We start from the raw sequence: 56,624 nt of genomic DNA on the forward strand, positions 1-56,624 counted from the left end.
AGTCCACATCGTCAGACACCTCGATGCTCAAAACTCGGCCATCTGCATCGGGCTCCCCAGTGAAGAGAACGTCGCCGTCGCGGGACAGAGCGATGCGATTAAAGCCCTCCTTAGGGACACCCGAGAATGTCAAGGAAATCTCCTTGACTGGCTCTTCGATCTTCGAGCCCTGCTTGGGCGTGGAGTCGACCACGAGGTCGTGCGCTGCCGCCGGACCAACGCCGGCCCCCAGCATCGCAATCCCCGTAACGAGTGCCGCTACGAGGCCCGCAATCCGGGACCGGAGCTTGTGTGCGTCAGCAAACCACAACTGCATCTTCACCTTCCATTGATGTTCGGGTCCGATATAGATAGTCGGACGATCGCTCGATTAAGTTCCCGCGAACTTCACTCCGCCCGAGCATACCCCCGGGCCCGCACCCCCACGTCACGCGCCGCCACTGCTCAACAGAGGGTCTTTCAGTGATTGGCTGAAGGCGTCGGCCACCCAACTAGAACGGGGATGTCCGATACGAATGAAGGGGCCGGTCGTAGTCGACCAGCCCCTTAATAACCGTGGTCCTAACTGGGATTGAACCAGTGACCCCTTCGGTGTGAACGAAGTGCTCTCCCACTGAGCTATAGGACCTTGCAGGAGATAATCTAGCTGAGCGCTACAGCCTTTCCAAAACCTGCAGGCCACAAGACATATTCGGCACAATACGCATCGACCCCTAGCGGCCACCCCAAGAGCATCACCTCCCGAAAGGTCGACACCAGGCGCCCCGTCCGCCCCCCACCCAAGAAAGAATGACGGACAAATAACAACGAGGTGACTTTAAAACGACCTGATTTTCAGCCCTACACCTGGCGATTTGTCGCTTCGGACACGATTGACTATCGTTTAGTGCTGCAGCACAGCGTGCAGCCGGTGAACCACAGGTTCTCGGTGAAACTATGTTGCGATGCGGATGTAGCGCAGTTGGTAGCGCATCACCTTGCCAAGGTGAGGGTCGCGAGTTCGAGTCTCGTCATCCGCTCCACTCTTATTTTAGAGGACCGCGCGATTAGCTCAGCGGTAGAGCACTTCCCCGACACGGAAGGGGTCACTGGTTCGATCCCAGTATCGCGCACGGTGAGTTCACCTTAACGGTGAGTTCGCACGCGGATGTAGCGCAGTTGGTAGCGCATCACCTTGCCAAGGTGAGGGTCGCGAGTTCGAGTCTCGTCATCCGCTCCAGGTATTCTCCGCTTCACGTGGAGGATCACCACATCAGGCGGGTTTCACGCCACGGTGGAATGGCTGAGTGGCTTAGGCAACGGTCTGCAAAACCGTCTACACGGGTTCGATTCCCGTTTCCACCTCTCAGTTCGCCCCCGAGGCTGAACTTGAAAGCTAGCGCGATTAGCTCAGCGGTAGAGCACTTCCCCGACACGGAAGGGGTCACTGGTTCGATCCCAGTATCGCGCACGGTGAGTTCACCTTAACGGTGAGTTCGCACGCGGATGTAGCGCAGTTGGTAGCGCATCACCTTGCCAAGGTGAGGGTCGCGAGTTCGAGTCTCGTCATCCGCTCCAAAGATGAAGAGGCAGCAGTATTCACACTGTTGCCTCTTTTCTCATATCCCCACGATATTCTCGAAGACACCATGAGCCACTCTGCCCCTTCCCCAGCGCCTGCCTCCGCGAAGCCAGCCCGGGACGAGCCTCGTCGCGGCAGCGCCAGGACCACCCGCTTCGATGAACGCTTTCCATGGGTGAGTTGGGCACTGTGGCCGCTGGCGATCCTCACCGCCCTGCACAAGATCTGGGCCTCTTACGAGAGCGGCACGACGGACGACTTCACAACAGTATGGGAAGCCATCAACCGCTTCTGGTCGGGCGTGCCGGTGTACTCCGAGGACTACACCACCACCGACCCGCACTACCTCTACCTCCCTGGCGGGACGATGCTTCTGAGCCCACTGTCAGCCCTCGGCAGTTTTGAAGCGGCGCGGACGCTGTATATCTTCGGCAACGCCATCGCGATCGTGATTGCCCTTGGGGTCCTCAGCCACATCATCTACACCGCCCGCGGCTGGTCTAAGACCTGGCTGGGTTCCCTTTCCGGCGCGCTATGGCCACTGAGCATCATCGCCGTATTCAACACCGAGGCCGTTCAAAACAACCTGCTCTTCGCCAATATCAACGGAGTGCTTCTACTCCTCGCCACGCTGTTCCTGTACTTCCTCCTGCGAGAAGGCACCACCTCCCAGGTGTTCAGCGGGCTCGCGTTGGGACTCGCAATCACGATCAAGCCACAGTTCGTCGTCTTGCTGTTTCTTCCCTTCTTTCGACGTCAGTGGCTAAGCCTCGTTGTGGCTCTCCTCTTACCTATCGCCTGCAATATCGTGGGCTGGACGTTGATGGCTGAGCCCCAGGGCTTCTTCGACAATCTTGTGCCCTATCTCGGCGAGGTCCGTGACTTCGCGAACTCCTCCATCGTCGGTGTCGGTGTGTACTTCGGGGCCAGCACCGTGACGATTTGGTTCTGGCGCATTCTCGCCGCCGTCCTCGTACTCATCGGCGCTTTTACCCTGCTGCCGTGGCGCAACTCCACCCGGCCCGGGGATCGCGAGATGTGGGCATTCACTACCACCTCGCTGCTACTGATCGGGGTGTTCCTCGTCAGTTCCCTGGGGCAGATGTACTATTCACTGCTCATCGTGCCGCTGCTTTTCACGGCATTCCTCCACCGATCGACGATGCATAATCCAGTCGCGTGGCTGGGCGTCTACCTGTGCCTGGCCATCGACAGCTGGTACTCGGATCAATGGTTCTGGGCCGGGCGAATCTTCGAAACGCTACGGGGCACAGTAGGCTGGATGCTGCTGCTCATCAGCATCTCGATCAGTGCGCTGATCTGGTTCCTCAACCGCTCCACCCCGTCCATCTCCGGTGGACGGCATCGCAAGCCAGCGGAAGAGAACAAAACCCAAGCCTGGAAAGGTGAATAGTTTTCCAATGACCGAAGATTTCCAGAATCTTTCTAACGAGCAGTGGCGCCAGCGCCTCAATCCCGAGGAGTTTCAGGTGCTGCGACTGGCTGGCACCGAGCGCCCCCACACCGGCGAGTACGTCGATACCGAAACCGAGGGTGTCTACCGTTGCCGCGGCTGTGGCTCCGAGCTCTTCCGTTCCTCGGAGAAATTCCACTCTGGGTGCGGCTGGCCGAGCTTCTTCGACCCAGCTGATAGCGATGCGGTTGTTCTGCGAGAAGATCTGAGCCTCGGCATGCGCCGCGTGGAGGTTCTCTGCGCGACCTGCCACGGCCACCTGGGACACGTCTTTGAGGGCGAAGGCTACGATACGCCCACCGACCTGCGCTACTGCATCAATAGCATCGCGATGACCCTCGAGCCCCGCCAGCTTTAGCCCAGCCACTCCCCGAAGAAAAGCCGGGTGCAGCCCCGTCCTCAGGGGCTGCACCCGGCTTTAGTCGCTCACTGCTTTCGCGCAGCGTGGGCCTTAACCCAAGTCGGCAATAATCTTATCCGCCGCAGCGATCCCGGTCGCAACGGTAGCCGGCACCCCGACGCCGCGGAGCATCGAACCAGCGACCGCGAGACGTGGCACCCCGGCTACGTCATCCAGCACCTGCGACATCTTCTCGGCGTGCTTCACCCCGTAGCACGGGATCCCGCCATGCCAGCGCTGCACGAAGATCTCCTCCGGAGTCTTCCGCTCGCCCGTAACCCGCTCCAGGTCCTCCAGGGCGTAAGCCAACAGAGCCCGATCGCTAGCGTCGACGTACCAGGGCTCGTCCTTGGTACCGAAGGAGGCGCGGACGAAGGCCCCACCGCCCTGGGCGAGGTGCGGCCACTTCTTGGAGCTGAAGGTGAAGGCTTTCGCCGCGGTGCCCGAGTTGGGCCCCAGCAGCACGCCGGAGCGCTCGGGAATACCGTGGTCAGAGGCAAAGCGCATACCCACCACCGCAGAGCTCGAGAGTTCCACGCTGCCCAATGCCTCCGCCGCCACCGGCGCAGCGTCCTCCAAGATGACGGACGCGGTCGGCGCGGAGGTCGCGACGACGACGGCGTCCACCGTCCCCAGTGGATCAATCACCCACCGGCCGTCCGAGGTCCGGCCGAGAGACTCAACAGCGGAGTTCAGGATCAGCTCGGGGTCGGCCTGGCGCATCATCTCCTCGATCAGGCTGCGGTAGCCCTTGTCGAAGGAGCGGAACGGTGATCCCCCACCGCCCACCGCAGTGGCCCGACGCTTCGCCAGCAGATCTTCCACCACGTCGAGCAGGAAGAAGCCCTGACCTCCCTCGCCTGCGCGATCCAGTGCCGCCGCCAGCTGTGGCAGGGTTGCCCGCACACCGAGATCGTAGGCGCTGCAGGAGTACACCCCACCCAGAAGCGGGGAGACCAGCTTATCCACCACAGCCTTGCCCAACCGGGCCTCAACGAGCGTGCCCACGGTGGTGTCGTCGCCCGCGTTCCACGTCATCGCCTGGCCATCGCGCTCAGCATCCAGCCGGGCAGCTTCCGCAGGGCTGAGGATCTCGGACACCGCAACAGCCGAGACAGGAATGCCCATCAGGGTCTCCCGCGGGATGTCAACGAATGTGCCATCCACCAGGAAGGACGAACGCGCCGTTGAAGGGGTGCGTAGCTCGGAGCTCATTCCCAGCTTGTCGATCAGTTCCATGAACGGCTGGTCGAAGCTCAGGAACGCCTCGGCTCCCATATCCACGGGACCGGTGGAAAAGCGCACCGTCTTTAGCTTCCCGCCCAGGCGCCCGTAGGCCTCGGCGAGCATCAGCTGGGCGCGATCCCCGAGCTGTTGGCGCAGCTGCCAGACCGCGCTGACTCCAGCGATCCCGCCGCCGATAACGGCAATGCGTGGCTTTCGCGCCGTGGTCATGAGTTGTGAACCTCCTCGAAGGCTGCGGTGATGGCGTCGGCGTCCGTGTGTGGCATCACACCGTGGCCAAGGTTAAAGATGTGGCCCCGGGAATAGCCCAATTCGATGGCCTCGTCGGCCTCGGCGGCGATCCGCTGCACGTGCTCGCGGATCACGTCACGGCCTGCAAAGAGCACCGCCGGGTCGAGGTTTCCCTGATAAACCTTCGGGGTCTGGTCTGGCAGCGCCTCCTGCACCCGCTTCGCGGCGACGTTCATCGGCACGCGCCAGTCCACGCCCACCACATCCGGACCAACCTTCGCCAGGTCGACCAGCAACTCGCCAGTGCCGACACCGAAGTGCGTCATTGGGATACCGTACGGCCGCACCGCATCGAGGATCTTCTGGGAATACGGGGCGGCGTACTCCCGGTAATCGCGGGCGGTGAGGAAGCCTGCCCAGGAGTCGAAAAGCTGGATTGCGTCCACGCCGGCCTCGATCTGCGCCTGGAGGAAGTGCGCGATCATCGGGCTAAGCTTTTCCATGAGCGCGTGCCACAACTGTGGCTCGGCGTACATCATCGCCTTGGTGACCTCATGGTTCTTCGACGGCCCACCCTCAATCAAGTAGCTAGCCACCGTGAACGGAGCTCCCGCGAAGCCAATGAGTACCTGGTCCGTGCGCAGGCGCTCGAGGATCTGCCCGATGCCCTCCACGATTGGGCCGAGCTGGTCGGGCTCGAGGTCGGGGATGTTCGCGATCTGCTCGGCGGTGCGCACCGCCTCCCCCATGACTGGACCGCGCCCAGGAACAATCTCGACGTCCATCCCGGCCGCCTTCAGCGGGACAACAATGTCGCTGAACAGGATCGCTGCGTCAGCGTCGTGGCGGACGACGGGCTGCATCGTGATTTCGGCGAGCAGATCCGGCATAAAACAGGAATCCAGCATCGGAATACCTTCGCGAACCTTGCGGTATTCCGGCAGGGAGCGACCGGCCTGGCGCATCATCCACACGGGGCGGCGGGATGGCTTCTCGCCACGCACCGCCGCCAGGTACGGGGCGTCCGCATCGGCGCGTCGGGCGGCAGAGGCTGCAGCGAGATCGGGCGTCAACAACTCATTAGTCATGGCTCCCATTATGCCAGCTATCCCCAAATAACCGGCAGGTGGTAATGGCGGTCTTCTTGGGCTTCCCTCGGCGTGGCAACCCCCACCAAAAACCTTAAAGGCTAGGTTTAGACATTGTGAATGAGCTGAACAACGGGAAAGACAATCACCAGCGCCCGGGAGCAACCGCGCTCGGCGTCCGCACCCCCGAGGCGGAGCCTGAACAGACGCCGGAGTATTTCGAGCACGCCGTGAAGTCGATGTCGGAGGCACCCCTGCGCTCGGGCATCACCATCGCGGAGATTCGGCCACCGCGTAACCTCGCGCCACTCAGCCACGCGATCGGCCTGGAGATCAGCCAGGTGAATCTGGCCGACCGAATTGCCTCGCAGGAAGAGCCAGATGGCACGGTGGCCGCCGGGGATGCCTTCGGCCGGCTCATTCTTCTCCACGACCCGCACGGCGAGGAGCCGTGGCAGGGAGCCAAGATGCGCATGGTCGCCTATATCCAGGCAGATATGGACGCCGACGTCGCGTCCGACCCGCTGCTGCCCGAGGTCGCGTGGGACTGGCTTACCGAGGAGCTTGGTGGCCCTGGTGCCGAGTACTCCGACCTCGGTGGCACCGTCACCTCCACGGCCTCCGTACGCTACGGCGAGATCGGTGGGCCACCGCGCGCCTTCCAGCTGGAGATGCGTGCGTCCTGGACCGCGACAGGCGTTGATCTGGAAGGCCACGTCCAGGCCTTCGCGAATGTCTTGGCGAACGTCGCTGGCCTTCCGCCGGAGGGTGTCTCGCAGCTGCCGCGCTTCTAGGCTCACCTCACGCTCGTTCTGTTCGCGTCGACAGGCGGCGCGAATGCAAATATTCAACCCCGGCCCCTGCAGGTTATCGCTGCAAGGCCGGGGTTGGTTTTATCCCATCTGCCTCTAGTAGTAGATGGCGGTCGGTCGACCGTGGATCCGCTCGACCTGAACGGGAAAGTCATAGAGGCTGCTGAGCGTCTCCTCGGTCATGACTTCCTCCGGCGTCCCCGTGGTGTGGACCTTGCCGTTCTTCATTGCAACAAGCCGGTCGGAGAACGCAGCGGCCATGTTGATGTCGTGAATGACGATGACGACGGTGCGGCCCTGCTCGTGGGCGGCAGCCTTAATCGTGCGCATCATCGACACGGAGTGCTTCATGTCGAGGTTGTTCAGCGGCTCGTCCAGCAGGATGTATTCGGTGTCCTGGGCGAGCACCATCGCAACGAAGGCGCGCTGGCGCTGTCCGCCGGAGAGCTCGTCGATGAACTTATCGGCGATCTCACCGAGTTCCATCGACTCAATCGCCGCATCGACGGCTTCTTCGCACTCGGCCGTGAGCCGGCCACGGGAATGCGGGAAGCGTCCGAAAGCCACCAGCTCCCTCACCCGAATTCGGCTCAAGGTGTGGTTTTCCTGCCGGAGGACCGCGAGAATCTTCGCGAGCTCTCGGGTGTCCGTGGCGTATACGTCCATTCCCGCGACCTCCGCGGTGCCACCGTCGGCGTCGATCAGGCGCGCGATCGCAGTCAGCAGGGTGGATTTTCCTGCTCCGTTGGCTCCGATAATGCTGGTGACTCCGCCCTCGGGGATACGAAGGTCGACGTGATCCAGAACCAGCGAATCACCGTAGCGTTTGCTGAGTTGCTTGGTCTCAATCACTTGAGTTTCTCCTTCCGCAAGAGCAGGAACAGGAACAAAATACCGCCCACAAATTCAATCAGCACGGAGACGGTGGTGCCGTAGCCAAGAATCTGGCCCAGAATAAACTGCGCGCCCACGAGGGAGGAAACGCCGAACAGAGCAGCAACCGGGAGGGTCCAGGTATGCCGGGTCGTACCCGTCGCCCGGTAAGCCAGGTGCGCGACAATGAGCCCTAAGAACAGGATCGGGCCGACCAGCGCGGTGGAGGCTGCTACCAGGATGGTGATCGCGGCGAGCAGGAGCAGGCTTTCCTTGCGGTACCCCACGCCCAGGCCAATGGACGTCTCTTTCCCCAGCGCCATGACATCGAGCACATGGCGTTTATGCCAGATCCAGGCGCAGACAACGATCGTCACCAGCAGTGTAAAGACCAACAGCGGCCGGTCGATACCGGTGAAGGATGCAAAGAAGGCATCCTGCAGCACCTGGTACTCATTGGGGTCGATCATCTTCTGCAGAAGTCCGGCCAGCGACCTAAAGAAGATCCCGCACACCACACCAATGAGCAGCAGAACGTCCAGGGTCATCGTCGTCGATGTCACCAGGGGGCTGAACACAACTACGGCAAAAACGACCATGATCACCGTATTCAGCACGAAGCCCGCGATGGGGTGCATGCCACTCAGCGCACCGCTGCCGAGGAAAAACACGATCAGCGTGTTGATCAGCACATAAATTGAATCGAAACCGATCAGGCCCGGGGTCAAAATATGGTTCCGGGTCAGTGTGTGAAAGACCACGGTGGATACGCCAGCGGTAATCCCGGCCACAGCGAGCGCGCCGACGGTGGTCAACCGCATGGGCAGTACAAAACCCCAGGCGCGGGGAAGCTGCCACAAGATGAACAGGCCTAGCAGCGCTACGGTAATGAGGAGTACCGCCACGAACGTGCGCCGTGGCCTTTTCGAATCATCCCGCTTCGTGCTCGATGCGTGTGTCACGCGTCCCAGCAAAAGCTAACCTTTCCTTACTATCGTTAGCCGCGACGAGCGCGACGGAACAGCTTTGGCTTCGTTGAGTTCTGGATGCGAGCCCCGCGAATCAAGATGTAGAGGAATACGGCAGCACCCAGCACGCCAAGAACGGTACCCACCGGGATTTCGTATGGGTAACGGATGACGCGGCTCAGAATGTCCCCGCCCAGCGTCATGACTGCGCCGCAGGCCGCGACCCAAGGCAGTGCCTTGCGGGCGTTGTCACCAATGCGTGCGCGAACCAGGTTCGGGACGATCAGCCCGATGAACGGGATAGCACCCACGACGGTGACGGTGACAGCCGCGATGACAGCCACGATGACGATGGCAGAGTACTCGACGAGCTTGACGCGGACGCCCACTCCCTTAGCCAGGTCGTGGCCCAGGCCGAGCAGAGTCAACCGGTCAGCGAGGACATAGGCTGCGAGGGCGAGCACTGCGACGAGCCATAGGAGCTCGTAGCGGCCACGGAGCACGCCTGCGAAAGATCCGAGCTGCCACGCGCCGAGGCTCTGCAGCAGGTCGAAGGAGTATGCAAAAAACGTGGTGGCGGCGCCAATAATGCCACCGTAAATGATACCGACCAGCGGAACCGTGAACCCGGTTCGCACCTTGATGCGGGACACGATAAACAGGAATCCGATCGTGCCGATGAGCGCGGTGAGGCTGGCCATCCCGAGCTTCGCCCACATCGGGGCACCGGGGAGCAGTAGCGCGATGGCCAGCAGTCCTGCCATCGCGGACTCCGTGGAGCCGACGGTAGAGGCTTCGACGAAGCGGTTGCGTGCCAGCAGTTGCATAATCAGCCCGCCCATGGCCAACGCGGATCCGGCCAGCAAGGCAGCGAGAGTGCGCGGGATACGGGAAACTGCGACAACCGAGGAATCCGCATCCGCAGCCCCCAGCATCAGGCTGAGCAGCGAGAGTAGAACGAGAACGCCCGCGAGGATCATGGCATAGACGGGGCCGCGCGAACGACGCGCTTTCTGGTCTGCGTATTCGGCTGTTGCCGCGGAATTGCTCCCCGCAGCGGTGTCGGCAGCGGCGCGCTGAGCACCGACCTGATCCCGGTACGAGGTCTGCGGGGCATGTGACAAGGGAGCCCCTGCCTGCCTCGTTAGGGTGCTCACGGAACCGTTGGTACCCATCTTGCTCGCTACTCTCCTACTACCGTCTCGCTCGCTAGTTACGTGATTGAACCGCGCCCCGGGTGCCCGTGGCGCGGTCATTGTTTTATTAGAGTGCCTGCTCGATATCGTCGAGCATGTTGTTCATGCCGTCGATGCCGCCACCGTTGAGGTACCAGTCAGCACCGCTCAGCATGTAGATCCGGTCTTCCTTGGCCGCATCCGTCTGCTTGACCAGCTCGTTGTCGAGGGTGGCCTTAGCGGAGTGGCCCTCCTGGCCGATCGCTGCGTCGCGGTCGAGAACGAACATGGTCTTCGGGTTGATCTTCTTCAGCAGCTCGAAGGAAGCGTTCTCGCCGTGGGCGCTATCGCTCTTGATGCCGCCTGCCGGGGCGAAGCCCAGGTCGTTGAAGACCAGGCCGAAGCGGGAATCCGCACCGTAGAGGCTGATCTCGCCACCGTTGGTCATCAAGACGGCGGCTTCCTTCTTATCAGCCGGAACGGACTCGGAGATCTTCTTCACGCGCTCGCGGATCTCGTCAGCCTTCTCCTTCGCTTCGGCCTCCTTGCCGAAGAGCTTGCCCAGGGCCTCGACGCGCTCCAGATTGCTCTCGATCGTGTAGTGATCGTAGTTGATCGTCATGTTCGCGGTCGGGGCGATCTTCTCGAACTCCTTGAGCATCTTCGCCTGACGACCGCCGATGAGGATCAGATCCGGATCTGCTGCGGCGATGGCTTCCATGTCCGGCTCCTTCAGAGAACCAGCGTTAGCCTCGATCCCCTCTGCAGCCTTCGGCATGGTAGCAGCCTTGGCGGTGGACACGACGCGGTCCTTCTCTCCCAGCGCTGCCAGGGTGTCCAGGGAAGCGTAGTCGAGGACGACGATGCGCTTCGGCTCGGATTCCAGCTCGACGGTGCCATTTTCGGCCTCGAGGGTGTAGGTGCGATCCGCGTTATTCTGCTGGCTGGACGCGGAGTTATTCTCGGCGGAGTTGTCCTCGGCTGCGCAGCCCGTGAGGATCAGAGAGAATCCGGCAGCTGCTGCAACGAGTGCGTGGGAGATCTTCAATCTTTTGCTCTTCCTAGTTCGTCCCGGTCCGCCTCTGCAGGCAGATACGGCCGGTATTATTCCGAAAGTTGACCGAACAAGCAAGGTTAGCTTGCCCTAAGTCCCCCTAGATACTGTCAAAGACAGTGAAGATAGGCAAGCCTAAATTGAGCCCTTCGCGGATTTAGGCAACTTTATTGTTTCTAATTACCCCCGTTGGCGGGTGAACAGGGGGTAAAAGCCACTAGAAGCGGTCGAGCCACCCCGTCACGCGCTCCTCCACGGATGCCACATCGAGGCCCACTTCCTCGAGCACTTCTCCCCGCGATGCGTGCGCCAGGTACTCCTGTGGCACCGCGAGCAAACGCACCGGTGTATCAACCTCTGCAGCGCTCAACGCCGCCTGCAGCGCAGAACCGGCCCCGCCGTGGATACCGTTATCCTCGACCGTCACCACTAGGTCGGCACCGCTGGCGAGCTCGACGAGTTCCTCGGAGACCGGGTAGACCCAGTGTGGATCCACGACCGCAGACTCCCAGCCCTTCGCCTTGGCCGCCTCAGCTGCCGCCCGGGACTGCCCCACGAGCGCGCCGTAGTTAATCACCAGCAGCTTCTTCACGCCGTCCCCATCGGTCGTGCGGTGGTCGAACAGGACGTCGTAGCTCTCCTCCTGCCGCAGGGCAGGAATGTCTGCCGGAACGCTGCCCTTCGGGAAGCGCACGACGGTGGGGGCGTCGTCAACATCGAGGCACCGGTCCAGCGCCGAGCGCAGTTGCGCTCCGTCGCGCGGGGCAGCGACATGAATCCCCGGCACAATTCCGGTGATGGACATGTCCCACATACCGTTGTGGCTGGCACCATCCGGGCCGGTAATGCCAGCGCGATCCAGCACAAAGGTCACGCCCAGCCCCAGCAAACCGACATCCATCAGCATCTGGTCGAAGGCGCGGTTGAGGAAGGTCGAATACACCGCAACAACCGGGTGCAAGCCGCCCAAGGCAAGGCCAGCCGCGGAGGTGACGGCATGCTGTTCTGCGATGCCGACATCGAAGGTGCGCTGCGGAAAGACCTCACCAAACTCAGCGAGTCCAGTGGGGCCAGCCATCGCGGCGGTGATCGCCACGACGTCATCCCTCTCCCCCGCCTGCTCGATGAGGTGGGAGGAGAACACCTGGGTCCAGCCAGGCTTCGAGGCTTCCTTCGGCACACCGGTGACTGGGTCGATCACACCCGTGGCGTGCATCTGATCAGCTTCGTCGTTCTCCGCAGGGTCGAAGCCCTTGCCCTTGTGGGTGATCGTGTGGACGATGACGGGGCCACCGTAGTCCTTGGCGTAACGCAGTGCGTTCTCCACCTGGCCGATATCGTGGCCATCAACCGGGCCAATGTACTTCAGCCCCAGGTCGGAGAACATTTCCTGCGGGAGGATGGAGTGCTTGACCCCTTCCTTGAGACCGGAAATCAGCTGGAATGCACGGTCCCCAACCCAGCCCATGCGGCCGAGGGTGTTTTTCCCGGACTCCATGACCTTGTCGTAGGCAGGCTGCAAGCGCAGCGCGGCAAGGTTTTCTGCCAGCCCACCGATGGTCGGCGAGTAGGAACGCCCATTGTCGTTGACGACGATGACGATCGAGCGCTTCTTGCCGGTGGCGATGTTGTTCAGCGCCTCCCAGCACATGCCACCTGTGAGTGCCCCATCGCCAACGACAGCCGCGACGTGACGGTGAGACTGGCCGCTGAGCTCGAAGGCCTTGGCCAGCCCGTCGGCATAAGAAAGGGATGCCGAGGCGTGGGATGACTCGGTCCAGTCATGCGGGCTTTCCGCGCGGTCAGGGTAGCCCGACAGGCCGTCCTTCTGTCGCAGCGTGTCGAAGAGATCGCGGCGCCCCGTGAGGATCTTGTGCACGTACGCCTGGTGTCCCGTATCGAAGATCACGGGGTCCGACGGCGAGTCGAAGACCCGGTGCAGCGCCATCGTCAGCTCGACGACACCGAGGTTCGGACCCAAGTGTCCGCCGGTCGCGGAAACTTTTTCAATCAAAAACTCCCGAATCTCCCGCGCCAGCTGATCCAGCTTGCCCTCATCGAGCATCTTCAGATCCGCTGGTGAGGAAATATTTTCAAGGATTCCCATTGAACTCAGTTTCTCTCCATCCCACATTGAATTCGCTGGCCCCATCTTAGTGGGGACACCGCCTTCAGCGTTATTCGCCCGCCGCCTCGAAGTACATCAGTGTTTCGACGTGATGGGTCAACCCGAAAGCGTCGACGATCTCCATCTCGCGCAACTCATAACCCGCGTCTCGCCACAGACCCGCGTCGCGGGCTGCCGTGGCGGGGTCGCAGCCGATGTGAATCACCCGCGGTGGGCGGTGCTGCGCGATGTTCTGAATGACGGCGGCCCCCGCCCCCGTACGTGGCGGGTCGAGAACGACGGCGTCCAGGTCCGCGACCTCCTCGAGGTCCTCCAGCCACGCGCCGACGTCGTTGCTGCGGAACCGAACGGCCGTGTCCGTCCCTTCTGAGCCAGCTTCCCGGGCTGCAGCGAAGGCTTCCTGTCCAGCACGAGTTGCACTGCTCGCGACGTCCACAATCTCAACATTGCGAGCGGAGCCCAGCAGGCCCGCGGACAGAGCACCGCAGCCACCGTAGAGATCCCACACGGTGTGCAGCTCCCCGTTCAGCCGGTCGGCGACCCAGCGGGCGTAATAGGCACTGGCTTGGATGTGAGACTGCCAGAACGCGTCCACCGGCACCTTCCAGCTCACGCCGAGGTGCGAATGCAGCACATCGCCATCGCCGTCGAGAACACGGCGTTTCCGGCCCGGTCGGGTCTTCTTGAGCTCCACGACGGAGCGCTTACCGTCGCGACCGACCCCCACAACAACCTCGCTGTGTGGGCTGGGATTGAGCCCTCCAACACCGTCGGTCAGCCCGGGCAACCATTGGGAGCACTCCACCTCAGCCAGCGGGACGATCTCATTGCTCTTCGGCTTCCGCAACCCGGCCTGCCCTTCCGCGTCGACGCCGAGGCGTACGCGGTGGCGGTAGTGGGTAAAAGGCCATAGGCTCGTCGCGCGAACATGAGCATCGAGGAATTCCTGCGGCAGCTCGAACTTGGCGAGGCGGCGGAACTGGTCGATGACCACCGCCTGCTTAAATTCCAGGGAGCCGTGGGCATCAACGAAGTCGAGGTCGCAGCAACCAGCTCCGGCCTCAGCAGCGTCGCATTGCCCAGCCACCCGGTGCGGGCTCGGCTGGTCAATAGCTAGCGCTTGACCAGTACGGAACCTTTGCTTGCCGTTCTTTTTAGCCGGGTCCAGCGCAACCTCGACCCCCTTCTCCCCGGGCAACCCGCCACGAACAAAAACGATCTGTCCGTCGTGCTGGCCGATGACCACACCTCGGTGGCCGGGTTGATCCAGATCCAGAGTGACGGTCTCCGGGCTAGTCATTGCCGCCCTCGTTGGGATCCTGCTGCTGTGCCGGGGCATTCTGCTGCTCCTGCAGGTGTCGCGCCAGCTCCTCAACCATGGCCTGCGGCAGCTGAACCGGCAACGGATCGCCGGCAGGGATTGGGTCCGTGCCGCGAACAACGAAGGTGCGGGCGATGATCTCGCGGCCCAGCGCCGCCATCTGCTCAGCTGCCTCCTGTGGGCCGGCGAGCGTCATGCGCAGCATCCATCGCGGGCCGGTCGCCCCAATAACTCGGAGTGTGCCCTCACCGGACTCTGCAACGATCTCCGCGCCCCAGGGGCCTTCCTCGGTGGTTGCCTCCAGCCCGTCGGCTGCCATGCCCTCGATGAGGGTAGGCACCGTGTTATCCCAGAGTTCGCCGGTGGTTGGGGCGGCGAAGGCCACCGGGGTGACCCGGCCGAAGGGGGTGAGGATGTGGAGCATTTGCGGGCCATCATCGCCCATCTCCACCTGTACCTCGGCCTCGTGTGGGACCGGGATCATCATGGACCCCAGGTCGAGCCCGCCCTTGGCGAAATCGCTGAAATTGTATTCACGGTAGTCCAGCGTGTCCCCGTCGAAGGGCCCAAAGTCCTCACCCTGGACGGGTTGGTCAGCGTCTCCCGGTCCGCCTGCGGCGTTTTCCGTCGCGTCGGAGACCTCCTGCTCGGCCTGGCTCTGAGGTGCGCTTGGATCTGCACCGCTGGGTTCGTTTTTCTTCTTAGAAAATGGCCACATTTTTTAAACATTCCTTCCGCACTTGCCAACACGGCGCTGGCTAGCGCCACCGTTGGGGTTTAAAAGCTGGAAATTAAACTCAATCGGCTATCGGGACCAGCTGCCCGACCCCGCATCAACGCGTGCCGGTGGAGCCGTGGCCACCACTTCCGCGGGCGGTCTCCCCGAGTTGCTCAATGCTGTCCACAGCCACGACGTCGCAGAGGCTGACCTCCTGAATGAGCAGCTGAGCGATGCGTTCACCCCGGCTGATGCTGATTGTTTCTTGCGGGTCAAGGTTGATCAGGTTGACCTTGACCTCCCCCCGATATCCCGCATCGATGGTGCCGGGCGCATTAACGATCGACAATCCCTTCTTCACCGCCAGTCCGCTGCGCGGGTGAACCAGACCAACCTTGCCGACCGGCACCGCCATCGCAATGCCCGTCCCCACCAGGCTGCGCTGCCCGGGGTTCAAGGTGATGTCCTCGGCGGAGTAAAGATCGATGCCCGCATCTTCGGGGTGTGCCCGGTTCGGTAGCGGGAGAGATGGATCAATCTGAAAAATTTCCAACGGGCTGCTCATGAGGCTCCACTCTACAAGGTCGTTCTCATCTCGTTATCGGCCCGCTGCAGGAAAGTCTCCTCCTTGGTGGGAGCCACGGCGGCTTCGGAACACCTGATGGTGTGTGGGTAAGATGGTGGCCGGTAATTGCCACCCAATAACGGCTCGGTATGGCGCCTCACCGCCTGCGAGGCCGGGCCCGGGTAAAGATCCACATGTAGACGAGGAGCACTCTGCGAGTCATGGACGCTGCGAACGGAGCATCGACCCCACCGGCGAAGACCGACGAGGCGACGGGCACGCGGGTGCTGTACAGCGAGACCCAGCGCGTTCCGCTGTCCTGGTGGCTCGTCGCCGCCGGCGTGGTGGCTATCATCGCTTGGCAGGCTCAAATGGGACGCGACTGGTGGTGGTCGATCGTGGCGGGCGTGATCGCGGCTGCCCTCGCGGCCTGGGGGCTCATCGCGCTTTCTCGGACGAAGGTCGAGGTCGTGGAAGACTCCCAGGGTGGCAGGATCATCCGCGCGGGAGACGCCCAGCTACCGGCCTCCGTGGTCGACCGCACGCTGGTCATCCCGCCCACCGCGAAGCAAGCTGCGTTGGGACGCCAGCTTGATCCTGCCGCTTTCGTCATTCACAAGGGCTGGATTCCGACGATGGCGATGCTCGTGCTCGATGACCCGTTGGATCCCACCCCCTACTGGCTGGTCTCCAGCAAGAACCCCCAGGAACTGCTGGAGGCGCTGGGAAGGCCCATTTACTAGGGTTCCCAGCGCCTCCGCGCTCCCGGTCTGCTCGGTGTTACACCCACAGGCCGGGTCTTTTTATGTCTTAAGCGCAGTCGATGCAGATGAACTCGGTATCGCTGATCTTCTCACCGATACGGCTGCGGTGCTGCACGAGGAAGCACTCGGAGCAGGTGAATTCGTCGTTCTGCTTTGGCGTGACCGTGGTGGACAGTTCCTCGCCGGAGACTTCCTCCATCGGCAGTTCGAAGGGTTCCACGATTTCGCCATCGTCGGTGTCCGAGATCGCTGGCTCCGCCTTCTCAGCGGCCTTCAAGCCTTCGAGAGAATCGGTCTCCAGCTCTTCCTCGTCGCTTCGCCGTGGTGCATCGTAGTCCGTGGCCATCGTTGTCCTCCCACACTCCTCGGATGATGCTCATCAGTTCTTGGGCGGGATCCCCGCCACCTGCCGTATCGCGAGCCTCAAGCCCATTCTTCACGGCAGCCATTCGGCCCCTAGTCGAGGGCGCCTCATGTGTGCTGAACGCGGATATTAGGCCATGAGGTACACACTTGTCACCTCCCCCATACTCAGGGCAAAGAAAGTTGCTCGATGCTACCCCCTGCACCCTGGCTCAGCAGCATTTTTTCGAGTTCTTCCTGCACCCCCGGCACTCCAGCGATGATGGGCAGCCCGCTCTCCGCCGTGTAGTTCAGCGTGGGGGTAACCACGGTTGCGCCCGCTCGGGCAGCAATCAACGCGCCGGCAGCGAAGTCCCACCCGTTAAGCCCGTGCTCGTAGTAGCCATCCACCTGACCGCTGGCCACCATGCAGAGGTCGAGCGCGGCGGAGCCCAGGCGTCGGATGTCTCGTACGTGGGGCAGTACGGCGCCCAGCACGCGTGCCTGCCGCTGACGGCGTTCAGCGTCGTAGGAAAAACCGGTCGCCACGAGCGCCTGTGCAGCGTCCTTTCGTGCCTCCTGCCGGCTGATGTTCTGGCGTTCACCGACGACTGCCTCCTCGCTCCTGAAATCAACGGGAGCGACTGTCGCGGGGCCGCCGACACAGGCGCCGAAGACATGGCCATGGGCGGCGTCTACGACCGCGCCAGCTACCGGCACCCCGTCGAGGGCAGCTGCCACCGACACAGCGAAGGCGGGAATCCCGTAGACGAAATTGACGGTGCCGTCGATCGGATCCACGATCCACTCCAGCCTTGGCCCTGCAGAGTCCCCAGGATCGGCACCCAAGGATCCTGCAGCGGGGGCAGAACTATCCGCTCCCTCCTCCTCGCCGATCACGGTGGCCTGCGGGAACCTGTGATGCAGCCACTCGCGGATGAACGTCTCCGCGCCGCGGTCTGCTTCGGTGACGGGGTCGACTGCGGAAGACTTGGTCTGAGCCACCGGCATCGCCGAACCCATCAGCTCGATGATGGAGCCCGCCACCGCCTCACCATCGGTGCGTTCCCGGCGAGTGCGCAACACCAAGGCAGCGGCGAGTGCCGCGACCTCTTCAGCCGCGGCTTGCAGCTCGTGCACGCTCGCCCCGCCGGGGATTACCGCCGGAGCGTGGTCGGTGGTGGTTTTATCAAGCAACAAGGTCTCGGTCATGCCTCCACAGATACCACTGATGTGTAGCATTCAGACCCATGAGCACCGAGCAGGCTAGTAGCGCCGAATGGGCCGGAATCACCGTGGGAATCGACGTCGGTGGGTCCGCGATCAAAGCAGGCTTCGTCGACACCCGCTCCCACTGCCTCGTCGGGGAAAGATTCACCGCCCCTACACCCCAACCGGCCACGCCCGAGAGGGTTGCTGGCGCCGCCGCAGCTCTCGCAACGCAGGTACTCGCCCAGGAGGTGGGCGCGGAGCTCACCACGCCTGCTGGCCCAGGCGGGTTCCGTGCGCTGCGGATCGGCGTCGCCATTCCCAGCGTGGTCACCAACCAGGAGGCACGCACCGCAGCGAATATCGCACCGTCGTGGGTCGGTACCCGTCCCGCTGCGCTTTTCGACGACGCCCTGCGACAGGCGTTATCGGGTGGCACATCGGGGTCTTCCTCCCTCCAGGTGGAGTGGTTCTTCCTCAACGACGCCGACGCTGCTGGGATCTCTGAATGCGGTCCGTTTAGCGCCGACGAGGCGGCCGACCCGGAATACAGCCGGCTTTTCCTAACCTTGGGCACTGGGATCGGCTCTGCTCTCTTCCGCGGCGCGAGGCTGTACCCCAATACCGAGCTGGGTCACCTGACCGTGTTGACCGACGACGGCTCCCCCAGTGCTGCGGAGCATTGGGCCTCGGCCGCGGTGAAGGCACGCCAAAACCTCACGTTCCTCGAGTGGGCGGCCCGGTTGAGCACAGTACTCAATACCTATGTCGCACTGCTGCGCCCCCAGGAGCTGATCCTCGGTGGCGGAATTTCCGCCGAGGCAGAACGGTGGCTGCCGATGCTTAACCTCGAGGAGTCTTCGGTCCGGGTGAGCATCGCTCGCCACTTCAACAGCGCCGGGGTCATCGGAGCAGGGCTCGCCGCTGCCTGGGACCTACGCCCCTAGACGGCATGAGTAATAAAGCTTGGCTATAATGGTCGGCCGTTGGGCGCTTGAGCGCCAGAGGCAGCCTTTCAGCTGCTCAGAGAAACTGCTCCCCCAGTAAAATGCCGTCCGGTGAACCGGGTCGGTTGTACGCCACCGACACGAACTCGTTGGTGAACGTATGCTGGCGAGTAGAACTGAATGCGTCGTTTCCTGGTCGCTATCCACCAGGAAACGGCGAGCAAACGTAGTTTGGATAGCGACTGGTAGGAAAACCCCCAAGCGGGTGACCTTCCTAAACGTACAGCGCGCTCGTCGGCTCTTCCCGGCGGTCGCACCCGTACGTTGCAACAATCCCCGACCGAAAGGGCTTCTGTGGCTTCTCAAGACTCGACCACCAGCGGTGATAGCGTCCAGGACGCAAGCGGGACGTCTGGCACTGCTGCACGGAAAGTCGCCAAGAAGACGGCCCGTAAGGCGGTCAAGCGCACGGCCCGTAAGGTAACGAGCGCCACCGCCGCGAAGAAGACCACGGCTGCAGCTGCCACCGCAGACACGGCGGCGTCTCCGTCGGAGGATGCAGCCGAAGAGCCGAAGAAGGTCGCGAAGAAGACCGCAAAGAAGGCGGCCAAGAAGACTACCCGCAAGGTCGCGAAGAAGGCGGCGAAAAAGACCGCCAAGAAGGCTGCTAAGAAGACCGCTAAAAAGACGGCGAAGAAGACAGCCAAGAAGACCGCACGGAAGGCGACCAAGGCGACGGCTGCTGCGAAGAAGCAGGAGCAGATCGAGGCGAAGAGTAAGGACGCCGAGGTCACCGCCAGCGAGGATCCGGAGGACGTCGACGACGAGTTCGACCACGACGTCGAACCGGATCTGGAGGACATCGACGAGGACCTGGATGAGGATCTCGACGAGGATCTGGACGACGACCTCGAGGATGAGGACGACGCCGACGACGAGGAAGAAGACGAGGACGACGACGAAGAGGAGTCCTCGACCTCGAAGGACGGTCGCGACGACAGCGTGTGGGACGAGGACGAGTCCGCCGCCCTGCGCCAGGCCCGCCGCGACGCAGCCCTGACCGCCTCGGCAGACTCCGTCCGAGCCTACCTGAAGCAAATCGGTAAGGTCGCGCTGCTGAACGCAGAGCAGGAGGTCTCGCTGGCCAAGCGCATCGAGGCTGGCCTGTACGCGAACTACCGGCTGAAGCAGATCAAGGAGTCCGGCGAGCGCCTCTCCCCCATGAACCGTCGCGACCTGCGCGAGATCGACCGCGACGGCCGCAAGGCGAAGAACCACCTGCTGGAGGCGAACCTGCGCCTCGTGGTCTCCCTGGCCAAGCGCTACACCGGCCGTGGCATGGCCTTCCTGGATCTGATCCAGGAGGGCAACCTGGGCCTGATCCGCGCGGTGGAGAAGTTCGACTACTCCAAGGGCTATAAGTTCTCCACCTACGCCACCTGGTGGATCCGCCAGGCGATCACCCGCGCGATGGCTGACCAGGCGCGCACGATCCGCATCCCGGTTCACATGGTGGAGGTCATCAACAAACTCGGCCGCATTCAGCGCGAGCTGCTGCAGGACCTTGGTCGCGAGCCCACCCCAGAGGAACTCGCCCGCGAGATGGACATCACGGTCGACAAGGTGCTGGAGATCCAGCAGTACGCGCGCGAGCCAATCTCCCTGGACCAGACCATCGGCGACGAGGGCGATTCCCAGCTGGGAGACTTCATCGAGGACTCCGAGGCGGTCATCGCGGTAGACGCGGTCTCCTTCACGCTGCTGCAGGATCAGCTGCAGGACGTCCTTCACACCCTGTCCGAGCGTGAGGCCGGCGTGGTGAAGCTCCGCTTCGGCCTGACCGACGGCATGCCGCGCACCCTGGACGAGATCGGCCAGGTTTACGGCGTGACCCGCGAGCGCATCCGACAGATCGAGTCGAAGACGATGTCCAAACTGCGCCACCCATCCCGCTCCCAGGTTCTGCGGGACTATCTGGACTAACCCACACGCCGAGCCCGCCAATAGCGGGGCCGGAAAAGAAAACAACCGCCGGGAAACCCGGCGGTTGTTTTTATCTCTATCTGTCCTCTAGTTTTCGCGGTGCTCCTTGACGCACTGGGTCAGCTCCTCGTCGCTGAGTCCCTGGCACTGTTCCGGAAACTCGGTGGCCACCTTCGTGGTGATCAGCGCAAGACCCATCGCGAGGATCGCGAGCACGAGGCCTGCGATGGGGTAGGTTCGCGCCGTGCCGTGGCGGTTCGCGCGGATGAGGGCGACGATCGCCACGACCAGCGCAATCATCGCCACGAAAATGCCGATCAGCGGGAGCAGGCCAGCCGGGAGGGCAAGCACACCCAGGATCAGTGCGGCCAGCGACATCCGGCTGGCTACCTGGGGTGCGCGGGCCGGTACGGCCGGCTGGCCACCAGCTGGATTCTTCTTCGCCATCTCGCCTCAACGATCCTTTCTCGGAATTTATCTAATAGCCCTTCCCGGGCTGCGGTGTACCCGGCATGAGGGCATAGCCTACCAGTCGCGCAGGTAGGCGATGCGGTCTCGCAGCTGCTCAGCAGTGCACAACGCCGTCGGAGGGCCACCGCAGTTGCGGCGCGCCTCGTTGTGGATCGCCCCCTGTGGTCTACCGGTTCGTGCCGCGGTCATGTTCACCAGCGCGTTGAGCTCCTTGCGCAGGGCCGGCAGCTCCTCGCTGGCCACGCGGCGACGGTGCGCCTCTGCACCGCTCATCCCACCGGCAGCCCCGCCGTTGCGACGCTCTTCGGCCTCCCGACGCTTGCGCTCCTCAGCTTCGCGGGCGCGTGCCTCGACCTGGTCGGCCTGGCGCTGCTTCAACAGGGTGCGCATCTGCTCCGCATCCAACAGGCCTGGAAGACCAAGGTAGTCCTGTTCCTCCGCGGAACCGGCCAGGGTGGTCGTGCCGTAGGTCGAGCCGTCGTAAATCAAGGAGTCCAGCTCGGCCTCCGCGCCGATGGACTCGTAGGTCGTCAGCTCGTCCGGCTCGTTCTCCTCGCGATTAGCCTGGGCCAGCAGCTCATCATCCCAGCCTTCCTCGTCCTTCTTCGGTGTGCCCAGCACGTGGTTGCGCTGCTTTTCCAGCTTGGACGCCAGGTCCAACAGCACCGGCACGCTGGGCAGGAACACGCTGGCGGACTCGCCCTTACGGCGGGAACGGACGAAACGACCGATCGCCTGGGCGAAGAACAGCGGCGTCGCAGCGCTCGTGGCATAAACACCCACCGCCAGGCGGGGCACGTCCACACCCTCCGAAACCATGCGCACCGCGACCATCCATTCGTCCTGGCTGGCGGAGAATTCCTTAATGCGGTCGGAGGCACCGACCTCGTCGGAAAGGACGACGGTGACCGGGGTGCTGCTGATCGTCGACAGGATCTTGGCGTAGGCGCGGGCGGTCGTCTTATCGGTCGCGATGACGAGACCGCCGGCGTCCGGGATGTGGGTGCGCAGCTTCAGCAGGCGGGTATGAGCAGCCTTTAAGACCGCGGGGATCCACTCCCCCTTCGGGTCCAGCGCCGTCCGCCACGCACGGGCGGTCTGCTCCGGGGTGAGGGTCTCACCCAGCCGAGCCTCGAACTCCTCGCCCGCGCTGGAACGCCACCGGGCGTGGCCGGAGTAGGCCATGAAGACTACCGGCCGAACCACGCCGTCGCGCAGAGCCTCCGAGTAGCCGTAGGTATAGTCCGCACGCGATTCCAGCGCGCCGTCTGTGCCCGGCACCTCGATGTAGTCCACGAAGGGGATCTGGGCATCGTCGGAGCGGAACGGGGTACCGGTCAGCGCCAGTCGGCGCTCAGCGTGGGCATAGGCCAAGCGAACGCCGTCTCCCCAGCTCTTCGCGTCACCTGCGTGGTGGATCTCGTCGAGGATCACCAGGGTCTTTTGGGCGGTGGCTACCTGATAGTGCTTGGTGGGCTTCATGCCGACCTGGGCATAGGTCACGGCCACGCCGTCGAAGGCGTTATTAAATGGCGAGGAGTTGGAAAACTCAGCGTCGAGGGCAATCCCCATGGCAGCGGCGGAGAGCGCCCACTGGACCTTCAGGTGCTCGGTGGGAACCACAATGACGAGCCGCTGCACAACGCGCTTCTCCAGCAACATCGACGCCAACGTCAGCGCGAAGGTGGTCTTACCGGCACCCGGCGTTGCGACCGCAAGGAAGTCCCGCGGCTGCTGCTCCTGGTAGAGGTCCAGGGCCTCCTGCTGCCATGCACGGAGGGTTCTTTTCACCTTGTATCGGACCTACTTCTTACGCAGGCTCTGGTAAATTTCCTCGCACTCCGGGCACACCGGAGAACCTGGTTTAGCCTGCTTGGTCACCGGGAAGGTCTCACCGCACAGTGCAACCACCAACCGGCCCATGACCGCCGACTCCACGATCTGGTCCTTCTTGACGTAGTGGAAAAACTTTGGGGTGTCGTCCTGGGTCTGCTCCCGCTCATCAACCTTCGGACGTTCCAGCGTGCTGGTGCTCGTGGCGCTCACAATCCTCCATCTTGCCCCTGAGGGCTTCCCACAATTGACTCTCGTACTACCGTAGACGGTATGTCAGCAGCAGAGAAACGTGCCGGTCGTGCCCGGGGCAGTTCAGCCACCGGGGCGCGCCGTTTCCGCCGACCTGGCAAGCGGGTAGACCGGATCACCGATGCGAAGAAGTCGCAGCTGGAGGACTGGCACCACCGACGTCGCCTCTATTTGGGGCTACAGATTGCACGCATCCCGGTGCTTGTCCTGGCCGTGATCCTGCTGTGGGTCACCAATAACATCATTGTGGGCGCGGTGGTGGCGTTCATCAGTGTTCCGCTGCCCTGGGTTGCGGTCATGCTCGCCAACGAGTCCGGGGAAGCCACCAAGGAGTCGGAAAAGGTCTATAAACCTGGCCTCGTGCGAGCCAATCGAGCGGCGATGGCCAATTCCCAGCTCTCCCAGGCAACGAACCCACAGCGGCAGCTGGAGCCCAGCGAGGTGGACTCCACCGACCGCCACCCCGTCATTGACCACGAGTCCGAGGACTAGCGCGGCCATCACCTGGACGTACAGCTTGCGACTACCCCAGCGCCCGTGAAGAGATCATTGCTTCAGCGGCGGCACGCAGAGCCCGTTCCCCATCCACAACCGAGACAAGAAGGCACACCCCGCAGTGACACCCCACCCTTCCAGCATGCAGCTGACCTCCCAGCCCGCCCGCGAGGCCCTCGGCGGCCTGCTCGCCGTTGCCCGTGAACGCGGACTCAGCACCACCCTGCTCGAGGGCGTCCTGGGCGAGGCTGGTCTCCGCGCCCTCAACCTCGCCAATCCCGCCGGCGCGCTGCGCGCGGTCCGCACCTATGGCCGGGGCGACTCCCCAGGCGCCACAGACGCAGCCCAACTCGTGGAGCTCTTCGTCTTGCGGGAACCAGCGACCCGGGCGAAGTGGCAGGAACTCATCGGCACTGACCTCACCCGGCGCGCCATCGATGCCCGCCTGATCACCTCCCTGCCCGGCAGTGCGGATGAGCTGCAGCTGCGGGTGGATATCCGCCCTTATTCCTTCCCACACCTGTTCGGTGAAGCGGATGGCGATGCATCAAGCCTGGGTGGCGAATTCCTGCTCGCGTCGGATCCGGACGCTGGGCTGTGGCCGCAGGAGCCCACGCCGGACGATCACGTACCGGGGCTGGGTAACGCTCCTCGGTCGCTGCTTCGGGCCATCCCGCCGGCGGACAATCCGTGGCTGCCTTCCCCGCGGCGGATCCTCGACCTGGGTTGCGGTGGTGGGGCGCTGAGCTTGGCCTTGCAGCTGGCCTACCCCGAGGCTCAGGTGGTGGGGACGGATATTAGTGGCCGGGCGTTGGACTTCGCCGCGGTCAATGGCACGCAGCTGGGTCAGGCTCGAGGCGAATTCTCCACGGCTGAGGCAGCTGACGAAAGCGGTATCGAGTGGCGGGAGGGCTCCTGGTTCGAGCCCGTGGCGGGTGAGCGCTTCGACCTCATCGTGTCGAATCCGCCTTTTGTGGTCCAGCCCCCGGAGGTCGGGCATGTCTACCGCGATTCTGGGCTGGGCTTGGACCGTGCGACCGAGCTCGTAGTCTCCCACGCTCCTGAGCATCTCTCCCCCGGCGGCACGGCGCATATTCTGTGTTCTTGGGCAGTGTCCGCCGAGGATTCCGTGGCGTCGAAGATGGGGCGTTGGCTGCCGACGGAGGGGGTGCGCGCCTACGGCCTCGTGCGGGAGTACGTGGTCCCGGAGACCTACGTGACGACGTGGCTGAGCGACGAGGGTATTGACCCACGCTCCCCGGCGGGCCGGCGGAAGGCTGGGCAGTGGCTTCACTACCTGGCTGAGAATGGGGTCAGCCATATTGCCTTGGGTTTTGCCCACCTGCGTGCGATTGATGGCCCCACGGAGGTCACCGTCGAGCAGCTGCCCGACACTATGGTGCCGGGTACCCCGCTGGGTGCTGAGGTGGCTGAGTGGTTCATCCGTAGTCAGTGGCTGGCCGATGTCTCCGCCGAGGATGTCCTGGCCGAGCGTTTTGCCGTGCGCCCGGGGGTGGCCACCGAGTTGGTACGCCAGGCCGATGCGGAGGCCGGCCAGGGGTTCCGGGAGCTGTGTCTGCGCCTGGCCAGGACAGACGGTCCGGCGTGGACGCATGAGATCGACGCTGCGGTGGAATCCATCCTCGCGGGTCTGAATCCGGAGGGCTTGGCTCTGGAGGATGTGCTGGGTCTCTATGCCGCTGTGACTGGGCCTGCCGAAGACGAGGGCCTTGATGTTGGACACGAAAATTATGAGGAAGTCTTGGCGGAGAGGATGCTGGGCATCATCGTCGACCTCGTGCGCCACGGCATCGTTGTCCCGAGCAGTCTGGTCGACTGGGCAGAAAGTTAAGAGGAGGAACATGAAGGCAGTTATCAGCACGGTGAGTCAGGCCAGCGTCGACGTCCGAGATGAATCCGGTGAGGTCCGTCGGGTCGGCGAGGTCTCCGGTCCGGCGTTGCTTGCGCTCATCGGCAGCGGCAAGGACGACGACGCCGATGCCTGGGAGACGATGGTGCGCAAGATCGCCGAGCTGCGGTTGTTCCCCGCCTCGGGTGAGCCGTGGGGTGGTCAACGGGATCTGTCGGTTGAGGAGGTGGGCGGTTCCGTGCTGGTGGTCAGCCAGTTCACCCTGATGGGCAAGACGAAGCGGGGGCGGCGCCCCAGCTGGTCGGAGGCGATGCCGGGTCCGGCTGCTGAGCCGGTGATTGAGAGCATCGTCCAGGGGCTTCGGGACCGTGGGATCCACGTTGAAACTGGCGAGTTCGGGGCGGATATGCAGGTCAGCTCGGTCAACGAGGGACCTTATACCGTGTTGGTCGAGTGTTAGGTCGGCGATGCTTGGGGTAACTAGCCCCGTTTGTGGGGTGCAAGCGTTCTTCGCCCCGACCATGGAGTTGGGTCTGGGAACAAAATCCGCGTTCTGGCCGTTGGCTGTATTAGCGCCTCAAAAATAGCGCCCCGTCGGATGCCCATCGTGAGCTCAAGAGGAGACCTAACTGCATGAGCAAGTCCACCAGCGGCAGTGATTCCGCCCGCGCGACATCCGCCAAGGATGATGCCTCGCAGCCGGAGCAGAATACTGACCGCCGTCGGCGCCGAGGCAATAACGAGAACCCTTCGGCCGACCTCGTCCGCGTCTACCTGAACGGCATTGGTAAGACTGCCCTGCTGACTGCTGAGGACGAGGTTGAACTCTCCCAGCGCATTGAGGCCGGGCTGTATGCGGAGCAGCTGCTCAAGAGCGGCGAGCCGTTGACTCGTGCGAAGAAGCGCGATGTGAAGATCCTGGCACGCGAAGGCAAGGCCGCACGTACTCACCTGCTTGAGGCTAATCTGCGCCTCGTGGTCTCGTTGGCCAAGCGCTACACGGGCCGTGGCATGCCACTGCTGGACCTGATCCAGGAGGGCAACCTGGGGCTCATTCGCGCGATGGAGAAGTTCGATTACAAGAAGGGCTTCAAGTTCTCCACTTACGCCACCTGGTGGATCCGCCAGGCGATCACCCGCGGCATGGCGGACCAGTCGCGCACTATTCGCCTGCCGGTGCACCTGGTGGAGCAGGTCAATAAGCTTTCCCGCATCAAGCGCGAGATGTACCAGCACCTGGGTCGTGAGGCGACGTACGAGGAGCTGGCTGAGGAGTCGGGGATCCCGGAGGACCGGATCGAGATGCTGATGAAGCAGTCCCGCGACCCGGTGAGCCTCGACATGCCCGTCGGCACCGACGAGGAAGCCCCGTTGGGCGACTTCATCGAGGACTCCGAGGCAGAGGACGCCGAGGCTGCAGTCGTCGCCAGCCTGCGCCACTCCGACATCCGCTCCGTGCTGGCCACGTTGGAGCAGCGAGAGCAGGATGTCATCACCCTGCGCTATGGCCTCGATGATGGCCTGCCCCGCACGTTGGACCAGATCGGCCGTCAGTTCGGCCTCTCCCGTGAGCGGGTGCGCCAGATCGAGCGCGAGGTCATGGCTAAGCTGCGGGAGGGCCAGCGCGCGGACAAGCTCCGCGAATACGCCGTATAGTGCGCCACTCCCCAAGACCGGGGATGTATGGTTGAGGCATTGATTTTTTCGAGGCTTCCATCAGCTCGAAAGGTGAGAAAGGGCGAGTAGGGTGCGAGACCTAGTAGACACCACGGAGATGTACCTCCGGACGATTTACGAGCTCGAGGAAGAGGGCATCCCGCCGCTGCGCGCCCGGATCGCTGAGCGGCTTGAGCAGTCCGGCCCCACGGTGAGGCAGACGGTGGCCCGCATGGAGCGCGATGGTCTGCTCTCCGTTGAGAAGGACCGTTCCCTGAAGCTCTCCGACGAGGGTCGAGCACTCGCGACCGCCGTGATGCGCAAGCACCGCCTTGCCGAACGCCTGCTGACCGACGTGATCGGCCTGCCGTGGGACAAGGTTCACGACGAGGCCTGCCGCTGGGAGCACGTCATGAGTGACGAGGTCGAGCAGCGCCTCGTTGAGGTTCTCGACGAGCACGACACCTCCCCCTTCGGCAACCCCATCCCGGGGCTGAATTTCCTGACCGAACAGGCGGCGGACGGCACGGATATCTCCCAGACGGCCGTGGCGGAAGACCCGAATTCGGTCCGCGCCGCCGACCTGGCCACCGGCGAGGAACACGAGGCCGTGGTCACCAGCTTTAACGAGATCGTGCAGGTCGAGGGCTCGTTGATGAAGCGGCTGCGCGAGGCGGGCATTCTCCCAGGTGTCGCCGTCTCCGTCATCCCGACTGAGGATCACCTCATTCTGCGTGGCGAATCCGCTGAGGTCGTCATCCCCAGCGAGCTGGCGCACGCGGTCCGCGTACGCAACGTGTCGAACGCTTAACCGCCTCGACGCCTCCTGACCCCGCCAGACCTCGCATTCCTCGATTGAAGAAAGCCCCCACAGTGACTGAATACAACGCAATTGAACCTGGCAGCAACGTCCTCGTCACCGGTGGTGCGGGCTACGTGGGTAGCGTATGCACCGCCGTCCTCGTTGAAAACGGGTTCCACGTCACCGTCGTGGATAACTTGAGCACCGGCAATCGCTCCGCGATCCACCCCAAAGCCAACTTCGTGGAAGGCGACATTGCGGATGTGGCCAGCGAAGTTTTGGCGGATGGCGATTTCGCTGCCGTCTTCCACTTCGCCGCGCGCTCGCTCGTGGGCGAATCCGTGGAGCAGCCGGATGCCTACTGGCACCACAATGTTCTCACAACCCTCACGCTGCTGGACGCGATGCGCGAAGCAGGAGTGAAGAACATCGTCTTCTCCTCCACCGCTGCCTGCTACGGCGAACCGGAGCAGGTGCCTATCACGGAGGATATGCCCACGACCCCGACGAACCCCTACGGTGCCTCGAAGCTGACGATCGACTACATGCTCTCCTCCTACGCCAAGGCTTACGGACTGGCAGCGACGAGCCTGCGCTACTTCAACGTCGCGGGCGCCTATCAGCAGTTCGGTGAGAACCGTGAGGTGGAGACCCACCTGATCCCGATCGTCCTGCAGGTCGCTCTGGGCCACCGCGAGTCGATCAGCATCTTCGGCTCCGATTGGCCCACCAAGGACGGCACAGCAGTGCGCGACTACATCCACATCAAGGACCTCGCGGATGCCCACGTGCTCGCTGCGACGTCCAACGTGGCCGGCGAGCACCGGATCTTCAACCTTGGTAGCGGTGACGGGTTCAGCGTCCGGGAGGTCATCGACACCTGCCGGGAGGTCACCGGGGCCGACATTCCGGCGATCGAGGCCCCACGACGCGCCGGAGACCCAGCAGTGCTCATCGCCTCGAGTGCGAAGGCTATCGCTGAGCTGGGCTGGGAGCCGCAACTCTCGGACCTGAAGACGGTGGTGTCGGACGCGTGGCGGTTTACCTCCGCCCTGGGAGATGCGGCCCACTCCGCTCCCCGTCCCTAAGGTTTCGCGAGCTCACCTCCCTCGGTGTCCAGGTGACGTAGGTGTTCAAGGGCATCCCAGTCCAGCACCCGCATGAAGGCCTCGCGCGTGTCGGCCGGGACGTGTTCGCGCGGGTTCTTCCCGTTCAGGACCCCTGTGGCGATTGCGACCTTATCCTTGACGATCTGGAGCGCGAGGCCGGTTTTCAGGGCTATGACGAGCACCTGGTTATCCTTCCATCCCATGGCGCTGGTCGCCTCGGAGACTGCCCGGCGCGCGGTGTGAAATGCGACCACTCCTTCCCCATTCCCGACGAGTACCTGGGTGAGCACGTAAAGCACATTGCTTCTCACGTCGCCGGCTGTGTGGCGCGCAGTTGCCGCGAGCAGTGAGCGGATGACGGGCGAGGGCATGCCGATTGATGTGGTGATGAGAAAGGCCTGGCTGCGGGGCTCGCCGCAGAGCCGGGCGATCGCGGTCAGCAGCGCCAGGTCTGCCATTGCATCCTCCACCGTGGTGAACCCGTCGAGTATCTCTTCTGTTTTTGCCAATAGTTGGTGGAGGGCGGTGTCCAGACACTGCGGTTCCGCCTGCCCTGCCAGGGGTGGGTCCTGCTGGTCCAGCCAGCATTCCATGTCCTCGCGAGCTGCGAAGTTCAAGGCATTGGTCACCCCCGCGTGGAGAGCTACTGGGTTGGCGCTTTGTACCGGGATGGTCCCCTCGTCCACCCATAGTTGTGTGTGGAGGTCGTATGTCGCCCACTCTTGGTGGTCTGCAATCTCCTGAGCCCAGTGGCTGGTGTGCACGGGGATTCCGGCCAGGGCGAGTTGGGTGCGTGTGTCAGTGAATACGTCGACGGCGCGGGCCGGGGTGCCACCGATAACGAGGATGATCGCCTGCGGGCATTGATCCGTCGGCACGGTGTCCGAGATGGGAGCCCCCAGTGCGGCACAGAAGGTGTCGAGGGCCTCCTCGGTGCTATCGCCGTCCAGGTCGGCTCTCACGACGGGGCCTACCTGAAAGGTGACGGTGGCGTGTGTGGTGGCGCGGTCACCCGGGTTGCTGCCTCGAGGTGGCCCGTCCTTGCTGACCGGTTGGAGTCCGATGAGCACCAAGGAGTCCTGCGGTGTGAAACCGAGCATGGCTGGTAGGCCTGCGAGCAGAGCCCCGGGGTCGGCTCCCAGGGAGATGCTGCGATGCCCAGCTGGTGCTGTGCTGTGCCCTTGGCGGCCCCGTAGCCTGTTGTCGGATGGTGGGGCCTGCGCGGCGGTTGTCTCGTGGGGAATATTGCGATGGTCGTTGTGGTTGGAATGACGTGAATCGTGTGATCTCATGAGCAAAGTGTGCTCGATCACCCGGTCAGCCCCAGCGCAGCAGCGTTGGTCTGCGGAGGAGAACCGCCAGGGCCCTGTGGACACGCAGTGGACTGTGGATAACTTCCCCACGCCGGAGCCCGCCACGTGTTTTGGCTGGCCTGAACTCGGTTAATGCCGAGATCTCCGGCCCGCTGCCCCGCAGTCGTTGTAAAGAAAGGGAGCGCAAAGACGATGCCTCAGGACAATTCTTTTAGCCGCCGTCCCCGGAACACCATGTATGAGATGGAATATCCCGTTCCGCTGGAGGCGGATTCGCCGGACGAAGGTATTCCGATGCTGATCGCGCTCCAGGGCTATGCCGATGCGGGCCAGGCCATCGCAGTCAGTGGAAATCACCTCCTGGAGGCTCTGGATAGCTCGGTTGTCGCCAGCTTCAACCTCGATGATCTACTGGATTACCGCGCACGGCGCCCCAGCATCACGATCGACCAGAATCGTATCACCAAGTCCGACAAGCTCAGCCTGGACGTGCGCATCGTCAAGGACGTCAACGACCGGCCGTTCCTGCTGGTCGCCGGCCCAGAGCCGGACCTGAAGTGGGAGGCATTCGGGCACGCGATCATGGAGTTGGCGCAGCGAGCGAATGTCTCCCGTGCGATTTCCTTCTATGCTGCCCCGATGACGGTGCCGCACACCCGCCCGCTGGTGATTTCCGCGCACGCTTCGGACCCGTCCCTGGTGCGGGATTACCACACGTGGGACGCACGGCTGGTGATCCCGGGGGCTGCTGCGCTCGAGACCGAGATGCAGCTGTCTGCCGCGGGATTCGACGCCATTGGGCTCACGGCCCATGTGCCGCACTACATCGCGGGTTCAGAGTACCCGGAGGCAAGCTACGCGCTGCTGAAGGCCTTCGGCGACCTTGCCGACCGCGAGCTGCCGTTGAAGGCGCTGGAGAAGGATATGTCGCGCGTACAGCAGCAGCTCGCACAGCAGACGGAGGATTCCCACGAGATCGCTACCGTCGTTGGGGCCCTCGAGCAGCAGTACGACAAGGAAGTCCGTAGGCTTCGAAAGAAGAAAAGTTCGTTGCTCGAGCCAGGACAGGACATCCCTACTGGCGAGGAGCTGGGCGCCGAGTTCGAGGCATTCCTGGCCCGCATGAATGACGCGGCGGATACCGATTCCGCGGCCGGCGGGGAGGATCCGGCGGATCCCACCCATAGCAACGACCCACACGACGACGATGAAGGAGACTCACAGTAGTGGGAATCGCTGCCCAGCTGGCCGACCTACTCCCCGACCTCGACGAGGTCCCTGAAGGGCTCGTTGACGACGCCGTGTTGGCGTCCTTCCTGCGGTGGACGGAAGACCGCGGGATCAGCCTCTACGAGGCGCAGAAGGAGGCAGCCACGGCGTTGGTCGCCCAGGACCACGTCATCCTGGCGACCCCCACGGGGTCCGGGAAGTCGATGGTGGCCCTGGCGGCCCACTTCGTGGCGCTGGCGCGCGGGCAGCGCAGTTTCTACACCGCCCCAATCAAAGCCCTGGTCAGCGAGAAGTTCTTCGACCTCTGCGCAACCTTTGGCCCTGAGAATGTGGGCATGATGACCGGTGATGCGACCGTCAATGGTGGTGCCCCCATCATCTGCGCCACCGCCGAGATCCTCGCCAATATCGCGTTGCGCGACGGGAAGGACGCGCAGGTCGACCAGGTGGTCATGGATGAGTTCCACTACTACTCCGAGCCCGACCGTGGCTGGGCCTGGCAGGTGCCCCTCCTGGAACTCCCCCACGCCCAGTTCCTGCTGATGAGCGCCACGCTGGGAGACACTGCGTGGCTGGAGAAGGATCTGACCGACCGCACCGGCAGGCCCTGCACCCACGTTTCTGGCTCCGTCCGCCCGGTTCCGCTGAGCTTCGACTACGTCTATACCCCGGTGCACGAGACGATCGAGGAGCTAGTCAAGGATGGCAAGGCCCCGGTCTACGTCGTACACTTCACCCAGCGCGAGGCCATCGAGCGCGCTCAGGCGCTGACGAGCCTGAGCTTGGTCAGCGAAGAGAAGAAGAAGGCGATCGCCGAGGCGATCGGGAACTTCAAGTTCACCACCAGCTTCGGCAAGACCCTATCCAAACTGCTGCGCCGCGGGATTGGTGTCCACCACGCCGGCCTGCTGCCAAAATACCGGCGCCTGGTGGAACAGCTCGCCCAGCAGGGTCTGCTGACCGTCATCTGCGGCACCGACACCCTGGGCGTGGGAATCAACGTCCCGATCCGCTCGGTGCTCATGACGGAGCTAGCGAAGTTCGACGGCGAACGCCACCGCATCCTGAAGTCCCGGGAGTTCCACCAGATCGCCGGACGAGCAGGACGCGCAGGCTACGACACGGAAGGCACCGTCGTCGTCCAGGCGCCGGAACACGAGATCGAGAACTTCCGGCTTCGCCAGCGCGCTGGGACGGACCCGAAGAAGCTCAAGCGGCTGCGCAAGAAGTCCGCACCACAGGGCCGAACCACCTGGTCCGAGTCCACGTACGAACGCCTGCTCACCGCGGAGCCAGAGGAGCTGGTCAGCCAGTTCACGATGAGCAACTCGATGCTGCTGAACATCGTCGCTCGCAAGGAATGGACCTTTGCTGCCCTCAAGCGTCTGCTCCGCAGCAGCCACGAGACCCGCGCGAAGCAGAACGCTCACATCCGCACCACGATCGAGCTCTACCGTGGCCTGCTTCGGTCCGAGGTGGTCGAGGAGTTCGCGGCGGACACGCCGTCCGGGAAGGACGCCCGGCTAACCCAGGAACTGCAGCGAGACTTCGCGCTCAACCAACCGCTGGCCCCGTTCGCGCTGGCTGCTCTAGACCTGCTCGACCCGGAGTCCCCGGAGTTCACCCTGGACGTGATCTCCACCTTCGAGGCGGTTCTCGACGATCCCCGCCAGGTACTCAGCGGCCAGCAACGCGCAGCCCGCGATGAGGAGCTCGCCGCGCTCAAGGCGGAGGGCGTCGACTACACCGAGCGGATGAACATCCTCGAGGACGTCACCTACCCGCAGCCGCTGGCCGAATCCCTCGACAATGCCTTCGACATCTTCTGCGAATCCAACCCCTGGGCGAAGGACTTCGACATCTCCCCGAAGTCCGTTCTGCGCGACATGATCGAAAAGGGCATGACCTTCTCGGACATCATCGCCACCTACCGTTTGGGACGTTCCGAGGGCGTGGTGCTGCGCTACCTCACCGACGCGTGGCGCACCCTGGACCATTCGGTGCCACAGAGCTACCGCACGGAGGAGCTCGAGGACATCATCGAGTGGCTGGGCGAGCTCATCCGCCAGGTGGACTCCTCCCTGCTGGATGAGTGGGCCACCCTCTCCGACCCGGATGCTCCGCTGACCGAGGAGCAGGTCACGGAGCATGCCTTCGGGGTCACCGATAGTTCCGCGCTCTCGGCCAACAAGCGAGCACTGCGGCGGATGGTACGCAACCACATGTTCCGCCACGTGGAGCTCTTCGCCTTCGAGAAGGAGGAGCAGCTGGCGGAGCTGGATTCCTACCTGGAGGACGCCCCCGATTGGCCCGCCGCCATGGACGATTACTTCGAGGAGTATGCGGACCTGGGGGTTGACGCCGACGCGCGTTCCAACTCAATGGTGCTCATCGACGAGAACCCAGAGGCCGCGCCCGGCCAATGGCGGGTGCGCCAGATTCTGGATGACCCGGAGAAGGACCACGGCTGGGCCTTCGAGGGCATGGTGGACCTGGCCGCTACCGACGAAGCCGGAGAGGTGCGCCTAGCCAGCCTGGTTATTCACCAAGGCTAGCGGCCAGCTCCGCCCGGGCGGTTTCCTGCACCGCTGCAAAGGACTCAGAGAGGATGCGGCCGAGCTCCTCATAATCCTCGGTACGCACGCTGCTGGAGCGGTGGGCAATCCCCACCGTGCGGCCAGCCGCCTTCTCCTCGGGGTGGAATGTCGCCAAGCCGATGCCCGGGCGCTGGCACTCACTGGGCACCGCACTCAGCGGAACAAGGGTCGCGCCCTGCCCGGCGGCGACGAGGTGAACCACGGTGGACAGACTCGTTGCCCGGGTCACCGCCAGCCGGGGGTCATGGCTCATATTTACCCTGCGGCACAGGTCCATCACCTGGTCCCGCAAACAGTGCCCCTCGTCGAGAAGCAGGAGGTCGAGTTTTTCGAGGTCGGCGACGCGCAGGTCGCGGCGACCGGCCATCGGGTGGCCTTCTGGGACGACCACCACGAACTCCTCCTCGTAGAGGGGAATCGTGGTCAGCCCGGCGTCCTCAACCGGAAGCCCCAACACCGCGACGTCGATGCGCCCCTGCCGAAGGGCATCCACCAGGTGGTGGGTCTTCTCCTCCACGATGCGGGGGGCATCCCTAGCCTGCGGTTCGTCGAGGGCGCGCAAGAAATCCGGGAGCAGGAATGGGGCGATCGTCGGGATCATGCCCACGACCAGGGCACTGCCCAACCCGCCTTTCACAGAATTGGCGTGATCAACGAGGGCGTCCACGCTCTCCAGCGTGGCGTGGGCGAAAGGCAGCAGCGAGCGCCCCATCGGCGTCACGATGACTTTTCGGGTGGAGCGCTCGATCAGCTGCACTCCGAGCCCCTGCTCGAGGGTCGCGAGAGCCTGCGAGAGCGATGGCTGGGAAATGCCCAGGTGCGCCGCGGCGGTGCCGAAGTGGCCGTGTTCCGCGATCGTCGCGAAGGTCCGGACCTGCGCAATGGTCGGCCGATACTCTTTGTGGGTCACAGCTACCTATCAATGTTTCAACAATGCTGAAGCCTTATCCTACGCGAGCTGGCCGGGTGGTTTTAGCCAAAAGCTATGAATGGCTCCCGGCTACAGGTGCCAGCCACAGAGTTGTTAAGCTGGAGCCCTAATGAGCAGGGAAAATAGCGATAAGAGCACGCAAAAATCAGCGCAACAGCCGTCGCGGCACGCCAGAAACGGGCGTCACCGCAACCGCGGGGGCAAGTCGCGCCGCCGGGGACGCAGCGGCCGACAGCGCCGGGAGCGCACGGCCGGCGTCAATCTGCCCCAGCAGGACCGGGTCTTCCCTCAGATCCACTTCCCTAGCGAGCTGCCCGTCTCGGAGCGCCAGGCGGATATCGAAAAGGCTATCGCTGAAAATCAGGTTGTCATCATCGCCGGTGAGACTGGCTCCGGTAAGACCACGCAGATCCCGAAGATGTGCCTGAACCTGGGTCGCGGCAAGCGGCAGCGCATCGGGCACACCCAGCCGCGGCGCATCGCCGCCCGCAGCGTGGCGGACCGCATCGCCGAGGAGCTCGGATCGAGCACGGATAAGCCGGATTCCCTGGTCGGTTACAAGATCCGCTTCGACGATAAGACCAGCGAGAACACCGCGGTCAAACTCATGACCGACGGTGTGCTTCTCAACGAGATCCAGCGCGACCGGCTACTCCGCGAATACGACACGATCATCATCGATGAGGCGCACGAGCGCAGCCTGAACATCGACTTCCTGCTGGGCTACCTGAAGAATCTGCTGCCGAAGCGCCCGGATCTGAAGCTGATCATCACCTCCGCGACGATCGACCCCGAAAGCTTCGCGGAGCACTTCGCCAGCGCCGATGGCACACCCGCGCCGATCGTCGAGGTCTCGGGGCGAACCTACCCGGTCGAGATTCTTTACCGCCCGCTGGAGCGAAGCTATACCGACCCGGACAGTGGGGAGATCACCACCCACGTGACGGACCCGTTGGACGGGCTGATCGAGGCCGTCGACGAGCTGTGGAGCTTCGGCAGCGGCGACATCCTGTGCTTCTTCTCCGGGGAACGCGAGATCCGCGACGCCGCCGAGGCGCTGGATAAGCATCTGAACCGCGACCGGCGCGGGGCACGCGTCGACATCCTCCCCCTGTTTGGGCGACTGTCGAATGCGGAACAGCACCGCGTGTTCAACCCTGGCCAACGCCGCCGGATCGTGTTGGCCACGAATATCGCCGAGACGTCCCTGACCGTGCCGGGCATCCGCTTCGTCGTGGATACCGGCTATGCGCGCATCTCCCGCTACTCCAATCGCACGAAGGTACAGCGACTGCCGGTCGAGGAGATCAGCCAGGCCTCCGCGAAGCAGCGTTCGGGCCGTTGTGGCCGTGTCGCCGACGGTATTGCGATCCGGCTGTATTCGGAAGAAAACTTCGAAGCCCGACCGGAGTTCACCGACCCCGAAATTCTGCGCACCCACCTGGCCAGCGTCATCCTGGCGATGCTTGCTCTTGGCCTCGGTGATATCCAGAAGTTCCCCTTCCTGCAGGCCCCTGACTCTCGCGCGGTGCGCGACGGCGTGGCCCTGCTCAGCGAGCTGGGCGCGATCTCCGGAGGCGACCGGCACGCGTTGACGGACGTGGGACGGGACATGTCTCGCATCCCGACCGACCCCCGCTTGGCGCGCATGATGGTCGCCGCCCACCGGCTGAACATCCTGGATCAGGTCACCGTCATCGTCGCTGCGCTATCCATCCAGGACGTCCGGGAACGGCCGCTGGAGAAGCAGCAGCAGGCCGATGAGCTCCACGCGCGTTTCAAGGCGAACTCGGACTTCATCTCCACCCTGAAGCTGTGGAGCTACCTGCAACAGCAGCGCGCCGAGCTCAGCGGTAACCAGTTCCGCAAGCTCTGCCAGCGGGAGTTCATCCACTACTTGCGTGTCCTGGAGTGGGCGGATCTGGTTCGTCAGCTGCTCAATATCGCCAAGGAGCTGCGCTGGTCCGTGCCGAATATTCGGCATGTCCGGCAGCTGACCTTCGACGGCGAGCCCATCGCCGAAGATGATGTCCACCGAGCCCTGCTGGCCGGGCTGATCAGCCACATCGGCATGCGGGAGGGCGAGAGCCGCCAGTTCACCGGCCCCCGCAATTCGCACTTTGTGGTGCACCCGAGCTCCCATGTGGCGAAGAAACCACCGCAGTGGATCATGGCCGCGGAGCTGGTCGAGACATCCCGGATTTTCGCCCGAACGGCGGGGCCGATCCGCCCGGAGTGGGTGGAATCAATCGCGCCCCACATGGTGAAGTACACCCACTCGGAGCCGCACTGGTCCTCGAAGCGCGGTGCGGCGATGGTCTACGAAAAGGCCCTCCTGCTTGGACTCCCCATCGTCACGGAGCGACGCGTCAACCTGGGTCGTATCGACCCGGAGCTGGCACGGGACATGTTCATCCGCAAGGCGCTGGTCGAGGGCGACTGGGAGACGCGACACAAGTTCTACCGCCACAATCAGGAGCTTCTTGAGCAAGCCGAGAAGCTGGAGGATAAGGCCCGTCGCCGGGACATCGTGATCGACGATGATGCCCTGTTTTCTTTTTACGACGCCCGCCTGCCCGCAGACATCATCTCCAGCCGACATTTTGATTCCTGGTGGAAGAAGGCACGCCACAAGAAGCCGGACCTGCTGGACTTTTCCCTTGACGCGCTCATCGATTCGCACGAAGGGGCCGCGGAGGCCAACGAGTTCCCGGACACCTGGCGGCAGGGCAGCCTGGAGTTCGACCTGGAGTATGTCTTCGACCCCACCGATCCGCGCGACGGCATCACCATGCAGGTTCCACTCCCCCTGCTGGCGAACATCGACCCCGAAATCACGCAGTGGTTGGTTCCAGGCATGCGCCACGAGCTAGCGGTAGCGCTCATCCGTTCCCTGCCAAAGGCGATCCGCAAGTCGGTGGTCCCGGCAACCGATTTCGCAACACGGGCGCTGGAGGCCATGACGCCCTATGACGGGGCGATCGACGAGTCGCTGGCCGACGCGCTGCGCTCGCTGGGCGGTCGGGGCATCAACGCCACCGACTTCGACTGGGCCAAGGTGCCTGACCACCTGCGCATGAATTTTGCGGTGATTGATCGCCGCGGCAATGTGGTGCGCACCGGCCGGGACATCGTCGCACTCCAGCGGGAGCTGGCCGGTGATGTCCGCCAGGCAATTGCGGCGGCGAGTGCTCGGTCCCTGCGTGGTGGCCAGGGTTCTACGGCTGCCAGCCCGCTGGATGCCAAGGTGCACCAGAAGGGTGCGGGCGCAGCTGGCAAGAAGGGCCGTGGCGCTGGCGGGAAGCAGAAGTCGGCTCAGGGCGGGGCCGGTGTGGGTGGCGTGCTTCAGCACGCTGACGAGTGGTCGGCCGAGAGTATCGGCGATATCCCTGAGTCCATCGAGACTGTCGTCGACGGCCAAGCTGTCAACGCGTTCCCCGCACTGGTTGCCAGCTTCTCCGCTGGCAAGACGGGTCACCGCAGCACGCGTTTCGAGCTCAAGGCCTTCCCCACCGAGCAGGCGGCGAAGGCGCAGCAGTTCTCGACGGTGCTGGGTCTGATGGCCGAGGCCACCCCGATTTCCGCCGGCCAGATGCTCAAGGGGCTGCCGTTGCGCCAGCGTGTGGCGCTGGAGAACTATCCGAACGGTGGTATTGAGGCGTTGGTGGACGATGCGCGCACGGCGGCGTGCCGCCAGCTTCTGGAGAAGATTGGCCCGGTGATCAGAACCCCTGACGAGTGCGAACGGGCCTGCCAGACGGCACGCCAGCAGGCTCCTGGTCTGGTGCGCCAGATCCTGGTTGCATTCGCCCCTGCCGCATTAGCGATCCAGGACATCTCCGCGGAGCTGGAGCAGTGGGATGGTCCCGCGATTGCGGAGATGAAGAAGCAGGTGCAGTTGTACGCCGCGGACCACAGTCTGGTGACGTGGGGTATTCAGCGCCTCCGGCACGTCCCCCGGTACGTCGAGGCTATGAAGGAGAGGCTGGCACTGCTGGAGCGGGATCCTGATCGCGAGGCGGAGCTGGCGGAGGAGCTGGCGGAAGCGATGAAGATTTATCAGCAGACGGTGGATCGCCTGCCCAGCGCCCGGCAGGCTTCGCCCCAGGTCAAGGACCTGCGTTGGCTGATCGAGGAGCTCATGGTGGCTCTATTTGCCCAGCATTTGGGCACTGCACGCAGCGCATCACTGCAGCGGGTTCGCAAGGCTGCCGGTCAGATCCGCTAGTCCGTGGTGCGCCGGGAGAGTGAGCGCCGGGGACGGCGCTATGGTCTCGGTTTTAGTTGCCCGGGTGCGGAGGGTTGCACTGGTGCTGGCTGCGCAGCAATGCGATCTCTGCCTCGAAGTCCTCGGAGGAGCTGAAGGACTTATACACGGAGGCGAAGCGGAGGTAGGCGACTTCGTCGAGTCGGCGCAGCGGAGGCAGGATCGCCAGGCCAATGTCGTGGGCGTTGACCTGGGATCCGTAGTCCGCACGAACGCTCTGCTCAACCTCGTGGGCGAGCAGCTTGAGGTCGTCATCTGACACATCGCGTCCCTGGCAGGCTTGCCTTACACCCTTGATGACCTTCTCGCGGCTGAATTCCTCCGTCACCCCGTTGCGCTTCGTTACAAGAAGGACCGAGCGCTCCATGGTGGTGAACCGAGTGAGGCATTGCAGGCACTCCCGGCGGCGGCGGATGGCAATTCCGCCTTCGACAACTCGGGAGTCCACAACACGGGAATCTTCACAGCGACAACTTGGGCACAGCACGCCACTAGTTTATGCCCAGCACGCAGAAAAAGCGCCCCGGCGGATTCCACAGTTCCCCCCCAATTCGATCGCCACGGCACTACTCCGCCAAGCCGAGCGGAAGATGGCTAGTCCGCCGCCTCGGCTGACGCGATCTCAGACACGGCCGCGGTGGCGGCAGGATCCTGCTCGTCACCACCCTGGCCCATCGCCAGCGGAGACAGTCCAAGGCTGAGTACCAATGCAATTCCACTCAGCAGCACCCCACCCCGGGAAGTGGCCACCCGGTTGGCAATATCCATTCCACGGCGAAGTGCAGAGGCCTGCGAAGCCATGACCCGCTGGGAACGAGCATTCGCTAGCGGGTGAGCGAAGCGACGCTGCTGCACGAAGTTCGGAGTGAAGGCCCGCCCCTCACCATGGGTATTCGAACGTACATTCTTGCCGACGCCAGGTGAAACGACCCCGGAAAGCGACTCGGAACCTTCGAACAGGACCCGCTCAGTTGGAATAGCGACGCGTCGACCGGCGCGAGACGCAGCCGCAGGGGCGTGGGAAACGTTCTTAACGAGAGTCATAGTAGATTCCTTCCTCGTTCGAATTCCGATCATCAGCGCTGATCTTTCCGATGAATCACCGGTAACCAGCCGTTGGATAGGAGTGAATCATCCGCTAGGGACAGCGCCCCAACACCGCCTCACATGTATCGAACGGGTGTTCTAGGCGGCTACATCGAAAATATAGCACGCACGTTCGAAGAAAGTCGAGCGTTTTACCCCAAATATCGAACATGCAGGTGATACAGTGGGTGCCAGCGCGGTCGAGGCCTCCCTCGAACGCGGGAGCATAAGTTTTCAATCACAAGCCAGGTGGCACACGCAGCTGACTGCCGCCCGGGCCGCAAGGAGAGTTCACCGTGACGACGTCCCCCGAGTCCCCCCGTCGGCGCCCAGGCCGCCCCAAGAAGAGCGCTGCAGATGCGAAGATCAAGGGCAACCTGAGCTCCCGCCAACGCCGCATCCTGGAGGTCATCAAGGACTCCACGGTTCTCCGGGGCTATCCCCCAAGCATCCGCGAAATCGCAGATGCTGTCGGTCTCCAATCCACATCCTCGGTGTCCTACCAACTCAAGCAACTTGAGGAGAAGGGCTACCTGCGCCGGGAGGACAACAAGCCTCGCGCATTCGATGTTCGAGGCTACGAGGACCACACCAACCCCGGCCTCGTGAAGCCCGTGCCGCGGAAGCAGCCCAAGACCACCCCCGCTCCCGTCTCCGACGACCGCCCCGCAGCGACGTACGTGCCCGTCGTCGGCCAAATCGCCGCCGGCAATCCGATCCTGGCGGAGCAGAATGTGGAAGCGCAGTTCCCACTCCCCGCCGAGCTGGTCGGTACTTCCGACGAGCTTTTCCTCTTGCAGGTGGTCGGCGAGTCCATGCGCGATGCGGGCATCTACGACTCCGACTGGGTTGTGGTCCGCTCGCAGCCGACCGCAGATCAGGGTGACTTTGTCGCCGCCATGATCGACGGGGAGGCCACGGTCAAGGAACTGCACCACGATGAGGACGGTGTGTGGCTGCTCCCCCACAACGATCTGTTCGAACCAATCGCAGGCAATGAAGCGCAGATCCTCGGTAAAGTCTCCGCGGTCCTGCGCAAGATCTAACCCAAGTTTTTGGATTAAGTGGGTATCTAAGCGTGCTTTCAGCTCAGCGTCGTCGACAAATCACCTCGCTTGCCGCCGTGCAGGGCAAGGTCACCGTCACCGAACTCGCGGCCCAGTTTGGGGTCACGGCCGAAACCATCCGTCGGGACTTAGCCCAGCTTACGGCCGAGGGCAAGCTCTACCGGGTCCACGGCGGGGCCGTCCCGGCACGGCAGTTCCAGACCGACTACGTCCCCCTGGAGACGCGGAAACACTCCGCCGCGCTCGCCAAGCAGGTGATCGGCAGGGCCGCAGTGCAGTTCGTTCCCCTCGACGGCGGAACCATCTTCCTGGACTCCGGAACCACGACGGCGATGATCGCCGAGGCCATCGTCGAGCATGCCGAGAGCATCGACAAGAACTACTCCCTGTCCGTCGTGACGAACTCGCCGCACAACGCACTGCTACTTTCTACCGACCCCCGCATCAAGGTCCAGCTGCTGGGTGGCAAGATTCGCGCCCAATCGCAGGCGGTAGTGGGAGACGTTGCCCTCCAGACATTGGCGCTGCTGCACGCTGATGTGGCCTTCATCGGCACCGACGCCTTCACCCTCACCCACGGGCTGTCCACCCACGACGCGGCCGAAGCCGCTATTAAGCGCGCGATGATCGCCTACTCGGACAAAGTGGTCACCCTGTGTGACTCAACGAAGTTCGGCCTGGACTACATCGTGAGCTTCGCCGAACCGGAGAAGATCGATGTGGTCATCACCGATAACTCCGCCCCCGAAGGATTCATCGCCCAGCTCAACGACACTGGCATTCAAACGGTGGTCGTCGACCAGCAGGGGTAGCTGCCGAGCTCCCGCCCCCCACGAACCGGGCTGGCAGCTCCCCCTGCTGCGCTCAATCCCGGCATCCCCCGCGGGCAGCCGCCCGTCCCCAACGCCAGGACTACCCCCAGCCCCCCTCACGGGACTTAGCGCCTCGAGATGTAACGCCCCTCGCCAAAGTTGTCGTAGAGGTAGCGCAGCACCGGGTAGCCCAGGATGATGCCCACCGAGCCCCAAGCAATGCCCTCCATCGGGATGGATCCCACGTTCAGAGTCAGGTTGCCGATGCCGACGATCATCGCCACCGCAGCAGCGGTGAGGTTCACCGGGTCCGTCAGCGAGACCTCGTTATCCATCCAAATGCGCACCCCGAGAAGGCCGATCATGCCGTAGAGCACGAGCGTTGCCCCGCCCAACACACCCACTGGGATGGTAAAAATCGCGGCGCCAAACTTCGGGATGAAGGCCAGCACGATCGCCGTTGCGGCGGCCACCCAGTACGCGGCCGAAGAGTACACCTTCGTCGCGGCCATCACGCCGATGTTCTCCGCATAGGTGGTGGTACCGGAGCCACCACCGGATCCAGCGAGCACCGTGGACATGCCGTCGGCCATCAACGCCTTGCCCGCAAGATCGTCGAGGTTACGGTTCGTCATCGTCGACACGGCCTTCACGTGGCCGACGTTCTCGGCGATGAGGACGACCACCACTGGCAGCGTGATCGTCACGGCGGTCACCGTGAATTCCGGGGTCTCGAAGTGAGGGAAGCCGATCCACGCGGCCTCACCCACGTGCTGCCGCGCCTCCTCCGAGACGCCACCCGAAAGGAAGGCGAAACCCCAACCGGTCAGCACGCCCAAAAGAATTCCGAGTCGAGCCACCATCCCGCGGCCCATCACCGTGAACAGGAGGATCCCCAGCAGTGTCACGCCGGCGATCAGTGGCTGCTCCTGGACGTTGCCCGTCGAGGTGGGAGCGAGGTTCAACCCAATCAGGGCCACGATCGCACCAGTCACGGCCGGTGGCATCACGGCATCCAGCACCTGCCGACCGGCGAGCTGAACCACGAGACCGACCACGAACAGCAGCGCACCAGTGGCCACGATTCCGCCGAGCTGTGCCGCGAAGCCCTCCGCCTGGGTTGCCGCCAGCGGGGCCAAGAAGGCGAAGGAGGAACCGAGGTAGGACGGCAGTCGGTTGCGGGTCACCAACAGGAAGAGAATCGTCCCGAGTCCGGAGAACAGCAGGGTGGTGTTCACCGGGAATCCCGTGATCGTCGGCACCAGGAGGGTCGCACCGAACATCGCGATGACGTGCTGCATACCCACGCCGATGGTGCGCGGCCACGAGAGGCGCTCCTCAGGCTTTACGACCCCGCCCGGTTCGATGTCGCGGCCGTTGCCGTGCAAATCCCAGCCGAAAAACGAGCCGCGGTGCTCCGTCTTCTCTCCTGGCCCTGGCGTGCCCGGCTCCGAACTACCTGCTTTGTTCTGCGCGCTTAGCGCCCCATTGTCCTTAGTCACGGCCATAACAATACTGCAGCTAAGGAGGGTTCAGTGCGTCAGCTCCGCGTCCCGCACGCAACGGGCGGATTAGCTGGTCGCGGCGCCGTCGACGTCCAGATCGTCATGCTCTCGGTCAGTCACGCGGAAGGCGTCCAGCTCCCGGGCGAGCTTCTTCGGGACGCGAGCGGTGAGGACGGTGCCGGTGGCGTCGTATTCCTCCTGTGTGACGGTACCCAGGTCGTGAATGCGGGAGACGACGTCGCCCCGGTCGAACGGGACCGCGAACACTCCCGTCTCGTCCAGTGAGTTTAGGAAGAGCTCGAGCCTGGTCTCCAGCTCGTCGATGCCCTCCCCGGTGTGTGCGGAGACGAACACCACGTCGTTGAGCTTGTGGCGCAGCTCGGCGAGGACCAGCGGATCCGCCTTGTCGATCTTGTTGACCACCATGATCTCTGGCGGGGCGTCCTGGCCACTCTCGGCGACGATCTCGCTGATCACCGTGTTCACCGAACGGATCTGTTCGAGTGGGAAGGGGTCGGAGCCGTCGACGACGTGCAGAACGACGTCCGCGGCCATGACCTCCTCCAGCGTGGAGCGGAAGGCTTCGACCAGCTGCGTCGGCAGGTGGCGGACGAAGCCCACGGTGTCGCTGAAAATCACGCTGCGCCCATCGGCGAGTTCCGCCTTGCGGGTCGTGGGGTCCAGGGTGGCAAACAGCGCGTCCTCGACGAGCACACCCGCGCCAGTCAGCGCATTAATCAGCGAGGACTTTCCTGCGTTGGTGTATCCGGCGATTGCGACCTGGGGAACCGCAGAGGCGTCGCGGCGCTGGCGCTTGGTATCGCGGGAGGTCTTCATCGCCGCGATTTCCTTGCGCAGGCGTGCCATCTCGGCGCGCAAGCGGCGACGGTCGGCCTCGATCTTCGTCTCACCCGGGCCACGCAGACCGACGCCGCCATTGGAGCCAGCCCGGCCACCCGTCTGTCGTGACAGCGAGGTACCCCAGCCGCGAACCCGGTTGATGAGGTACTCCATCTGAGCCAGGGAGACCTGGGCTTTGCCCTCGCGGGACTTCGCGTGCTGCGCGAAGATATCGAGAATCAGCATGGTGCGGTCGATGACCTTCGCGTTCAGCGCGTTCTCCAGGGCGATCATCTGTCCGGGGCTCAGCTCACCATCGCAGATCACGGTATCCGCGCCCGTGGATTGGATGATCTCCGCGAGCTCGCTGACTTTGCCGCGGCCGATATAGGTGCCCGGGTCCGGCTTATCGCGCTTCTGATAGACCGTCTCCAGGACCTCGGATCCAGCGGTCTCAGCAAGGGCGACCAGCTCCTCCAGGCTCGCTTCGATCTGAGCGATTGTTCCCTCGGTCCACACCCCCACGAGGATGACCTTCTCCAGGCGAAGCTGGCGGTACTCGACCTCAGTAATCTCGGACTGATCGTCCGTGTAGCTGCTGACCCCTCTGGTCAGCCGCCGGAGGCTGGAACGCGCCTCCAGATCGAGCTCACCGATGGTCGGACTCTGCTGAGATTCGAGGTCGAAATCCTCGCCCTCCGACGAGTCTGTAAAAAGATCGACAACATTATCTGAATTTGAAGCCATTGCCTTCCAGTTCTACACTGTCACCTGCATAAAAGAAAGTAAATAGCGGGCTTATCCGGGGCGTAAACCCCGGCGGTGTCCCCACTCGCTCATGCTCCTTTCACCGGCTGTGGGCCGGGACGCTGAGCACGTGTCAACCCCGCTATCCCGCTCCCCGATTTTTAAGGCGTTGGTTTCCCATGGCTACTGCATCCCAGAAGGCGATTCCCGAGCTCAGCAGCGTTGGATTGGTCTATCCCCAGTGGCAGGATGCCCTCGAGGCCGCTTATGCCTCCGGCCAGCTTTCCGTCATCGGGGAGGTATCAGGTGGCCAGGTGCTCCAGTACGCGGACGCTTCCGGCGCGACGCTGACGATCCTCGCTGCCCCGCCGTATGGCTCCTTCGTGGGCCTGCACCCGGCAGGCCAGCTGTCCACGACGGGGCACGTGACGATGGTCAACGACCTCATCGGGATCGTGGACATCGTCGCCGATAGCCCGATGCTGCAGGTCAGCGGGGCAAGCGCCCCAGTGATCACCTCCTTCACCGCGACGGTTGGTCAAGGCCCCATGATCGCTGAGCAGGAGCCGCTGGAGTACCAGCCACTCTCGATCTCCGCGTTGGCCACGGATGTCCGCATCTTCCCGGACGCTGTCGCCTTCGCAGAGTCCGGCGGCACCGAGGTCGGCTCCGTGACCTCCCGGGGACTATCCGATCTCAACAACGGCGCTACCTCCCCGCACGCCCAGGCCACGGTCGCGGTCGAGGTTTCCGAAGCGGAGTTGAAGACGAATGAGCTGAACGGCCAACAGTTCTGGGCGTTGACCTGCCGCCGCCCGTTCGAGTTCTGCCTCGCGGTCGCCGCGGATCACCCCGACCTTCCGACGGACGCCACCCGCCCACCGTTCGCCACCCCTGGCGCTGTCATCAGCGGGGACGTCCAGTTCGCCATCAGCATTAATGATCCTGGTGCCTGTAGCCCCGGCGGCTGCGGCAGCGGGGATTGTGGCTGCGGAGGCCACTAGCTCTAGGTGTTTCCCCGCAGCTCGTCGATGACCTGGTCGGCGAGCAGGCCAGGGTCGGCGAGAGTCGCATCCAACCAGTGGATCCGCGGGTCACGGCGGAACCAGCTGCGCTGGCGGCGGGCATAGCGACGGGTTCCCACGACCGTATCCTCCCGGGCCTGTTCCATGCTGCACTCCCCCGCCAGCGCGCTTAAGACCTGGGCGTAGCCAATCGCTTTGCCGGCCGTGGATTCCCGACTCAGCCCAGCTGCGGCCAGTCCCTCGACCTCCGCGACGAGACCAGCGGCAAACATACGATCGACGCGAGCCTCCAGCCGGGGGTTGAGCCAATTCCCCGGGGCGTTGAGCCCGAAGATCCTCGTCCCCCACCGGGTTGGGACGTTCTTCGGCGGTTGCGAGGCCGCGAAGGGTTTGCCCGTCAGCTCGATGACCTCCAAGGCGCGGACAATGCGGCGCGGGTCCTTTTGCTCAATGATGTCTGCCGCATCGGGATCCTTGGAACGCAACACCTCATGGAGCGCTTCCACTCCGATGCGATCCTGTTCGGCCATCCACTTCGCCCGCACCGCCGGGTCGGTCGGCGGGAACTGCCAGTCGTCGACCAGCGCCTGCAGGTACATCATCGAGCCGCCGACGATGATCGGACGGGCACCGCGGGCCTGGATCTGTTCCACCGTCTCCCCCGCCATCGCGCGGTACGCAGCCACGCTGGCCGTGTCATCGACGTCCAAACAGTCGAAGAGGTGGTGCGGGAATTCGGCGCGTTCAGCGCGGGATATCTTGGCGGTGCCGATATCCATGCCGCGGTACATCTGCATCGAATCGCCGTTGATAATCTCCACCGGCTGATCCAGTCTGCGCGCAAGTTCGAGGGAAAGCTCGGATTTACCGGAGCCCGTGGGCCCCACGATCAATAGTGGACGCAGGCTGTCCGCTGCGGTTACCCCGGCGGGTGCGGTGAGCGGCGAATCTGTTTGAGAGTTATCCATGGCTATCACCGCCAAATCTTAGTCTCCGGACGCCTTAAAGCCTCAGTTGGCCGCGGTCTTGGCCGGGGCATCTGCCATAATGAGTCCGCAACGAGTATTTCCCCTCGCGGAGCCGGTGACTGACGTGCAAAGGAAGAAAGCATGACCGACAAGCAGCAGAGTTCCCAGCCCCAGACCGGGGCTGCCCGCCCGAAGCCGGGCCCACGCCCAGGCCCGGGTGCCATGCCCAAAAAGGTGAAGCCCACCCCGGGGATGAAGGCGCAAGCTCCTGTGTCAGTACACCCGGTCAGGTCCAATCCAGCGGACTTCGGGCGAGTCGACGCCGACGGTGCGGTGTGGCTGCGCCGCGAAGGCCATGAGGACCGCGTTGTCGGGCAGTGGCAGGCTGGGGCTCCCGAGGAGGGGCTCAAGCACTTCGGTGCGAAATTCGATGACCTCGCCACGCAGGTCGCCACGCTCGAGACGCGGCTGAGCACCCAGCCGGAGCAAGCGGCAACGATCAAGGCCTCGGCCACCGAGCTCCTCGACGGACTGGATGATGCGGAGGTCGTGGGTGATCTCAATGCCCTGCAGACCAAGCTTGAGGCGTTGCTGCGGGACTGCGACAAGGCGCACCAGGACGTCGCGCAGGCCAAGGCGGAGCGCAAGGACCGGGCCCTCCGGGGTAAGAGGGCACTTGCCGAGGAGGCTGAGAAGCTGGGCGAAAGCTCGACCGAGTGGAAGGCAACGGGAGACCGTTTCCGCGCGATGGTCGACGAGTGGCGAGGATTCCGCGGCCTTGATAAGAAGACCGACGATGAGTTGTGGGAGCGTTTCTCCCGGGCTCGCGAGCAGTTCAATAAGCGCCGTGGGGCTCACTTCGCAGACCTCGATAAGCAGCGCGAGGTGGCACGCCGAAAGAAGGAAGAGCTCATCGTCGCCGCGGAGGAGCTCCAGCACTCCACCCGCTGGGCGGAGACGTCGGCAGCCTACCGCGATCTGATGGACCAGTGGAAGGCCGCCGGGCACGCCCCGCGCAACGTCGACGACGAGCTGTGGGAGCGCTTCCGCGCTGCGCGCGAGGTATTCTTCAACGCCCGCAAAGCGGATCAGGATGCCCGCGACGAAGAGTTCGAAGAGAATGCGACCAAGAAGCAGCAGCTGCTCGACGAATACTCCTCCCTGATCGACCCCAAGGCTCACCTCGAGAACGCCCAGCGCCTGCTGCGGGAGCTGCAGGAGAAGTGGGACGAGATCGGCTTCGTGCCGCGGGCTAAGATCCGCGAATTCGAGGACAAGATCGGGGCGATCGAAAAGCGCGTCACGGACGCGGTTGAGGAGAAGTGGCGCCAGACCGATCCGGAGCTGCAAGCTCGGGTCGACCAGTTCTTCGCCAAGGCGAAGGATCTGCAGCAGCAGGCCAATGAGGCCAAGGAGGCTGCGAAGGATAAGCTCGCCGCTACCCTGCAGGAACAGGCCGATCAGTGGCGGCAGTGGGCGGAGACCGCACAGGCCTCCACGAAGTCCGACTCCGAATCCGAGGAAAACTAAAAGAGGGGGCTCGAAGCCCCCCTAGCCCTAGCTCTTTGTCAAGAGCTAGGGCTTGTCTTTAGCCTTCTTGGCCACCGATGTTCTTATCGCCGTCGGTTTTCCGGCGGCGCTGCTTAGCGCGAGCGCGGCGATCATCGACGATGTCCTCAAGATCCGCCTTAGGCCATTCCTCGACGCCCGTGCGTAGGCGCTGCTGGGCGGCCTGGGCCTCCGCAGAACGGTGTGCCTCCTCGCGACGGGCGGCCGCGAGCGCGCGCTGCAATGGATTCCGGCGGAACAGGACCCACGTGATCATCACGAACAAGATCGTCATGCCGATCGCACCAATGACCAAGCCATAAGAAGGCGGGCCGGCCGGGTCGGTGACCGGGCGAGATTGACGCATCCAGATCGCGAACACGCTATACCACCAGCCCACGCCTGCGAAAGCCCAGTTGACCCACGCAACCAGCCAGGATCGCGAGACGATCGTTCCGATGGTCAGCATGACGCCGCCCAGGACGGCGAGGGTGGCGTACACCCGTTCCGGCATGGTGATTTGGAATTTCTGTGCGGTCGGCGAGTTGAAGAGCACATCGATGCCCAGCACGTCCCGGGAGTGCGGCAGGAAGAGGGAGACGAGCACCAACATGAGACCGAGAGCCATGAACGGCAGCTGCTGGCGGTAGTCGACCATTTTCGCAGCCTTCTCCTCGGCAGCGGTGAGGTCACCCCGGTAGGCGGCCAGCGGATCCTTGCCCTGCTTGTCCTCGGTGGCGCCGGCTACGCCGGGCTTGCTTTCCTGCGGCGAATCGGCGGGATTCGCGTCGTTCTTTTTAGTCACAGCCACACCCTTCGTGGACGTTCTTGGGCGCCGCGGTCGCATCAGCCTGGGGCTTAATACCGATGGTTGGCACGCCGAGGCTCACCCCGATCGGCGCGGTGGTCGGGGTCTGGCCAGCACCCGACATGTCGCCGGCCTTGGTCAACCGGTGGTTGACGAGTGGGCCGTCCGCAATGAGGAAGAACGGACGGGCGTCGGTAATCGTGACTTCCACTATATCCCCAGGACGAACGTCCTCGCTTGGGGTGAAGTGCACGAGCCGGCCGTCCCTAGCACGGCCCGACATGCGGTGGCGCTGGGCGTCCTTGCGGCCACCGGTCTCCTGGACCAGCAGTTCCTGGGTCGTTCCCACCAGCTCCTGGTTGTCCTCGGCCTGGATGCGCTCCTGCAGTGCGATGAGGCGCTCGTAGCGCTCCTGCACGACAGCCTTGGGGATCTGGTCTGGCATGCTAGCTGCCGGGGTGCCGGGGCGTGGCGAGTACTGGAAGGTAAATGCGCTGGAGAAACGCGCCTTCTCGACGACGTCGAGGGTCGCCTGGAAGTCCTCCTCCGTTTCGCCGGGGAATCCCACGATGATGTCGGTCGTGATGGCCGCGTGTGGAATGCGTTCGCGGACCTTGTCCAGGATCCCCAGGAATTTCTTCGAGCGGTAGGAGCGACGCATCTCCTTGAGGATGCGGTCGGAACCCGACTGTAGCGGCATGTGTAGCTGGGGGCAGACGTTGGGGGTCTCTGCCATCGCATCGATGACGTCGTCGGTGAATTCAGCAGGGTGAGGGCTGGTGAAGCGCAGCCTCTCGAGACCTTCGATCTCGCCGCAGGCGCGCAGCAGCTTGGCGAATGCGCCCCGATCTCGTTGCAGGTCCTCGTCGGCGAAGTTCACGCCGTAGGCGTTGACGTTCTGGCCCAGCAGGGTGACCTCCTGCACGCCCTGGTCCACCAGCGCCTGAACCTCAGCGAGGATCTCCCCCGGCCGGCGGTCCTGCTCCTTGCCTCGGAGAGAGGGCACGATGCAGAAGGTGCAGGTGTTATTGCAGCCCACGGAGACCGATACCCAACCCGAGTAAGCGGATTCCCGCTTTGCCGGGAGCACGGAGGGGAATTCCTCGAGGGAGTCGAGGATCTCAACCTCTGCCCGCTGGTTGTGGGCGGAACGCTCCAGCAGAGTGGGCAGCGAGCCGATATTGTGGGTGCCGAAGACGACGTCCACCCAGGGGGCGCGGTCGACCACCACGTCCTTATCCTTCTGCGCCATGCAACCGCCAACGGCGATCTGCATGCCAGGATTGCGATCCTTCATGGGCTTGACCATGGCGAGCGTTCCGTAGAGCCGGTTATCCGCGTTCTCCCTCACCGCGCAGGTATTGAAGACGAGAACGTCTGGTTCCTCACCGTCCGCCGCAGGTTGGTAGCCCGAGTCCTCGAGGAGCCCGGAGAGGCGCTCGGAATCGTGAACGTTCATCTGGCAGCCGAAGGTGCGGACCTCGTAGGTGCGCTGTTCGGGCTGCTCAGATGCGGAAGTTTTCTTCTCCATAGCGTGAGTCACGTGTGCAGATCCTACCCCCAGGGCGGGGGCGAACACGAACCGTGTCACGTTCGCCACTGCCCCGCCCGCCGGCACCCCGCGCTAACTAGATTTGAGTTCGGCGAGCTGCTGATCCAACGCCTCACGGGCGTATGCCAGGCTGGTGCCCGCGGGAAAACCGCGGCGGGCAGCGACCCCCACCACTCGCTTGAGGAATTTATTGTATTCCGCGCGGTCCGCAGGCACGGCCCGAATGCTCGCGGCCTTCTTGTCGATCAGTCCACGCATGATCGCGTCCTGATCCTCCTCGTCGACGAGCTCCACAGCAGCCTCGATGTGTTGCTCGGCGACCCCCTTATCCCGCAGTTCGCGGCGCAGCACAGCGACAGATTTCTTTTGATTCCTGCTTCTTTGCTCGACCCAGAGCCTCGCGAACTCGCCGTCATCGAGCATGCCGTTGCGCTGGCAGCGCTCGACGACTTCCCTGACGAGTTCCGGGGCATAGTCCTGCTTGAGTAGCCGCTCCTCGAGCTCCGCCACCGAGCGCGGGCGATGGTTGATGAGGCTTTGCGCCCGGTTGACAACCGGGGCGAGAGCCTCCTCCTTCTCCCGATCGACGAGCGGGCTACCGCTCCCCTGCGTCCAGGACGCGATTGCCCGCCGCAGCGCGGCAATCTTCTGTTCCCGGCTCTCCGGGGCACCCCCGGCTGTAGCCCAATGGTCGTCTGCGTTGCCTTCAGTCACAGCGGGGCCTAGTTCTCCGTCTCGACGTCTGGGTCATCGAAGTTCGGAACCACGTCGATGGGCTTATCCTCATCAGCGATGGGCTCGTCCTTCGCCTTGGCGTAGGGGCCAACCTTGAGCTCTTGCATGATGCGATCCTCTAGCTGTTCGGCCAGCTCGGGGTTGGACTTCAGGAACTCGCGGGCCTTTTCCTTGCCCTGGCCGAGCTGTTCGCCCTCATAGGTGAACCAGGACCCCGACTTCTTGATAATCCCGGCGTCCACGCCGAGGTCGAGGATCGAGCCCTCCCGAGAGATGCCCTCGCCATAGAGGATGTCGAACTCCGCGATCTTGAACGGTGGCGAAACCTTGTTCTTCACGATCTTCAACCGGGTGCGGTTACCCACCACGTCCTGGCCGTCCTTCAGTGCCTGGATGCGGCGGATGTCGCAGCGAACGGAGGCGTAGAACTTCAGGGCCTTACCACCGGTGGTGGTCTCCGGAGAGCCGAACATCACGCCGATCTTCTCACGCAGCTGGTTAATAAAGATCGCGGTAGTGCCGGTCTGGTACAGCGCGCTGGTCATCTTGCGCAGCGCCTGGCTCATCAGTCGAGCCTGGAGACCCACGTGAGAATCTCCCATTTCGCCGTCGATCTCCGCCTTGGGGGTCAGCGCTGCCACGGAGTCGATGACCACCACGTCGATCGCGCCAGAACGCACCAGCATGTCCGCAATCTCGAGGGCCTGCTCGCCCGTGTCCGGCTGGGAGACCAGCAACGCATCCGTATCCACGCCCAAAGCCTTGGCATACTCCGGGTCCAGTGCGTGCTCGGCGTCGATGAAGGCTGCAATGCCGCCGCCCTTCTGAGCTTCAGCAATGGCGTGCAGCGCGACGGTGGTCTTACCCGAGGATTCCGGCCCGTAAATCTCTACGACACGGCCACGCGGGAAGCCTCCGATACCCAGAGCAACATTGATGGCGATATTGCCCGACGGGATTGCGCTAATGGGTGGGCGATTGTCATCGCCCAGTCGCATGATCGCCCCCTTGCCGAAGTCCTTCTCGATCTGGGCCATTGCTAGATCGAGAGCCTTGGAGCGATCCTTCTGTGCCGCCGTGGTGGCCTTCTTCTTTGGTGCCATGACACCCTCCTCGTTTTCGCGTCTGTGTTTTCGTTCTTGTCTTAATCAGTTCAAGCCGACAACGTGGCGTCACCTCGCCCCGCGTCCGCGCGGCGAGGGCGAAAGCTATTGTCTTCCGCTTGGGGCTAGTTCTATCACCCGCAGCGGACACCGACCTCGCCCACCTGCGCTCGCTGTGGGCAGCGATGGCGGCTATCCACAGGGGCAAAGAGGTACTGGCACGTTGTTCGGATTTAGTTATAGGACACCGGGCAGACACGCAGCGCGCCACCCACCACCTCGAACCACACTACACGAACCTTTGTTCGATTTATTCGAACGGCGCGCCGCACGCTTTTAGCGTTTGCCCGCCCCCCTCACACCACCGGGAAACGGCGCGAATGAGTCAAAAGCCTTTTCCTCCCTTAGGGCTCAGTCATCCTCCCCGAGCATCAGCTCTTCGGGAATGTCGAAGTCGCGGCAGAGCTCCCACCACACATTTCGTGGCTCTTCACCAGCCTCGATCGCCTCCTCGGCGGTCTTCCCCAGCCTGGACAACACGTGGCTTTCCACGATCCAGCCACCGTAGGTGGCGCCAAACTCACCCGCGATAAGCCGGTCAAACTCGGTTCTCCTCATGCTCGGACGCTAGCACAAAAATAGTTGAACAAAATGGGAAGCTTTGTTCAATGACTTGTTAATATGTCCATCGATGAAAACTCTCAATGTTCGCGATCTCGGCGCGATCGTCGCATTCGCTGCCCTGACCATCGCACTAGGCGCAGTAACCATCCCAGTCGGCTTCACCGGTGTGCCGATCGTCCTCCAGAACATGGGCGTGATCCTCACCGCCATGATCCTCGGCTGCCTCCGTGGCGGGCTATCCATCAGCCTGTTCGTCGGCGTCGGCCTCGTGGGCGTGCCGAACCTCGCTGGGTGGAGCCCGACGATTTCCGCGATTTCCGGCCCCAGCATCGGCTACATCGTGGGCTATATCTTCGCAGCCTTCATCGTTGGTGCATTCTCTCAAGCAATCCTCGGCCGCCGCAACCGCACTGATCAACCCGGACAGAGCTGGTCTTCCATCGTCGGGCTGACAATCGCGGGTGTGATCGGTATGGCCGTGATGTACCTTTTCGGTTCCGTCGGGCTGATGTTCCGGCTCGGCCTGGATTTCCCGGGCGCCCTGGTGTCCAACACTCCGTTCATCCTTCCCGACCTGATTAAGTGCATCGCCGCGGCTGTCATCACCTTCGGTGTCTTCCGCGCGGTACCTCACCTGGTTCCGGCCGCGAACCTGCGCTCCCGCAACTAGATTTCCCTCCCCCCCATGCCTCTCATCGAGTTCCGCGACCTTACCTTGCGGGGTATCGGCCGCTCCCCCGACGCCCCGCCCATTCTCGATTCGATCAGCCTCCGGCTCTCCGAACACCGCATCGGCATCATCGGCGCCAACGGCTCCGGGAAGTCTTCGCTGGTGCGGTGCATCAACGGGCTCAACATTCCCGACGAGGGTGAAGTCACCGTCGATGGACTCTCCACCGCCAAGCGCGCCGGGGAGATCCGCCGCCAGGTGGGCTTCCTGTTCTCCAACGCGGATAACCAGATCATCATGCCCACCGTTGCTGAGGACGTCGGGTTCTCCCTGCGCGGCAAGAAGCTGAACCGCCAGGAGAAGCGCGCCGCCGTGGCCGAGATTCTCGACCAGCTTGGGCTGGCGGGCAAGGAAGAGCAGTCACCCCACACCCTCTCCGGCGGAGAAAAACAGCTCCTGGCGCTGGCGTCGATCCTCGTGATGAACCCGCGTCTCATCATCGCCGATGAGCCGACCACGCTACTCGATCTGCGCAACCGCCAACGTATCGCCCGCACGCTGGCGTCATTGGAGCAACAGCTGATCGTGGTGTCGCACGACCTGGAGCTCTTCGAAGGCTTCGATCGGGTCATTTGGATCGACGATGGTCGCATTCGGGCCGATAGTGCCGACGAAGATTCCGTCACCACTGTGCTCTCGGATTACCGGACGTGCATGCTGTGAGACTGCCCCGCATCAATACCGCGGCCCCGGTTCTGTACATCCCGACGGGCTCGGTCATTCATAGGCTTCCCGCCGGAGCGAAGCTCACTGGTCTCATTGCTTTTCTCGTGCTCGCCGCCATCTTCGCCAAGACTCTGGTGGCTGGCGCGGGCTGTGTGGCGGCCGCGGTTGTCGCTTACGCTCTGGCGAAGATCCCCTGGCGCACCGCGCTACGCCAGCTCATCCCGATTCTCATCATTCTGCTGGCTTTCGGCGCGCTGACGTGGTGGCGCAGCGGTCTGAACGAAGCCCTGGTGCGTTTCCTAGTGCTGTGGGCCTCGGTCTCCGTAGCAATCCTGTTGACGATGACCACCAAGGTCTCCGACCTCCAGCGCGCCGTGGAACGGGCACTCGCCCCGGCTGCTACCATCGGCCTGCCGGTGGACAAGATCTCCCTGGCCATCAGCCTGACGATCCACATGATCCCCCTGCAGCTGCGCACCATCAACGAGGTCGTAGAAGCACAACAGGCCCGTGGCGGAAAGTTTTCCGCCCGAGCCTTGGGCATCCCCCTGGTGATCCGCACCCTGCTTCGCGGCCGGGAAGTCGGCGAGGCGCTGCAGGCGCGCGGGGTGGGCGACTAAGCGCCCACGAGGAAGGGTTTAGTTGCCTTCGCGCAGCTGACGCATGCGCTCGGCAACGGCGTCCGCATTCGGCTGCGCCTGCTGGTCGGCAGACTGTGCAGTGCCAGCCGACCCGGAAGTGCTGGCGTCGATGGACTTCTGAGCCGAACCGCTGATCTGCCCCTGCTCCTTGCGCATCTCCGAGCGGATCTGTTCCAAACGGGAGTGCCCCGCGAGCTGGGTGCTGGCTTGGTTGATGTCCGCCATGCGCCCCTGCACCGAGTTCTGGGCGAGCTCCGCCTGGCCCAGCGCACGTGCGTAGCGGCCCTCGATCTTCTCCCGCACCTGGTCGAGGTTCGGCGAGGAACCGGATACGGCCTGGTTCATCGACTGCAGGGATTCCGCGACCTTCTCCTGCATCTTCGCCTGCTCCAGCTGGCTGAGCAGCTTGGTGCGCTCGGCCACCTTCTGCTGCAGCTGCATGGCGTTGCGCTCAACTGCCTGCTTGGCCTGGTTGGCCTGCTG

At 63.6% G+C, this 56,624-nt stretch carries 51 protein-coding genes and 7 tRNA genes (2 of these 58 only partly in view); 28 read left to right on the forward strand and 30 right to left on the reverse strand.

The genetic code is table 11. The features are described 5' to 3' along the window. Positions 1-310 carry the 5' portion of a copper resistance CopC family protein gene (locus tag HMPREF3088_RS06590; RefSeq protein ID WP_246818083.1) on the reverse strand. The gene continues 245 nt to the left of window position 1, outside the view, so the window shows 310 of its 555 coding nt (coding positions 1-310); the start codon lies at positions 308-310; its stop codon lies beyond the left edge, outside the window. Positions 311-556: 246 nt separating this feature from the next. Continuing rightward, positions 557-628, reverse strand: a tRNA-Val gene (locus HMPREF3088_RS06595). Positions 629-946: 318 nt separating this feature from the next. On the opposite strand from HMPREF3088_RS06595, the gene HMPREF3088_RS06600 reads away from it, so the two are divergent. The 8 genes from HMPREF3088_RS06600 (at position 947) to msrB (ending at position 3,393) form a co-directional block, all read left to right on the forward strand. Beyond that, positions 947-1,022 (forward strand) — tRNA-Gly (locus tag HMPREF3088_RS06600). Between the two features lie 18 nt (positions 1,023-1,040). Continuing rightward, positions 1,041-1,112, forward strand: a tRNA-Val gene (locus HMPREF3088_RS06605). Between the two features lie 31 nt (positions 1,113-1,143). After that, positions 1,144-1,219, forward strand: a tRNA-Gly gene (locus HMPREF3088_RS06610). Positions 1,220-1,272: 53 nt separating this feature from the next. Next, positions 1,273-1,344: transfer RNA gene (locus HMPREF3088_RS06615), tRNA-Cys, on the forward strand. Positions 1,345-1,378: 34 nt separating this feature from the next. After that, a tRNA-Val gene (locus tag HMPREF3088_RS06620) sits at positions 1,379-1,450 on the forward strand. A 31-nt stretch (positions 1,451-1,481) separates the two neighbouring features. Next, positions 1,482-1,557 (forward strand) — tRNA-Gly (locus tag HMPREF3088_RS06625). A gap of 71 nt (positions 1,558-1,628) precedes the next feature. Then, the gene (locus HMPREF3088_RS06630; protein WP_070758981.1) at positions 1,629-2,975 is read left to right on the forward strand and encodes a glycosyltransferase family 87 protein; all 1,347 of its coding nucleotides are present in this window, start codon (positions 1,629-1,631) and stop codon (positions 2,973-2,975) included. Positions 2,976-2,982: 7 nt separating this feature from the next. Further along, on the forward strand, positions 2,983-3,393 hold the full coding sequence (gene msrB / locus HMPREF3088_RS06635) for a peptide-methionine (R)-S-oxide reductase MsrB (RefSeq protein ID WP_070758982.1): 411 nt from the start codon (positions 2,983-2,985) through the stop codon (positions 3,391-3,393). Between the two features lie 93 nt (positions 3,394-3,486). On the opposite strand, the gene hemG is transcribed toward msrB, so the two are convergent. Then, positions 3,487-4,890, reverse strand: a complete 1,404-nt coding sequence (hemG, locus tag HMPREF3088_RS06640) for a protoporphyrinogen oxidase (RefSeq protein WP_070758983.1) — start codon at positions 4,888-4,890, stop codon at positions 3,487-3,489. Beyond that, entirely contained in the window at positions 4,887-6,008 is a 1,122-nt protein-coding gene (hemE, locus tag HMPREF3088_RS06645) for a uroporphyrinogen decarboxylase (RefSeq protein ID WP_070758984.1), read from the reverse strand. The genes hemG and hemE overlap by 4 nt, the downstream gene beginning before the upstream one ends. Before the next feature lie 116 nt (positions 6,009-6,124). On the opposite strand from hemE, the gene HMPREF3088_RS06650 reads away from it, so the two are divergent. Next, a complete protein-coding gene (locus HMPREF3088_RS06650; protein ID WP_371441313.1) occupies positions 6,125-6,793 on the forward strand; it encodes a DUF3000 domain-containing protein in 669 nt (222 codons plus the stop codon). Between the two features lie 114 nt (positions 6,794-6,907). On the opposite strand, the gene HMPREF3088_RS06655 is transcribed toward HMPREF3088_RS06650, so the two are convergent. The 8 genes from HMPREF3088_RS06655 to dut form a co-directional block, all read right to left on the reverse strand. Continuing rightward, on the reverse strand, positions 6,908-7,663 hold the full coding sequence (locus HMPREF3088_RS06655; RefSeq protein WP_070758986.1) for an iron ABC transporter ATP-binding protein: 756 nt from the start codon (positions 7,661-7,663) through the stop codon (positions 6,908-6,910). Continuing rightward, positions 7,660-8,589, reverse strand: a complete 930-nt coding sequence (locus HMPREF3088_RS06660) for an iron chelate uptake ABC transporter family permease subunit (protein WP_246818084.1) — start codon at positions 8,587-8,589, stop codon at positions 7,660-7,662. Before HMPREF3088_RS06660 ends, HMPREF3088_RS06655 begins: the two co-directional genes overlap by 4 nt. 92 nt (positions 8,590-8,681) lie before the next feature. Beyond that, positions 8,682-9,809, reverse strand: coding sequence for an iron chelate uptake ABC transporter family permease subunit (locus HMPREF3088_RS06665; protein WP_246818085.1), 1,128 nt, complete (start codon positions 9,807-9,809; stop codon positions 8,682-8,684). Between the two features lie 106 nt (positions 9,810-9,915). Then, positions 9,916-10,875 carry a siderophore ABC transporter substrate-binding protein gene (locus HMPREF3088_RS06670; protein ID WP_246818086.1) on the reverse strand — a complete coding sequence of 320 codons (960 nt, stop codon included), beginning with the start codon at positions 10,873-10,875 and terminating at the stop codon, positions 9,916-9,918. A 223-nt stretch (positions 10,876-11,098) separates the two neighbouring features. After that, positions 11,099-12,988: a 1-deoxy-D-xylulose-5-phosphate synthase gene (gene dxs / locus HMPREF3088_RS06675; RefSeq protein WP_210401502.1), complete on the reverse strand. Its 1,890-nt coding sequence runs from the start codon at positions 12,986-12,988 to the stop codon at positions 11,099-11,101. Positions 12,989-13,058: 70 nt separating this feature from the next. Further along, positions 13,059-14,309 carry a class I SAM-dependent RNA methyltransferase gene (locus HMPREF3088_RS06680; protein ID WP_070758991.1) on the reverse strand — a complete coding sequence of 417 codons (1,251 nt, stop codon included), beginning with the start codon at positions 14,307-14,309 and terminating at the stop codon, positions 13,059-13,061. After that, entirely contained in the window at positions 14,302-15,048 is a 747-nt protein-coding gene (locus tag HMPREF3088_RS06685) for a DUF3710 domain-containing protein (protein WP_070758992.1), read from the reverse strand. Before HMPREF3088_RS06685 ends, HMPREF3088_RS06680 begins: the two co-directional genes overlap by 8 nt. Positions 15,049-15,163: 115 nt before the next feature. Next, positions 15,164-15,613 (reverse strand): dUTP diphosphatase, encoded by a 450-nt coding sequence (dut, locus tag HMPREF3088_RS06690; protein WP_070758993.1) that lies wholly within the window; start codon positions 15,611-15,613, stop codon positions 15,164-15,166. 221 nt (positions 15,614-15,834) lie between these two features. On the opposite strand from dut, the gene HMPREF3088_RS06695 reads away from it, so the two are divergent. Continuing rightward, entirely contained in the window at positions 15,835-16,356 is a 522-nt protein-coding gene (locus HMPREF3088_RS06695; RefSeq protein ID WP_070758994.1) for a DUF3093 domain-containing protein, read from the forward strand. Positions 16,357-16,423: 67 nt separating this feature from the next. On the opposite strand, the gene HMPREF3088_RS06700 is transcribed toward HMPREF3088_RS06695, so the two are convergent. Together HMPREF3088_RS06700 and HMPREF3088_RS06705 are read right to left on the reverse strand one after the other, a co-directional pair. Next, on the reverse strand, positions 16,424-16,723 hold the full coding sequence (locus HMPREF3088_RS06700) for a DUF4193 domain-containing protein (protein WP_070758995.1): 300 nt from the start codon (positions 16,721-16,723) through the stop codon (positions 16,424-16,426). A 185-nt stretch (positions 16,724-16,908) separates the two neighbouring features. Then, positions 16,909-17,961, reverse strand: coding sequence for an inositol monophosphatase family protein (locus tag HMPREF3088_RS06705; RefSeq protein WP_070758996.1), 1,053 nt, complete (start codon positions 17,959-17,961; stop codon positions 16,909-16,911). Positions 17,962-17,969: 8 nt separating this feature from the next. Here HMPREF3088_RS06705 and HMPREF3088_RS06710 point away from each other — a divergent pair, with 8 nt between their 5' ends. Next, the gene (locus HMPREF3088_RS06710) at positions 17,970-18,875 is read left to right on the forward strand and encodes an ROK family protein (RefSeq protein WP_070758997.1); all 906 of its coding nucleotides are present in this window, start codon (positions 17,970-17,972) and stop codon (positions 18,873-18,875) included. 354 nt (positions 18,876-19,229) lie between these two features. Further along, complete coding sequence (locus tag HMPREF3088_RS06715) at positions 19,230-20,858, forward strand: RNA polymerase sigma factor (protein WP_070758998.1); 1,629 nt, start codon at positions 19,230-19,232, stop codon at positions 20,856-20,858. An 87-nt stretch (positions 20,859-20,945) separates the two neighbouring features. On the opposite strand, the gene HMPREF3088_RS06720 is transcribed toward HMPREF3088_RS06715, so the two are convergent. The 3 genes from HMPREF3088_RS06720 to HMPREF3088_RS06730 form a co-directional block, all read right to left on the reverse strand. Beyond that, the gene (locus tag HMPREF3088_RS06720; protein WP_246818088.1) at positions 20,946-21,305 is read right to left on the reverse strand and encodes a DUF308 domain-containing protein; all 360 of its coding nucleotides are present in this window, start codon (positions 21,303-21,305) and stop codon (positions 20,946-20,948) included. A 78-nt stretch (positions 21,306-21,383) separates the two neighbouring features. Next, on the reverse strand, positions 21,384-23,120 hold the full coding sequence (locus tag HMPREF3088_RS06725) for a DEAD/DEAH box helicase (RefSeq protein ID WP_070758999.1): 1,737 nt from the start codon (positions 23,118-23,120) through the stop codon (positions 21,384-21,386). Between the two features lie 12 nt (positions 23,121-23,132). Next, a complete protein-coding gene (locus HMPREF3088_RS06730; protein WP_012360147.1) occupies positions 23,133-23,375 on the reverse strand; it encodes a DUF3039 domain-containing protein in 243 nt (80 codons plus the stop codon). Positions 23,376-23,435: 60 nt separating this feature from the next. On the opposite strand from HMPREF3088_RS06730, the gene HMPREF3088_RS06735 reads away from it, so the two are divergent. From HMPREF3088_RS06735 to galE, 6 genes are all read left to right on the forward strand, one after another. After that, the gene (locus HMPREF3088_RS06735; protein WP_070759000.1) at positions 23,436-23,906 is read left to right on the forward strand and encodes a DUF3099 domain-containing protein; all 471 of its coding nucleotides are present in this window, start codon (positions 23,436-23,438) and stop codon (positions 23,904-23,906) included. 124 nt (positions 23,907-24,030) lie between these two features. Beyond that, positions 24,031-25,761 (forward strand): DUF7782 domain-containing protein, encoded by a 1,731-nt coding sequence (locus HMPREF3088_RS06740; RefSeq protein ID WP_246818089.1) that lies wholly within the window; start codon positions 24,031-24,033, stop codon positions 25,759-25,761. Positions 25,762-25,771: 10 nt separating this feature from the next. Beyond that, positions 25,772-26,239 carry a D-aminoacyl-tRNA deacylase gene (dtd, locus tag HMPREF3088_RS06745; RefSeq protein WP_070759002.1) on the forward strand — a complete coding sequence of 156 codons (468 nt, stop codon included), beginning with the start codon at positions 25,772-25,774 and terminating at the stop codon, positions 26,237-26,239. 173 nt (positions 26,240-26,412) lie between these two features. Continuing rightward, complete coding sequence (locus HMPREF3088_RS06750) at positions 26,413-27,435, forward strand: sigma-70 family RNA polymerase sigma factor (protein WP_070759003.1); 1,023 nt, start codon at positions 26,413-26,415, stop codon at positions 27,433-27,435. A gap of 91 nt (positions 27,436-27,526) precedes the next feature. After that, positions 27,527-28,246 (forward strand): iron-dependent transcriptional repressor DtxR, encoded by a 720-nt coding sequence (locus HMPREF3088_RS06755; RefSeq protein WP_070759004.1) that lies wholly within the window; start codon positions 27,527-27,529, stop codon positions 28,244-28,246. Positions 28,247-28,308: 62 nt separating this feature from the next. After that, positions 28,309-29,325 (forward strand): UDP-glucose 4-epimerase GalE, encoded by a 1,017-nt coding sequence (gene galE / locus HMPREF3088_RS06760; protein WP_210401503.1) that lies wholly within the window; start codon positions 28,309-28,311, stop codon positions 29,323-29,325. Here galE and HMPREF3088_RS06765 read toward each other — a convergent pair. Then, positions 29,322-30,638, reverse strand: a complete 1,317-nt coding sequence (locus HMPREF3088_RS06765) for a DUF4192 domain-containing protein (RefSeq protein ID WP_256374474.1) — start codon at positions 30,636-30,638, stop codon at positions 29,322-29,324. The two genes, galE and HMPREF3088_RS06765, sit on opposite strands and share 4 nt — an antisense overlap. 213 nt (positions 30,639-30,851) lie before the next feature. Here HMPREF3088_RS06765 and HMPREF3088_RS06770 point away from each other — a divergent pair, with 213 nt between their 5' ends. Continuing rightward, complete coding sequence (locus HMPREF3088_RS06770; protein ID WP_070759007.1) at positions 30,852-31,886, forward strand: PAC2 family protein; 1,035 nt, start codon at positions 30,852-30,854, stop codon at positions 31,884-31,886. Next, the gene (locus tag HMPREF3088_RS06775) at positions 31,886-34,444 is read left to right on the forward strand and encodes a DEAD/DEAH box helicase (protein WP_070759008.1); all 2,559 of its coding nucleotides are present in this window, start codon (positions 31,886-31,888) and stop codon (positions 34,442-34,444) included. The genes HMPREF3088_RS06770 and HMPREF3088_RS06775 overlap by 1 nt, the downstream gene beginning before the upstream one ends. On the opposite strand, the gene HMPREF3088_RS06780 is transcribed toward HMPREF3088_RS06775, so the two are convergent. Further along, entirely contained in the window at positions 34,428-35,396 is a 969-nt protein-coding gene (locus HMPREF3088_RS06780; RefSeq protein ID WP_070759009.1) for a hydrogen peroxide-inducible genes activator, read from the reverse strand. The genes HMPREF3088_RS06775 and HMPREF3088_RS06780 overlap by 17 nt on opposite strands. Before the next feature lie 130 nt (positions 35,397-35,526). Between HMPREF3088_RS06780 and hrpA the strand changes: the two genes are divergently transcribed. Then, the gene (hrpA, locus tag HMPREF3088_RS06785) at positions 35,527-39,645 is read left to right on the forward strand and encodes an ATP-dependent RNA helicase HrpA (RefSeq protein ID WP_070759010.1); all 4,119 of its coding nucleotides are present in this window, start codon (positions 35,527-35,529) and stop codon (positions 39,643-39,645) included. A gap of 52 nt (positions 39,646-39,697) precedes the next feature. Here hrpA and nrdR read toward each other — a convergent pair whose 3' ends face one another. Both nrdR and HMPREF3088_RS06795 read right to left on the reverse strand, forming a co-directional pair. Next, the gene (gene nrdR, locus HMPREF3088_RS06790; RefSeq protein ID WP_070759011.1) at positions 39,698-40,171 is read right to left on the reverse strand and encodes a transcriptional regulator NrdR; all 474 of its coding nucleotides are present in this window, start codon (positions 40,169-40,171) and stop codon (positions 39,698-39,700) included. Positions 40,172-40,278: 107 nt separating this feature from the next. Further along, on the reverse strand, positions 40,279-40,728 hold the full coding sequence (locus tag HMPREF3088_RS06795; RefSeq protein ID WP_070759012.1) for a cell wall hydrolase: 450 nt from the start codon (positions 40,726-40,728) through the stop codon (positions 40,279-40,281). Positions 40,729-41,066: 338 nt separating this feature from the next. Here HMPREF3088_RS06795 and lexA point away from each other — a divergent pair, with 338 nt between their 5' ends. Both lexA and HMPREF3088_RS06805 read left to right on the forward strand, forming a co-directional pair. Continuing rightward, positions 41,067-41,816, forward strand: a complete 750-nt coding sequence (gene lexA / locus HMPREF3088_RS06800) for a transcriptional repressor LexA (protein ID WP_070759013.1) — start codon at positions 41,067-41,069, stop codon at positions 41,814-41,816. A gap of 32 nt (positions 41,817-41,848) precedes the next feature. Continuing rightward, positions 41,849-42,649, forward strand: coding sequence for a DeoR/GlpR family DNA-binding transcription regulator (locus tag HMPREF3088_RS06805; protein WP_070759014.1), 801 nt, complete (start codon positions 41,849-41,851; stop codon positions 42,647-42,649). Between the two features lie 125 nt (positions 42,650-42,774). Here HMPREF3088_RS06805 and HMPREF3088_RS06810 read toward each other — a convergent pair whose 3' ends face one another. Both HMPREF3088_RS06810 and hflX read right to left on the reverse strand, forming a co-directional pair. Beyond that, positions 42,775-44,157 (reverse strand): uracil-xanthine permease family protein, encoded by a 1,383-nt coding sequence (locus HMPREF3088_RS06810; protein WP_070759015.1) that lies wholly within the window; start codon positions 44,155-44,157, stop codon positions 42,775-42,777. A 63-nt stretch (positions 44,158-44,220) separates the two neighbouring features. Then, entirely contained in the window at positions 44,221-45,741 is a 1,521-nt protein-coding gene (gene hflX / locus HMPREF3088_RS06815; RefSeq protein ID WP_070759016.1) for a GTPase HflX, read from the reverse strand. 179 nt (positions 45,742-45,920) lie between these two features. Here hflX and HMPREF3088_RS06820 point away from each other — a divergent pair, with 179 nt between their 5' ends. Further along, positions 45,921-46,745, forward strand: coding sequence for a hypothetical protein (locus tag HMPREF3088_RS06820; RefSeq protein WP_246818091.1), 825 nt, complete (start codon positions 45,921-45,923; stop codon positions 46,743-46,745). A gap of 2 nt (positions 46,746-46,747) precedes the next feature. Here HMPREF3088_RS06820 and miaA read toward each other — a convergent pair whose 3' ends face one another. Beyond that, on the reverse strand, positions 46,748-47,734 hold the full coding sequence (gene miaA, locus HMPREF3088_RS06825) for a tRNA (adenosine(37)-N6)-dimethylallyltransferase MiaA (RefSeq protein ID WP_070759018.1): 987 nt from the start codon (positions 47,732-47,734) through the stop codon (positions 46,748-46,750). A gap of 141 nt (positions 47,735-47,875) precedes the next feature. On the opposite strand from miaA, the gene HMPREF3088_RS06830 reads away from it, so the two are divergent. Continuing rightward, entirely contained in the window at positions 47,876-49,264 is a 1,389-nt protein-coding gene (locus HMPREF3088_RS06830) for a DUF349 domain-containing protein (protein WP_070759019.1), read from the forward strand. A 58-nt stretch (positions 49,265-49,322) separates the two neighbouring features. On the opposite strand, the gene HMPREF3088_RS06835 is transcribed toward HMPREF3088_RS06830, so the two are convergent. The 5 genes from HMPREF3088_RS06835 to HMPREF3088_RS06855 all read right to left on the reverse strand — a co-directional run bounded on the left by HMPREF3088_RS06835 (position 49,323) and on the right by HMPREF3088_RS06855 (position 54,098). After that, complete coding sequence (locus HMPREF3088_RS06835) at positions 49,323-50,087, reverse strand: Rv2732c family membrane protein (protein WP_070759020.1); 765 nt, start codon at positions 50,085-50,087, stop codon at positions 49,323-49,325. Beyond that, entirely contained in the window at positions 50,080-51,633 is a 1,554-nt protein-coding gene (gene miaB / locus HMPREF3088_RS06840; protein WP_371441311.1) for a tRNA (N6-isopentenyl adenosine(37)-C2)-methylthiotransferase MiaB, read from the reverse strand. The genes HMPREF3088_RS06835 and miaB overlap by 8 nt, the downstream gene beginning before the upstream one ends. 81 nt (positions 51,634-51,714) lie before the next feature. Further along, the gene (gene recX / locus HMPREF3088_RS06845) at positions 51,715-52,356 is read right to left on the reverse strand and encodes a recombination regulator RecX (RefSeq protein WP_070759022.1); all 642 of its coding nucleotides are present in this window, start codon (positions 52,354-52,356) and stop codon (positions 51,715-51,717) included. An 8-nt stretch (positions 52,357-52,364) separates the two neighbouring features. Then, positions 52,365-53,480 (reverse strand): recombinase RecA, encoded by a 1,116-nt coding sequence (gene recA / locus HMPREF3088_RS06850; protein ID WP_070759023.1) that lies wholly within the window; start codon positions 53,478-53,480, stop codon positions 52,365-52,367. 411 nt (positions 53,481-53,891) lie between these two features. Then, positions 53,892-54,098: a DUF3046 domain-containing protein gene (locus HMPREF3088_RS06855; protein ID WP_070759024.1), complete on the reverse strand. Its 207-nt coding sequence runs from the start codon at positions 54,096-54,098 to the stop codon at positions 53,892-53,894. 43 nt (positions 54,099-54,141) lie between these two features. Here HMPREF3088_RS06855 and HMPREF3088_RS06860 point away from each other — a divergent pair, with 43 nt between their 5' ends. From HMPREF3088_RS06860 to HMPREF3088_RS06870, 3 genes are read left to right on the forward strand one after another with little or no spacing between them, the layout of a single operon-like run. After that, complete coding sequence (locus HMPREF3088_RS06860; protein WP_070759025.1) at positions 54,142-54,774, forward strand: biotin transporter BioY; 633 nt, start codon at positions 54,142-54,144, stop codon at positions 54,772-54,774. Positions 54,775-54,789: 15 nt separating this feature from the next. After that, positions 54,790-55,497, forward strand: a complete 708-nt coding sequence (locus HMPREF3088_RS06865; protein WP_070759026.1) for an energy-coupling factor ABC transporter ATP-binding protein — start codon at positions 54,790-54,792, stop codon at positions 55,495-55,497. Then, complete coding sequence (locus HMPREF3088_RS06870) at positions 55,494-56,120, forward strand: energy-coupling factor transporter transmembrane component T family protein (RefSeq protein ID WP_246818092.1); 627 nt, start codon at positions 55,494-55,496, stop codon at positions 56,118-56,120. Before HMPREF3088_RS06865 ends, HMPREF3088_RS06870 begins: the two co-directional genes overlap by 4 nt. An 18-nt stretch (positions 56,121-56,138) precedes the next feature. Here HMPREF3088_RS06870 and HMPREF3088_RS06875 read toward each other — a convergent pair whose 3' ends face one another. Then, positions 56,139-56,624: the 3' portion of a PspA/IM30 family protein gene (locus HMPREF3088_RS06875; RefSeq protein ID WP_070759028.1), read on the reverse strand. The gene runs 381 nt beyond the window's last position; the window shows 486 of its 867 coding nt (coding positions 382-867); its start codon lies beyond the right edge, outside the window; its stop codon occupies positions 56,139-56,141.

The sequence above is a fragment of the Corynebacterium sp. HMSC22B11 genome (genome assembly GCF_001815965.1).
GTDB lineage: Bacteria > Actinomycetota > Actinomycetes > Mycobacteriales > Mycobacteriaceae > Corynebacterium.

Coding starts and splice junctions, on each gene's coding strand:
- hemG (WP_070758983.1), bottom strand. CDS start 4,890: ATGACCACGGCGCGAAAGCCACGCATTGCCGTTATCGGCGGCGGGATC.
- miaA (WP_070759018.1), bottom strand. CDS start 47,734: ATGGATAACTCTCAAACAGATTCGCCGCTCACCGCACCCGCCGGGGTA.
- HMPREF3088_RS06700 (WP_070758995.1), bottom strand. CDS start 16,723: ATGGCCACGGACTACGATGCACCACGGCGAAGCGACGAGGAAGAGCTG.
- HMPREF3088_RS06685 (WP_070758992.1), bottom strand. CDS start 15,048: ATGTGGCCATTTTCTAAGAAGAAAAACGAACCCAGCGGTGCAGATCCA.
- HMPREF3088_RS06705 (WP_070758996.1), bottom strand. CDS start 17,961: ATGCTACACATCAGTGGTATCTGTGGAGGCATGACCGAGACCTTGTTG.
- HMPREF3088_RS06810 (WP_070759015.1), bottom strand. CDS start 44,157: ATGGCCGTGACTAAGGACAATGGGGCGCTAAGCGCGCAGAACAAAGCA.
- HMPREF3088_RS06710 (WP_070758997.1), top strand. CDS start 17,970: ATGAGCACCGAGCAGGCTAGTAGCGCCGAATGGGCCGGAATCACCGTG.
- dtd (WP_070759002.1), top strand. CDS start 25,772: ATGAAGGCAGTTATCAGCACGGTGAGTCAGGCCAGCGTCGACGTCCGA.
- HMPREF3088_RS06830 (WP_070759019.1), top strand. CDS start 47,876: ATGACCGACAAGCAGCAGAGTTCCCAGCCCCAGACCGGGGCTGCCCGC.
- HMPREF3088_RS06820 (WP_246818091.1), top strand. CDS start 45,921: ATGGCTACTGCATCCCAGAAGGCGATTCCCGAGCTCAGCAGCGTTGGA.
- msrB (WP_070758982.1), top strand. CDS start 2,983: ATGACCGAAGATTTCCAGAATCTTTCTAACGAGCAGTGGCGCCAGCGC.
- HMPREF3088_RS06855 (WP_070759024.1), bottom strand. CDS start 54,098: ATGAGGAGAACCGAGTTTGACCGGCTTATCGCGGGTGAGTTTGGCGCC.
- HMPREF3088_RS06735 (WP_070759000.1), top strand. CDS start 23,436: ATGTCAGCAGCAGAGAAACGTGCCGGTCGTGCCCGGGGCAGTTCAGCC.
- HMPREF3088_RS06750 (WP_070759003.1), top strand. CDS start 26,413: ATGAGCAAGTCCACCAGCGGCAGTGATTCCGCCCGCGCGACATCCGCC.
- recA (WP_070759023.1), bottom strand. CDS start 53,480: ATGGCACCAAAGAAGAAGGCCACCACGGCGGCACAGAAGGATCGCTCC.
- HMPREF3088_RS06680 (WP_070758991.1), bottom strand. CDS start 14,309: ATGACTAGCCCGGAGACCGTCACTCTGGATCTGGATCAACCCGGCCAC.
- HMPREF3088_RS06795 (WP_070759012.1), bottom strand. CDS start 40,728: ATGACTCTCGTTAAGAACGTTTCCCACGCCCCTGCGGCTGCGTCTCGC.
- HMPREF3088_RS06770 (WP_070759007.1), top strand. CDS start 30,852: ATGCCTCAGGACAATTCTTTTAGCCGCCGTCCCCGGAACACCATGTAT.
- dut (WP_070758993.1), bottom strand. CDS start 15,613: ATGAGCAGCCCGTTGGAAATTTTTCAGATTGATCCATCTCTCCCGCTA.
- hflX (WP_070759016.1), bottom strand. CDS start 45,741: ATGGCTTCAAATTCAGATAATGTTGTCGATCTTTTTACAGACTCGTCG.
- HMPREF3088_RS06695 (WP_070758994.1), top strand. CDS start 15,835: ATGGACGCTGCGAACGGAGCATCGACCCCACCGGCGAAGACCGACGAG.
- HMPREF3088_RS06765 (WP_256374474.1), bottom strand. CDS start 30,638: ATGAGATCACACGATTCACGTCATTCCAACCACAACGACCATCGCAAT.
- HMPREF3088_RS06720 (WP_246818088.1), bottom strand. CDS start 21,305: ATGGCGAAGAAGAATCCAGCTGGTGGCCAGCCGGCCGTACCGGCCCGC.
- hemE (WP_070758984.1), bottom strand. CDS start 6,008: ATGGGAGCCATGACTAATGAGTTGTTGACGCCCGATCTCGCTGCAGCC.
- hrpA (WP_070759010.1), top strand. CDS start 35,527: ATGAGCAGGGAAAATAGCGATAAGAGCACGCAAAAATCAGCGCAACAG.
- dxs (WP_210401502.1), bottom strand. CDS start 12,988: ATGGGAATCCTTGAAAATATTTCCTCACCAGCGGATCTGAAGATGCTC.
- HMPREF3088_RS06630 (WP_070758981.1), top strand. CDS start 1,629: ATGAGCCACTCTGCCCCTTCCCCAGCGCCTGCCTCCGCGAAGCCAGCC.
- HMPREF3088_RS06865 (WP_070759026.1), top strand. CDS start 54,790: ATGCCTCTCATCGAGTTCCGCGACCTTACCTTGCGGGGTATCGGCCGC.